Annotated in this window: 50 protein-coding genes and 1 tRNA gene (1 of these 51 running past the window's edge); 35 read left to right on the top strand and 16 right to left on the bottom strand. The window is 71.3% G+C overall.

Features of this window, described 5'->3' with window-relative positions:
- Nucleotides 1-91: 91 nt before the first annotated feature.
- Complete coding sequence (locus tag ACH4S9_RS31375) at nucleotides 92-970, bottom strand: helix-turn-helix transcriptional regulator (protein ID WP_398374869.1); 879 nt, start codon at nucleotides 968-970, stop codon at nucleotides 92-94.
- A gap of 117 nt (nucleotides 971-1,087) precedes the next feature.
- Between ACH4S9_RS31375 and ACH4S9_RS31370 the strand changes: the two genes are divergently transcribed.
- From ACH4S9_RS31370 to ACH4S9_RS31355, 4 genes are all read left to right on the top strand, one after another.
- Complete coding sequence (locus ACH4S9_RS31370; protein WP_398374867.1) at nucleotides 1,088-1,738, top strand: short chain dehydrogenase; 651 nt, start codon at nucleotides 1,088-1,090, stop codon at nucleotides 1,736-1,738.
- On the top strand, nucleotides 1,695-2,384 hold the full coding sequence (locus tag ACH4S9_RS31365) for an isochorismatase family protein (RefSeq protein WP_398374865.1): 690 nt from the start codon (nucleotides 1,695-1,697) through the stop codon (nucleotides 2,382-2,384). Before ACH4S9_RS31370 ends, ACH4S9_RS31365 begins: the two co-directional genes overlap by 44 nt.
- Before the next feature lie 100 nt (nucleotides 2,385-2,484).
- On the top strand, nucleotides 2,485-3,162 hold the full coding sequence (locus ACH4S9_RS31360) for a DUF4232 domain-containing protein (RefSeq protein ID WP_398374863.1): 678 nt from the start codon (nucleotides 2,485-2,487) through the stop codon (nucleotides 3,160-3,162).
- Nucleotides 3,163-3,274: 112 nt separating this feature from the next.
- A complete protein-coding gene (locus tag ACH4S9_RS31355) occupies nucleotides 3,275-3,844 on the top strand; it encodes a hypothetical protein (RefSeq protein WP_398374861.1) in 570 nt (189 codons plus the stop codon).
- 5 nt (nucleotides 3,845-3,849) lie between these two features.
- Here ACH4S9_RS31355 and ACH4S9_RS31350 read toward each other — a convergent pair whose 3' ends face one another.
- Nucleotides 3,850-4,941, bottom strand: coding sequence for an epoxide hydrolase (locus ACH4S9_RS31350; protein WP_311724541.1), 1,092 nt, complete (start codon nucleotides 4,939-4,941; stop codon nucleotides 3,850-3,852).
- Between the two features lie 99 nt (nucleotides 4,942-5,040).
- Between ACH4S9_RS31350 and ACH4S9_RS31345 the strand changes: the two genes are divergently transcribed.
- Nucleotides 5,041-5,538, top strand: coding sequence for a MarR family winged helix-turn-helix transcriptional regulator (locus ACH4S9_RS31345; RefSeq protein ID WP_398374859.1), 498 nt, complete (start codon nucleotides 5,041-5,043; stop codon nucleotides 5,536-5,538).
- Here the strand turns inward: ACH4S9_RS31345 and ACH4S9_RS31340 are convergent.
- Nucleotides 5,502-6,164, bottom strand: a complete 663-nt coding sequence (locus tag ACH4S9_RS31340) for a response regulator (protein WP_398374857.1) — start codon at nucleotides 6,162-6,164, stop codon at nucleotides 5,502-5,504. The genes ACH4S9_RS31345 and ACH4S9_RS31340 overlap by 37 nt on opposite strands.
- A complete protein-coding gene (locus ACH4S9_RS31335; protein WP_398374855.1) occupies nucleotides 6,161-7,273 on the bottom strand; it encodes a sensor histidine kinase in 1,113 nt (370 codons plus the stop codon). Before ACH4S9_RS31335 ends, ACH4S9_RS31340 begins: the two co-directional genes overlap by 4 nt.
- Before the next feature lie 218 nt (nucleotides 7,274-7,491).
- Here ACH4S9_RS31335 and ACH4S9_RS31330 point away from each other — a divergent pair, with 218 nt between their 5' ends.
- A complete protein-coding gene (locus ACH4S9_RS31330) occupies nucleotides 7,492-7,914 on the top strand; it encodes a DUF6223 family protein (RefSeq protein WP_385346921.1) in 423 nt (140 codons plus the stop codon).
- 1 nt (nucleotide 7,915) lies between these two features.
- On the opposite strand, the gene ACH4S9_RS31325 is transcribed toward ACH4S9_RS31330, so the two are convergent.
- The gene (locus ACH4S9_RS31325; protein ID WP_398374852.1) at nucleotides 7,916-8,437 is read right to left on the bottom strand and encodes an ATP-binding protein; all 522 of its coding nucleotides are present in this window, start codon (nucleotides 8,435-8,437) and stop codon (nucleotides 7,916-7,918) included.
- 130 nt (nucleotides 8,438-8,567) lie between these two features.
- Between ACH4S9_RS31325 and ACH4S9_RS31320 the strand changes: the two genes are divergently transcribed.
- Both ACH4S9_RS31320 and ACH4S9_RS31315 read left to right on the top strand, forming a co-directional pair.
- On the top strand, nucleotides 8,568-9,422 hold the full coding sequence (locus ACH4S9_RS31320; RefSeq protein WP_398374907.1) for a helix-turn-helix domain-containing protein: 855 nt from the start codon (nucleotides 8,568-8,570) through the stop codon (nucleotides 9,420-9,422).
- Nucleotides 9,423-9,434: 12 nt separating this feature from the next.
- Nucleotides 9,435-9,626: a DUF397 domain-containing protein gene (locus tag ACH4S9_RS31315; protein WP_311724535.1), complete on the top strand. Its 192-nt coding sequence runs from the start codon at nucleotides 9,435-9,437 to the stop codon at nucleotides 9,624-9,626.
- Nucleotides 9,627-9,708: 82 nt separating this feature from the next.
- On the opposite strand, the gene ACH4S9_RS31310 is transcribed toward ACH4S9_RS31315, so the two are convergent.
- A complete protein-coding gene (locus tag ACH4S9_RS31310) occupies nucleotides 9,709-11,436 on the bottom strand; it encodes a bifunctional metallophosphatase/5'-nucleotidase (RefSeq protein ID WP_398374906.1) in 1,728 nt (575 codons plus the stop codon).
- Between the two features lie 277 nt (nucleotides 11,437-11,713).
- Between ACH4S9_RS31310 and ACH4S9_RS31305 the strand changes: the two genes are divergently transcribed.
- The 5 genes from ACH4S9_RS31305 (at nucleotide 11,714) to ACH4S9_RS31285 (ending at nucleotide 18,262) form a co-directional block, all read left to right on the top strand.
- The gene (locus ACH4S9_RS31305; protein ID WP_398374850.1) at nucleotides 11,714-12,787 is read left to right on the top strand and encodes a YhcG family protein; all 1,074 of its coding nucleotides are present in this window, start codon (nucleotides 11,714-11,716) and stop codon (nucleotides 12,785-12,787) included.
- A 62-nt stretch (nucleotides 12,788-12,849) separates the two neighbouring features.
- Nucleotides 12,850-13,785, top strand: a complete 936-nt coding sequence (gene mshD / locus ACH4S9_RS31300) for a mycothiol synthase (protein ID WP_385346927.1) — start codon at nucleotides 12,850-12,852, stop codon at nucleotides 13,783-13,785.
- Nucleotides 13,786-14,023: 238 nt separating this feature from the next.
- Entirely contained in the window at nucleotides 14,024-16,288 is a 2,265-nt protein-coding gene (locus ACH4S9_RS31295; RefSeq protein ID WP_398374848.1) for an RNA degradosome polyphosphate kinase, read from the top strand.
- A gap of 85 nt (nucleotides 16,289-16,373) precedes the next feature.
- Complete coding sequence (locus ACH4S9_RS31290; RefSeq protein ID WP_398374846.1) at nucleotides 16,374-17,750, top strand: CHAD domain-containing protein; 1,377 nt, start codon at nucleotides 16,374-16,376, stop codon at nucleotides 17,748-17,750.
- Nucleotides 17,751-17,788: 38 nt separating this feature from the next.
- A complete protein-coding gene (locus tag ACH4S9_RS31285) occupies nucleotides 17,789-18,262 on the top strand; it encodes an NUDIX hydrolase (RefSeq protein ID WP_311724529.1) in 474 nt (157 codons plus the stop codon).
- A 22-nt stretch (nucleotides 18,263-18,284) separates the two neighbouring features.
- Here the strand turns inward: ACH4S9_RS31285 and ACH4S9_RS31280 are convergent, their stop codons facing one another.
- Complete coding sequence (locus ACH4S9_RS31280; protein ID WP_398374844.1) at nucleotides 18,285-19,331, bottom strand: aldo/keto reductase; 1,047 nt, start codon at nucleotides 19,329-19,331, stop codon at nucleotides 18,285-18,287.
- A gap of 167 nt (nucleotides 19,332-19,498) precedes the next feature.
- On the opposite strand from ACH4S9_RS31280, the gene ACH4S9_RS31275 reads away from it, so the two are divergent.
- Nucleotides 19,499-20,347, top strand: coding sequence for a helix-turn-helix transcriptional regulator (locus ACH4S9_RS31275; RefSeq protein ID WP_311724527.1), 849 nt, complete (start codon nucleotides 19,499-19,501; stop codon nucleotides 20,345-20,347).
- Nucleotides 20,348-20,390: 43 nt separating this feature from the next.
- Here ACH4S9_RS31275 and ACH4S9_RS31270 read toward each other — a convergent pair whose 3' ends face one another.
- Entirely contained in the window at nucleotides 20,391-21,599 is a 1,209-nt protein-coding gene (locus tag ACH4S9_RS31270) for an ROK family protein (RefSeq protein WP_398374842.1), read from the bottom strand.
- A 54-nt stretch (nucleotides 21,600-21,653) separates the two neighbouring features.
- On the opposite strand from ACH4S9_RS31270, the gene ACH4S9_RS31265 reads away from it, so the two are divergent.
- A complete protein-coding gene (locus tag ACH4S9_RS31265) occupies nucleotides 21,654-23,231 on the top strand; it encodes an APC family permease (RefSeq protein ID WP_398374840.1) in 1,578 nt (525 codons plus the stop codon).
- Here ACH4S9_RS31265 and ACH4S9_RS31260 read toward each other — a convergent pair.
- The gene (locus ACH4S9_RS31260) at nucleotides 23,200-24,024 is read right to left on the bottom strand and encodes a class I SAM-dependent methyltransferase (protein ID WP_385346941.1); all 825 of its coding nucleotides are present in this window, start codon (nucleotides 24,022-24,024) and stop codon (nucleotides 23,200-23,202) included. The genes ACH4S9_RS31265 and ACH4S9_RS31260 overlap by 32 nt on opposite strands.
- 180 nt (nucleotides 24,025-24,204) lie before the next feature.
- Between ACH4S9_RS31260 and mshA the strand changes: the two genes are divergently transcribed.
- The 5 genes from mshA (at nucleotide 24,205) to ACH4S9_RS31235 (ending at nucleotide 29,172) form a co-directional block, all read left to right on the top strand.
- Nucleotides 24,205-25,566: a D-inositol-3-phosphate glycosyltransferase gene (gene mshA, locus ACH4S9_RS31255; protein WP_385346943.1), complete on the top strand. Its 1,362-nt coding sequence runs from the start codon at nucleotides 24,205-24,207 to the stop codon at nucleotides 25,564-25,566.
- Nucleotides 25,559-26,113 (top strand): YbjN domain-containing protein, encoded by a 555-nt coding sequence (locus tag ACH4S9_RS31250; protein WP_398374837.1) that lies wholly within the window; start codon nucleotides 25,559-25,561, stop codon nucleotides 26,111-26,113. Before mshA ends, ACH4S9_RS31250 begins: the two co-directional genes overlap by 8 nt.
- A 170-nt stretch (nucleotides 26,114-26,283) precedes the next feature.
- Nucleotides 26,284-26,568: a hypothetical protein gene (locus ACH4S9_RS31245; protein ID WP_398374835.1), complete on the top strand. Its 285-nt coding sequence runs from the start codon at nucleotides 26,284-26,286 to the stop codon at nucleotides 26,566-26,568.
- Nucleotides 26,561-27,187: an RNA polymerase sigma factor gene (locus tag ACH4S9_RS31240; protein ID WP_398374834.1), complete on the top strand. Its 627-nt coding sequence runs from the start codon at nucleotides 26,561-26,563 to the stop codon at nucleotides 27,185-27,187. Before ACH4S9_RS31245 ends, ACH4S9_RS31240 begins: the two co-directional genes overlap by 8 nt.
- Complete coding sequence (locus tag ACH4S9_RS31235) at nucleotides 27,184-29,172, top strand: M48 family metalloprotease (protein ID WP_398374832.1); 1,989 nt, start codon at nucleotides 27,184-27,186, stop codon at nucleotides 29,170-29,172. The genes ACH4S9_RS31240 and ACH4S9_RS31235 overlap by 4 nt, the downstream gene beginning before the upstream one ends.
- 13 nt (nucleotides 29,173-29,185) lie before the next feature.
- On the opposite strand, the gene ACH4S9_RS31230 is transcribed toward ACH4S9_RS31235, so the two are convergent.
- Nucleotides 29,186-30,424 (bottom strand): MDR family MFS transporter, encoded by a 1,239-nt coding sequence (locus tag ACH4S9_RS31230; protein WP_398374830.1) that lies wholly within the window; start codon nucleotides 30,422-30,424, stop codon nucleotides 29,186-29,188.
- 145 nt (nucleotides 30,425-30,569) lie between these two features.
- Here ACH4S9_RS31230 and ACH4S9_RS31225 point away from each other — a divergent pair, with 145 nt between their 5' ends.
- A complete protein-coding gene (locus ACH4S9_RS31225) occupies nucleotides 30,570-31,331 on the top strand; it encodes a phosphoglyceromutase (RefSeq protein WP_352133527.1) in 762 nt (253 codons plus the stop codon).
- 88 nt (nucleotides 31,332-31,419) lie between these two features.
- Here the strand turns inward: ACH4S9_RS31225 and ACH4S9_RS31220 are convergent, their stop codons facing one another.
- Together ACH4S9_RS31220 and phoU are read right to left on the bottom strand one after the other, a co-directional pair.
- Entirely contained in the window at nucleotides 31,420-34,866 is a 3,447-nt protein-coding gene (locus ACH4S9_RS31220) for a putative Ig domain-containing protein (RefSeq protein ID WP_398374828.1), read from the bottom strand.
- A gap of 1,023 nt (nucleotides 34,867-35,889) precedes the next feature.
- Nucleotides 35,890-36,567 carry a phosphate signaling complex protein PhoU gene (gene phoU / locus ACH4S9_RS31215; protein ID WP_311724512.1) on the bottom strand — a complete coding sequence of 226 codons (678 nt, stop codon included), beginning with the start codon at nucleotides 36,565-36,567 and terminating at the stop codon, nucleotides 35,890-35,892.
- A 214-nt stretch (nucleotides 36,568-36,781) separates the two neighbouring features.
- Here phoU and ACH4S9_RS31210 point away from each other — a divergent pair, with 214 nt between their 5' ends.
- Together ACH4S9_RS31210 and ACH4S9_RS31205 are read left to right on the top strand one after the other, a co-directional pair.
- Nucleotides 36,782-38,071: an ATP-binding protein gene (locus ACH4S9_RS31210; protein WP_311724511.1), complete on the top strand. Its 1,290-nt coding sequence runs from the start codon at nucleotides 36,782-36,784 to the stop codon at nucleotides 38,069-38,071.
- Complete coding sequence (locus ACH4S9_RS31205) at nucleotides 38,068-38,748, top strand: response regulator transcription factor (protein WP_009716928.1); 681 nt, start codon at nucleotides 38,068-38,070, stop codon at nucleotides 38,746-38,748. The genes ACH4S9_RS31210 and ACH4S9_RS31205 overlap by 4 nt, the downstream gene beginning before the upstream one ends.
- Nucleotides 38,749-39,001: 253 nt before the next feature.
- On the opposite strand, the gene ACH4S9_RS31200 is transcribed toward ACH4S9_RS31205, so the two are convergent.
- Entirely contained in the window at nucleotides 39,002-39,715 is a 714-nt protein-coding gene (locus ACH4S9_RS31200) for a DUF461 domain-containing protein (RefSeq protein WP_398374825.1), read from the bottom strand.
- Nucleotides 39,716-40,403: 688 nt separating this feature from the next.
- Between ACH4S9_RS31200 and ACH4S9_RS31195 the strand changes: the two genes are divergently transcribed.
- The 7 genes from ACH4S9_RS31195 (at nucleotide 40,404) to ACH4S9_RS31165 (ending at nucleotide 47,357) form a co-directional block, all read left to right on the top strand.
- Nucleotides 40,404-40,886, top strand: a complete 483-nt coding sequence (locus ACH4S9_RS31195; RefSeq protein ID WP_003953493.1) for a CarD family transcriptional regulator — start codon at nucleotides 40,404-40,406, stop codon at nucleotides 40,884-40,886.
- Between the two features lie 276 nt (nucleotides 40,887-41,162).
- Nucleotides 41,163-41,954 carry a 2-C-methyl-D-erythritol 4-phosphate cytidylyltransferase gene (gene ispD, locus ACH4S9_RS31190; RefSeq protein WP_311724509.1) on the top strand — a complete coding sequence of 264 codons (792 nt, stop codon included), beginning with the start codon at nucleotides 41,163-41,165 and terminating at the stop codon, nucleotides 41,952-41,954.
- Nucleotides 41,944-42,447 carry a 2-C-methyl-D-erythritol 2,4-cyclodiphosphate synthase gene (ispF, locus tag ACH4S9_RS31185; RefSeq protein ID WP_311724508.1) on the top strand — a complete coding sequence of 168 codons (504 nt, stop codon included), beginning with the start codon at nucleotides 41,944-41,946 and terminating at the stop codon, nucleotides 42,445-42,447. The genes ispD and ispF overlap by 11 nt, the downstream gene beginning before the upstream one ends.
- Before the next feature lie 137 nt (nucleotides 42,448-42,584).
- The gene (locus tag ACH4S9_RS31180; RefSeq protein WP_311724507.1) at nucleotides 42,585-42,989 is read left to right on the top strand and encodes a PPOX class F420-dependent oxidoreductase; all 405 of its coding nucleotides are present in this window, start codon (nucleotides 42,585-42,587) and stop codon (nucleotides 42,987-42,989) included.
- An 89-nt stretch (nucleotides 42,990-43,078) separates the two neighbouring features.
- On the top strand, nucleotides 43,079-44,479 hold the full coding sequence (gene cysS / locus ACH4S9_RS31175; protein ID WP_311724506.1) for a cysteine--tRNA ligase: 1,401 nt from the start codon (nucleotides 43,079-43,081) through the stop codon (nucleotides 44,477-44,479).
- 172 nt (nucleotides 44,480-44,651) lie between these two features.
- On the top strand, nucleotides 44,652-45,605 hold the full coding sequence (gene rlmB, locus ACH4S9_RS31170; RefSeq protein WP_398374822.1) for a 23S rRNA (guanosine(2251)-2'-O)-methyltransferase RlmB: 954 nt from the start codon (nucleotides 44,652-44,654) through the stop codon (nucleotides 45,603-45,605).
- A 102-nt stretch (nucleotides 45,606-45,707) separates the two neighbouring features.
- A complete protein-coding gene (locus ACH4S9_RS31165; protein WP_398374820.1) occupies nucleotides 45,708-47,357 on the top strand; it encodes a DoxX family membrane protein in 1,650 nt (549 codons plus the stop codon).
- Between the two features lie 144 nt (nucleotides 47,358-47,501).
- Here the strand turns inward: ACH4S9_RS31165 and ACH4S9_RS31160 are convergent, their stop codons facing one another.
- From ACH4S9_RS31160 to ACH4S9_RS31150, 3 genes are all read right to left on the bottom strand, one after another.
- A complete protein-coding gene (locus tag ACH4S9_RS31160; RefSeq protein ID WP_311724503.1) occupies nucleotides 47,502-48,296 on the bottom strand; it encodes a nucleotidyltransferase family protein in 795 nt (264 codons plus the stop codon).
- 56 nt (nucleotides 48,297-48,352) lie between these two features.
- Nucleotides 48,353-48,772, bottom strand: a complete 420-nt coding sequence (locus ACH4S9_RS31155) for a hypothetical protein (protein WP_311724502.1) — start codon at nucleotides 48,770-48,772, stop codon at nucleotides 48,353-48,355.
- 330 nt (nucleotides 48,773-49,102) lie between these two features.
- The gene (locus tag ACH4S9_RS31150; protein WP_311724501.1) at nucleotides 49,103-50,239 is read right to left on the bottom strand and encodes a sn-glycerol-3-phosphate ABC transporter ATP-binding protein UgpC; all 1,137 of its coding nucleotides are present in this window, start codon (nucleotides 50,237-50,239) and stop codon (nucleotides 49,103-49,105) included.
- Nucleotides 50,240-50,436: 197 nt separating this feature from the next.
- Here ACH4S9_RS31150 and ACH4S9_RS31145 point away from each other — a divergent pair.
- The 5 genes from ACH4S9_RS31145 to ACH4S9_RS31125 all read left to right on the top strand — a co-directional run.
- Nucleotides 50,437-50,512, top strand: a tRNA-Thr gene (locus ACH4S9_RS31145).
- Between the two features lie 676 nt (nucleotides 50,513-51,188).
- Nucleotides 51,189-51,890, top strand: a complete 702-nt coding sequence (locus ACH4S9_RS31140) for a hypothetical protein (protein ID WP_311724500.1) — start codon at nucleotides 51,189-51,191, stop codon at nucleotides 51,888-51,890.
- Between the two features lies 1 nt (nucleotide 51,891).
- A complete protein-coding gene (locus ACH4S9_RS31135; protein WP_398374817.1) occupies nucleotides 51,892-52,917 on the top strand; it encodes a LuxR family transcriptional regulator in 1,026 nt (341 codons plus the stop codon).
- 269 nt (nucleotides 52,918-53,186) lie between these two features.
- Nucleotides 53,187-53,936 (top strand): IclR family transcriptional regulator, encoded by a 750-nt coding sequence (locus ACH4S9_RS31130; protein ID WP_398374815.1) that lies wholly within the window; start codon nucleotides 53,187-53,189, stop codon nucleotides 53,934-53,936.
- A 221-nt stretch (nucleotides 53,937-54,157) separates the two neighbouring features.
- Nucleotides 54,158-55,137: the 5' portion of an aminopeptidase P family protein gene (locus tag ACH4S9_RS31125; RefSeq protein ID WP_311724642.1), read on the top strand. Its footprint extends 124 nt past the window's final position; the window shows 980 of its 1,104 coding nt (coding positions 1-980); the start codon lies at nucleotides 54,158-54,160; the stop codon falls past the right edge of the window.

Here is a 55,137-nt window from a genome sequence, read left to right as displayed (position 1 = left end):
TGCACAACCTGAAACTGGAGATCAACAGCTGACCACGAACCGGCAACTGTCCACAGGAAAACACGCCTGACCTGGCATTACGGGATATCTCTTAGGACATGTCCGGGCCCGCCGGGGACGCGGTGGCGGTCAGGTCGGCGAGCAGCCGGAGGGCCGCCTCGGACGGCGAGCCGGGCTCGGCGTTCATCACGGCCACCCGCTGCCCGTCGTCCTCCGGGAGCGCCAGCAACTCGCACATCAGCGTCATGGTGCCCACCACCGGGTGGCGGTAGGTACGGGTGGCGGTGCCGCAGTCGCCCACCGTGTGAGCGGCCCACAGCGTGGCGAACTCCGCGCTGCCCACGGTCAGTTCGCCGATCAGCCCGGTCAGCGCGGGGTCGCCCGGGTACCGCCCGGCGATCAACCGCAGGTCGGCGACGGTGGCGCGGGCCTTGCGGATCCAGTCGGCGTACAGCTCGCGCGTGTGCGGGTCGAGGAACAGCATCCGGGCGATGTTGGGGCGCTCGGCGGGGCGGTTCGGCGAGTCGTAGTCCAGGTGCCCGGCCATCAGGGCGTGGGCCATCGGGTTCCACGCGAGGACGTCACAGAAGCGCCCCATGACCAGCGCGGGCACATCCCCGAACGACTCGATCATCACGCGCACCCCCGGCCGCACCCGCTCCGGCCTCGCCGCCCGGCGGCGGGCCCCCGGCTTGGGCCGGGCCAGCGAGTACAGATGGGTGCGCTCCGCCTCGTCCAGCCGCAGCACACGGGCGACCGCGTCCAGCACGGCGTCCGAGGCGTTGGGGCTCTGCCCCTGTTCGAGCCGCGTGTAGTAGCCGGCGCTCACCCCGGCGAGCTGCGCCAGCTCCTCACGCCGCAGGCCGGGCACCCGGCGCCGTCCCCCGTACGAGGGCAGCCCCGCGTCCTCGGGCCGCAGCCGCGCCCGCCGCGACCGCAGGAACTCCCCCAGCTCCTCACGCGTCTCCATGCGCCCCAGTCTCGTGGACGCGCGCCCGCGGTGCCTGCACCTGCCAGGTGTAGTCACCACGGGTGTATCCCCGGCAGGGGGCTGGGTACGGCCCGCCGCCCATCGCAGCCTGAGCCGGTGAAGATTCTTGTGATCGGCGCGACGGGAACCATCGGCGGCGCGGTCGCCGACGCGTTGGCGGAGCGCCACGAGGTGGTACGCGCCTCGCGCCGCGGCCCGGTACGTGTGGACATGGCGGACACCGCGTCGATCGACGCCCTGTTCGCGGGCGTCGGGGACGACCACCTGGACGCGGTGGTGTGCTGCGCCGCGAGCGGGGGCCTCACCCCGCTGGACGCCGCGTCGGACGACCGGTTCTGGAGCGGGCTCGACGGCAAGCTGATCGGGCAGGTCACTCTCGTACGGCGAGCGCTCGCCCACGTACGGGACGGGGGCTCCGTGACCCTCACCAGCGGACGGTTCACCGAGCCCGTCCCCGGCAGCTCGCTCGGCTACCTGGTCAACGCGGGCCTGGAGGCGTTCGTGCACGCGGCCGCCACGGAGATGCCGCGCGGCATCCGCCTCAACGCGGTCAGCCCCGGCTGGGTCCGCGAAACCCTCGTCACCCTGGGCATGGACCCGTCCACCGGCACCCCGGCGGCGGACGTCGCCCGCGTCTACGTGGACGCGGTGGAGGGCGACGCCCATGGTGTGAAACTTTCTGTGCCGAGGGTCGGAGGGACAGTTGCTGGAGGAGTCCGAAGCACCGCGGCACGCGTGGCGGATTGAGAGCCGGGAGTACGCCCGGCAGGAGCGGCGTCGTGGCCGCCGGTTCGCCTTCACACACCTGGTCCCGGCGCGCACCGCGCTTGTCGTCGTCGACATGGTGCCGTTCTTCGTGTCGGAGAACCCGTACTGCCGCGGCATCGTCCCCAACATCGCCCGTCTCGCCGACGCTCTTCGTGCGGCCGGCGGCACCGTCGCCTGGGTCCTGCCGGAAGTGGGTGAACGGACGGCGGTGGCCGACGAGTTCTTCGGCCCCGAGGTGGCCGAGTCGTACCGCACCTCCGGGGGCACCGGGCCGCCGGCCGAGCGGCTGTGGCGGGACTTCACCGTGCAGCCCGGCGATCTCCTGGTGGAGAAGTCCGCTGCCAGCGCGTTCTTCCCGGGGCGCTGCCCCCTGCCGGAGCTGTTGAAAGACCGCCGGATCGACACCGTCCTGATCACCGGCACCGTCACCAACGTGTGCTGCGAGTCATCCGCGCGCGATGCCAGCACTCTCGGCTTCCGGGTCATCATGGTCGCCGACGCGAACGCGGCACGCCGGGATCAGGACCACAACGCCACCCTGTACACGTTCTATCGGTCGTTCGGCGACGTCAGGCCCACGTCCGAGGTGCTGGACCTGATCCATTCCCACCCGCGGTCGTGTTAGCGGGATGTTAGTGGGGCGGCAGTGGTGCGGTAGCGGGCCCGGTCAGAGTTGTTGTCGTACCGAGCAGACGACGACATCGACAGCCCCTGGGGGACCCGAAATGCGCTCCAACACCACTGCCCGCATCGCCCGCCGCCGTTCCTTCCGCGTTGCCGCCGCGGTCCTGACCGCGGCCGCCGCGCTGACCCTGACGGCCTGCAACAACGACACGGGCGCGGCCGGGACCGGCAGTTCCTCGGGTTCCTCGGGTTCCTCGGGTTCTTCCGGTGGTGCGCAGGGTTCCGACGCCAAGGGCAAGGGCGGCGAGCAGGCCGCCGCCGAGGGTGGCGGCAGGGCGCACGCGGGTGTCGAGCGCTGCCGCACCGAGAACCTGGAGGCCGCGTTCGCCACGGGCGAGGACGCGCTCCCGGACCGGGACGGGGACGGGGGCGCGACGACCGCCTCCATCGTCCTGATCAACAAGAGCACCAGCTCCTGCCGGATCGGCGGCTTCCCGGGGGTGGACCTGACCTCGATCAACGGTGGCGAGCGCTGGTCCCTGGCCCGGTCCTCGCAGAAGTGGAGCTCGCTGGAGCTGGAGGGTGGCCAGAGCACCTCGTTCACCCTCAACCTGGCCTTCACCAAGGAGGAAGAGGGCTTCTACCAGCCGGCCTGGGTCGAGATCACCCCGCCCAACGAGACCAAGTCCCTCAAGATCGAGTGGCCCTGGGAGAACGACTCCCTCGTCGACCAGCGCGGCGCCACCCGTCCCGCCACCTTCGTCAACCCCATCGGCTGACCAACCCAAAGCCGTGCCATAAACGTCCGTTGCCCCGGTGCGTCACACCAGGGCAGCGGACTTAGCGGTGCGGGCGAGTCGGGTCCGAAGCTCAGTTTCTTATGGTTCCGGGATGAGTAACTCTGCTGGGGCTGCGGTCCTCACAACCACTGACCTGTCTGAAGCGATACGTGCGGTGCGTACCTTGCTGGACATCGCAGACATCGGTCAGGGAGAGGTCGACTTCGAAGCCGTGATCAGGTCGCCGGATGTCCTGGCGCAAGTACGTCTCGTACTGCCCGACCTCGAGTGGTGGGCGTTGGCCGGCAAGGAGCACGGTTCGTCGGAGGCCGGCGACGACCCTGCGGACTGCCTGCCGATCCGAGTGTTCGACTGGGGTCGTCCGCTCGACCGCGCCGAGCCCTTCATCGCCGCTCTGGGGCCAGATCCCGCGGCTGTCCGGTGGGATCTGGACGCATGGCCCGCGGTTCCCGAAGCGGGACTGGAGGCGATCTCGCAGAAGTACGCGTACCTGACGCTGACAGTCAATTCCCGGGACCTCTACCAGGACGAGCCGTCGCAGGACCACACCATTTATGTGCACGTCCGGGATCGGAACAGCGACCAGATCGCCCGCGTCCATTGGCTCGCCGATCAAGTGGGTGGCCGGTTCACCGGCAGGGTGGAGTTGGCGCCGCTGTAACCCCCCTAGTCGTGCTTGGTGTGGGTGAGGAAGAACTCCCGGACGTCCTCAGCGAGCAGCTCGGGCACTTCCATCGCGGCGAAGTGGCCGCCGCGCTCGAACTCCGACCAGTGCCTGATGTCGTACAGCCGCTCGGCCAGCGGGCGCACCGACAGCGTGATGTCGTGCGCGAACACCGCCACGCCCACCGGCACCGGGCACGGCAGGGGCCCACCCCGCGGAGCGTCGTGGTGCAGCCGCGCCGAGGACGCCGCGGTGGCGGTCAGCCAGTACAGCGAGATGTCGGTGAGCATGCGGTCGTCGCTGATCTGCGAGCGCGGGTCGGTCCAGTGGGCGAAGCGCTCGGCTATCCAGACCAGCTGGCCGACCGGCGAGTCGGTCAGCGCGTAGCCGATGGTCTGGGGCGTGAGGGCCTGGAGGGCCTGGTACGGCGGGCGGTTGGCCATCAGCTGTCTGACCTTGTCCAGCCGGGCCTCATCCGTTGCGGACAGTTCGACGCCGGCGTCCGGGTCCGGCCGGGTCGGCAGATAGTTGATGTGGGCCCCGACGACCTGCTCGGGTGCCACCGCGCCGAGCGCCAGGGAGATGCCCGCGCCGAAGTCGCCGCCCTGCGCGCCGTAGCGCTCGTATCCGAGGCGGCGCATCAGCTCGGCCCAGGCCCGCGCGATCCGGACGGCGTCCCAGCCGCGCTCGTGGGTCGGCCCGGAGAAGCCGTACCCCGGGATGGACGGGATCACCAGGTGGAAGTCGCGTGACAGCGGCTCGATCACGTCCAGGAACTCCAGGAACGAACCCGGCCAGCCGTGGGTGAGGATCAGCGCGAGCGCGTCCGGCTTCGCGGACCGGACGTGGACGAAGTGGATGTTCTGGCCGTCGATCTCGGTGGTGAAGTGCGGAAGCTCGTTGAGCTCGGCTTCCTGCGCACGCCAGTCGTAGCCGGTGCGCCAGTACTCGGCGAGCTCCTTCAGCCGCGCCAGCGGAAAGCCGTAGTCCCACCCGGCGTCGGCGACCTCGTTGGGCCAGCGGGTGCGGGAGAGGCGGTCGTTCAGGTCGTCGAGGTCGGCCTGGGGGATGTCGATGCGGAACGGCTTGATCATGGTCTGCACTCCAGGGAGATTCGTTCGCCACATAAACGTTCGCGGCGCTAACGACGTTAGACTGTTAGTGAAACTAACGCAAGAGGTGGAGGATCTCCCATGAGCCCGACCCCCGAACCCGTCCCGGCCCGGCTGCGCGCCATCCCCAGCCGCCTGCTCGCCGGGGCCGCGCTCGTCGCCGACCGGCTCGTCAGCGAGCGCCTGGCCGCCGAAGGCGCTCACAAGTGGCACTTCGCCGCACTGGTCGCGCTCGCCGAAGCCGGTGCCGCCAGCCAGGCCGAACTCGGCCGCCGCACCTGCATCTACCGCAGCGACATGGTCGCCGTCCTCAACGAGCTCGCCGACGCCGGATGCATCCGCCGCGAACCCGACCCCGTCGACCGCCGCCGCAACGTCATCACCCTCACCCCCGCCGGCCGCCGCCGCCTGGAGCGCCTCGATACGGTCATCGCCGACGCCCAGCGCGAACTCCTCGCCCCCCTGACCCCCGCCCAGCGCGATGAACTACCCCGTCTGCTCGCCGTCCTGACCGAGCACCACCGCCCCTCGCACCCCCGGGGTCAGGAGCCGCGCGGGGCTGCCAGGCCGGATTCGTAAGCGAGGACGACGAGTTGGGCCCGGTCCCGGGCGCGGAGCTTGGTCATGGCCCGGTTGATGTGGGTCTTCGCCGTCATCGGGCTGATCACCATGCGGCCCGCGATCTCGTCGTTGGACAGGCCCTGCGCGACCAGAGCGACGGCCTCGCGCTCGCGGCTGGTCAGCTCCTCAAGCCCGGTGCCGACGCCGGTGGTGAGCGGCGTGGTGACGTACCTGTTGATCAGCTTGCGGGTGATCGACGGTGCCAGCAGGGCGTCGCCGCGCGCCGCGACGCGGACGGCGTGCAGGAAGTCGTCCGGCACGATGTCCTTGACGAGGAATCCGGCGGCACCGGCGCGCAGCGCGTCGAAGACGTACTCGTCCAGGCCGTAGTTGGTCAGGATGACGACGTGCACCCCGGCCAGGGCCGGGTCGGCGGCGATACGCCGGGTCGCCTCGATGCCGTCGACGCCGGGCATCTGGATGTCGATGAGAGCGACGTCGGGCAGATGCTCCCTGGCCAGCTCCAGGGCCTGTTGCCCGTCGGCGGCCTCCGCCACCACCTCGATGTCCTCCTCGAGGTCGAGGAGCGCGCGGAATCCGCTGCGAATGAGCGGCTGGTCGTCGACCAGCAGGACACGGATCACGAGGTCCGGTCCACGGGGAGGTGGGCCTGGACGGTGAAGCCGCCCTCGCCACGCGGTTCGGCGCGCAGCCGGCCGCCGAGGGCGGTGACCCGTTCGCGCATGCCGAGCAGCCCGACGCCGGGCGTCGGGGCGGCGTCCGGTGTCGCCTTGCCGTCGTCGTCGATGTGGACCACGAGGGCGTCGGGACGGCAGTCGATCCGGACCGACGCGGTGGCGGCGTCCGCGTGACGGGCGATGTTGGTGAGCGACTCCTGAACGATCCGGTAGACGGTCCGGCCCACCGCGGACGGCATGTCGTGCCGTTGTCCCTCGATCGTGAGCGTCGCGTCCAGCCCGAACGTACGGGCCCGCTCCACCAGTTCCGGGACGTCGTCGAGCTCGCGCGGCGGGGCCGTGTCGTCGTCGCGCAGCGCCTCCAGCGTCGCGCGCAGCTCCCGGGTCGCCTCACGTCCGGCTTCCTGGATCGCCAACAGGGCCTCCGGCACCTGTTCGCCACGCTTGCGGGCCACATGGACGGCGACTTCGGCCTGCACCTTGATGACCGAGATCTGATGGGTGAGCGAGTCGTGCAACTCCCGCGCGATCCGCAGCCGCTCCTCGTCGGCGCGGCGCCGCGCGGTCTCCTCCCGGGTGCGCTCGGCTTCTTCCGCTCGCCGCTCGGCTTGCCGCAGTGCCTCCCCCGCCGCGGCGGCCGCGATCAGCCAGGCCAGTTCGAGCGCGCCCCGGGCCCGCGCGAACGCCTCGCCGGTGTCGTGCAGGCCCGAGGCCAGGGCCGCGAGGGGGAGAGCGGCCAGCACGGTCACGCTCGCCGCCACCGTGATGGTGCGTCGTCCGGCCCGCACGGCCGCGTACACCGCGAACAGGTACGCGACGGCAGGCACGTCGAACCCGGCCGCCTGGTAACCCACCGCGCACAGCCCGGTGACGGCCAGGACGAGAACCGGAGCCCGGCGGCGCGCGACCAGCGCGAGACCGCCGGCCGCCAGCAGCGCGTACCCGAACAGGTCGAGGCTTGTGAGTGAGTGCTGTCCCGACTGCCCGGTGACCAGCAGCGTCGCCGCCACCCCGGCGGCGAGCGCCCAGTCCATGACACCGACCCCGACCCTCATGCGCGAACCCTAACCGGGTGGCCGCGCGGGCGATTCCTGCGTACGGACGATCAGCCGACTACCGCGAACGCGGTACCTCCGCGGCTTCTCCGGCGCGGGCGGTAGCCGCTACGGCGTCGATGGCAGCGCGGATTGCCTTCGCCTGCCGGACGACCGGGGACGGGTCCGACGGACATGCTCAGGAAACGTCCACGTGAAGCAGGAAGAGGGAGTACCCCATGTCCGTCCGACGTACGTTTGCCGTGGTCGTCGCGGTCCTCGGCGGAGCTGTCGCGCTCGCCGCACCGGCGGCCGCCGACGCCTCGGCCCAGCCGATCGCCGCCAGTGTGTACACCCTGAGCGCCGGGCGGATCGGTGCCATCGTGGCGGCGCTGCTGGCGCTGGCCGGCGCGGTCACCGGTGGACTGGCGCTGGCCCGCTCCACCGGCCGTATCAGCACCGGTCCCGGGCGACGCGGAGCCACCATGGCCCTGGGCGGGGCACTCATCGGCATGGCCCTCGGCGCCGTGGTGGCGGCGACCGCCTCCGGCGGCCTCGGCACCGGCAACGGACTGGGCGGGGCCATCGTCGCCCTGATCGTGGGGGTGGTCGGAACTGCCCTCAGCGGGCTGGCTCTGACCCGTTCCCGCCACACTGGCTGATCTACGCGGCGATGTCGAACGCGCTGCGGTGTGGGGTGAGCTCGAACCACAGGAGCTTTCCGCTGATGCCGAAGACGTCGTCGGCGAGGGGGTAGCCGCCCCAGTTGTCCGCGCAGAGCCGGACGATGAGCAGGCCGCGGCCGTGGGTGTCGTCGATCTTGGCGGCGGCTTCGGTGAGGGCCGTGAAGCGGTCGAGGCGGCCGGGCGGGGTGTCGAAGGGCGCGGGGATGAGTGGGTTGGTGTCCCAGATGCTGACCCGGAGGCGGCTCTCGCAGAGGTGGCGCAGACGGAGTTGGGCGGGGCCGTCGGAGTGGCGGATGGCGTTCGTGACCATTTCGCTCGTGAGCAGCTCGGCGGTCTCGGTCAGTTCGGCCATGCCGTGGCCGGATAGGACCGCCTGGAGGGTGACCCGCGCGATCCGGGCGGCGCGGGGGTCGTTGGGGAGGCGGAGAGTGTACGTCCAGGGCTGGTCGGCGTCGTCCGATGGCCCGGGGCCGGAGTCCTGCGGCGATACGGTTGCCATGCGTGTCTCTCCCTCAGTCGGGTGGAGTTGAGTGGCTTGGCTCACACGGTAGAGCAGTGAGTGGTAGACCTGCTACGAAATCGGCAGCAGCGCTGCCAAATGACTTCGTGTGGGTGACAAGGGAGAGCCAATGCCGCCGAGTAGTACCCCGACGTTGACGCAGCGCCGCCTTGGCGCGGAGCTGCGGAAGCTGCGTGAACGAGCGGGCTTGTCCTCAACCGCTGCCGCCGCGAGGCACGGGATCATCCAGGCTCGTCTGAGCAGCATCGAGGCCGGTCGATATCCGGTGAGCGTGGATCGTGTGCGGCTCTTCGCGCGCAATTACACCTGCGCGGATGACGATCTGGTGGATGCTCTGGCGGAGATGACCGGCGGGCGGACGCGAGGCTGGTGGGACGAGTACCGGGAACATCTACCAGCCAGCTTCGCCGATTTGGCGGAGCTGGAGCATCAAGCTCAGGAGATCCGTGTTGCCCTGGTCATCCACATCCCCGCGCTGTTGCAGACCGTCGACCACGCCCGGGCAGTGTTGCGGGAAGCCGCTCCGCCGCTGAGGGCTTACGAGGTGGAGCACCGACTGTCCCACCGGATGAAGCGCCAGGCGATTCTCCATGAGGGCAGGCCGGTGTCGTACACGGCGATCATCCACGAGGCTGCCCTGCGAATGGAGTTTGGTGGGGTGCGTACGGTCCGCGCACAGCTCGAACACGTCATCGCGATGAGCGAGCTGGACAACATCAACGTTCGGGTGATTCCGTTCAGCGGCGGTGGGACCTTCCCTGGGACAGGGCAATCGTTCGATTATGTCTCTGGCTCCGTGTCGCAGCTCGACACGGTGCAGCTTGACTCAGCTCACGGGTGTCAGTTCATTGACGTTGACGCTGAGTTGGGCAAGTACCGCGCTCTTCTCGAACGGATGGAGACGACCGCCCTTAAGCCGGCTCAGTCGCGGGACTTCATCCACGACATCATGCGCAGCGTGTGAAAGGTGAGAAACGTGTCCACGTATCAGTGGCGTAAGTCCTCCTACAGTGCGGACGCATCCAACTGTGTGAACGTCGCCGCTGACAGCGGCGTCATCGCAATACGCGAGAGCGACGAGCCCGAGGCCGTCCTGACCACAACCCCCGCCGCCCTGCGCAGCTTCATACGCGGCACCAAGGCGGGGCGGCTCGACCACGTCAAATAGCGCGCAAACGCGCGCCCGCGCACGACGCGGCCCGCCCCCAGCGGGATACCGCCGGGAGCCGGGCCGTGTGGGACCTGAAGGGTTACTTCACGATCGTGATGCGGTCCGCCGCCGGCGGGGCCAGGGGCGAGCCGGCCGAGGAGTGGGCGCCCAGGTAGGCCGTGAAGGCATCCAGGTCCGACGCGCCGACCAGCTTGTTCTTGCCGTCCTTGAAGGCGGGGAAGCCGTCGCCGCCGCCCGCGAGGAACTCGTTCATCGCGACGCGGTAGGTCTTGGCCGGGTCGATCGCCTCGCCGTTCAGCTTCACCGAGTCCGCGACGACGCGATCCGCGCCGGTCTTGGTGAGGTCGAGGGTGTAGGTGAGGCTCTTCGAGACCTGGAGGATCTTGGGAGAGGCCTCGTTCGAGCCGCTGACCTGCTGCTTCAGGGCGGTGATGAGCTGCTCACCGGTGAGGTCGATGACGTTCATCATGTTGGTGAACGGCTGCACGGTGAACGCCTCGCCGTACGTCACGACCCCGTCCCCCTCGCTGCCGGACGCCGCGTAGGCGAGGTCGGAGCGGATGCCGCCGGGGTTCATGAGGGCGAGCTGGGCGCCGCCCTTGTCGGCGGGGGAGAGCGCTTCGAGCTGGGCGTCGGCGATGACGTCGCCGAGCGGTGACTCGTACGCGGTGGATCCGCGGCCCGGGATCTCGGCGGAGATGTAGCCGACGGGCCGGTTGGCGATCGGCGCGGCCAGCTTGTTCCAGCGGCTGATGAGGGAGGTCATGTCGTCGGCCTTGGGCTGCTGCCGGTCGACGACGTGGTTGGCCGACTTCACCTTCGTGCGCACGATGTCGCCGGTGGCGCGGTCGTAGGTGAGGGTGGTGTCGGTGTACAGGCGGCCGAAAGAGGCGGCCGAGGTGACCGTGCGCGGCGCGCCGGAGGGGTCCGGGATGGTGCACGCGTAGGCCGCGTGCGTGTGGCCGGTGATCAGGGCGTCGACCTTGGGGGTGACGTTCTTGGCGATGTCGACGATCGGGCCGGAGATGCCGGAGCCCGGGCCGCCGCTGTCGCAGTTGTAGTTGTACGAGGAGGAGGCGGGCAGCCCGCCCTCGTGGATCAGCGTGACGATCGACTTGACGCCCTGGCGGTCGAGTTCCTTGGCGTACTTGTTGATCGTCTCGACCTCGTCATGGAACTTCAGGCCCTTGACGCCCTCGGCGGTGACGATGTTGGGGGTGCCTTCGAGCGTGACGCCGATGAAGCCGATCTTGACGCCGTTGTGCTTCCAGATCGTGTACGGCTTGAGGATCGGCTTGCCGGTCTTCTCGTCCGTGACGTTCGCGGCGAGGTACGGGAAGTCGGCGCCGGGGAAGGTCTTGCCCTCCTCGTAGCAGCCTTCCGTGGGGTGGCAGCCGCCGTTCTGGATGCGGTTCAGCTCGGCGCGGCCCTCGTCGAACTCGTGGTTGCCCACGGCCGTGACGTCCAGGTCGAGCTTGTTCAGCGCCTCGACGGTCGGCTCGTCGTGGAAGAGGCCGGACAGCAGCGGGCTGGCGCCGATCATGTCACCGCCGGCGGCGGTGATGGAGTACGGGTGGCCCTTGCGCGCGGTGCGCAGGGAGTTGGCGAGGTATTCCACGCCGCCCGCGGGGACGGCCTTGGTGGTGCCGTCCGGCTGGGTCTCGGTCACGGTGCCGGAGGAGCCCTGCGGGGGTTCCAGGTTTCCGTGGAGGTCGTTGAACGACAGCAGCTGCACATCGACGGTGCGGGCTGGGTTCGGCTTCGCGGGGGCGCTGGTGTTCGCGCCTGCCGTGTCCGCGAAGGACATGATTCCGGCTGCGGCGGCCAGCACCGCCGCCGCGGCGGTCAACCGGCGGGCCGCGCGGCGCCGTTGGGCTATCGCTGGCATGTGGTCCCCTCTTGTACGGGTCTGTGCAGTAGTCGAGCGTCGGCGGCAGCATACGGTCAACGCGCGTAGCGGGGCAGGGGGGCCGAGGTTACGAGCTGATTGCGCGTGGGCGACTCTTGGGGTGACATTCATCTGTTCGGATGACATGCCCGGCAAACCATGACTGCTGGGGAAATTGGGTGTGAGCGTGTGCAGCGTGCAGAACGAACTCGCGCATCACGCGTCCATCCCCGCGCAGGGGGCCGAGCTTCCTCATGGTTTCTTCGAGCTGATTGACGATCTCAAGGCGGTCGTCAAGCGCGCGAACGTGCGCGCTCAGTTGAAGGTCAACACCGAGATGATCGCGATGTACTGGGAGATCGGGCGAACGATCCTCGAACGCAGGGAGCGGGAGAGGTGGGGCGCCAAGATCATCGACCGGGTTGCGGTGGAGTTGCGGACAGCCTTCCCGGGGCAGAGCGGTTTTTCCCGCAGCAATCTCAAGTACATGCGGCAGATGGCGAGCCTGTGGCCGGAGCCAATTGGCCAACAGGCTGTTGGCCAATTGCCATGGGGGCATATCACGGTGCTCATGGCGCGTTGCAAGAACCGTGCTGAGCTGGACTTCTACGCCCGGCAGGCCGTGCAGCACGGCTGGTCCCGAGGTGTGCTCGGGTCCTGGATCGGTGCGCAGCTGCATCTCACCCAGGGCGCAGCGCTCAACAACTTCGACGCCACGGTTCCAGAGGACTCCGACGCCGTACGTGAGATCGTCAAGGACCCCTACCGCGTCGAGTTCACCCGACTGTCCGGCAAGGTGGCCGAGCGCGAGTTCGAGGACGCGTTGGTTGAGAACCTGGTCCGGTTCCTGACGGAGCTCGGCGTCGGCTTCGCCTTCCTCGGGCGGCAGTACCCCGTCAAGGTCGGCGACCGGGAGTTCCGTATCGACCTGCTCTTCTATCACTGCCGACTGCACCGCTATATCGTCGTGGAGCTGAAGACGAAAGAGGCCGAGGCCGCGCATGTGGGCCAGCTCGGTTTCTACGTGACAGTGGTCGACGACGTGATCCGCGACAAGGAGCGGGACGACCCGACGCTCGGCATCCTGATCGCGGAGAGCCGCGACCGGGGTGTCGTCGAGTACGCCCTGCGGAGCAACAACGCGCCGCTTGCCGTGAGCACGTACGCGGGCCTTCCACCGGAGGTCCGGGAGCTGATGCCCAGCGAGGAGGACCTGTCCCGCCTTGCGGACGGCGTGCGCCGTGGTGACGGGGATCCATCAGCCGGGTGACTCGCTGGTAATAAATTGGCCGGCAAGTTGCCGGTCAATTCGGCGGTCGTAGGCTCGGCCCCATGAATGACGTGCTGAACGAGGGGCCCGCCCCCCGCCGGATCGATGTCCTCGACGAGGTGACGCCCGCCGTGGCGCAGGACGTGCTGCGGCTCGTCGAGGAGTCCGCGCGCACCGACGGGCAGCAGGCCGTGTCCGAGCAGGGACGGCTCCAGCTGCGGGGGCGGCGGGAAGGGGTCCGGCATCTGCTGCTGTGGGAGGAGCCGGACGGGAAGATCGTGGGGTATGCGCAGCTGGAGGACACCGACCCGGTGGAGGCCCCGGCCGCCGAGCTGGTCGTGCACCCCGCGCACCGGGGGCAGGGGCACGGGCGGGCGCTGGGCGTGACGCTGCTGCGCGAGTCCGGCAAGCGGCTGCGGGTGTGGGCGCACGGCGGGCATTCCTCGGCGCGCCATCTCGCGCAGGTGCTGGGGCTGACGCTGTTCCGTGAGCTGCGGCAGATGCGTCGGCCGCTGGGTCCGCTGGAGGGGCTGGACATCCCCGAGCCGGTGCTGCCGGAGGGCGTGACCGTACGGGCCTTCCGGCCGGGCCAGGACGAGGCCGGCTGGCTGGCGGCGAACGCGGCGTCCTTCGCGCACCACCCCGAGCAGGGCTCGCTGACTCTCCGCGATCTCGAGGACCGGATGGGGGAGCCGTGGTTCGACCCTGAGGGCTTCTTCCTCGCCGAGCGGGGCGGGGAGATCGTCGGATTCCACTGGACCAAGGTGCATGCGCAGGAGCGGCTGGGTGAGGTGTACGTGGTCGGGGTGCGGCCCGACGCGCAGGGCGGTGGGCTCGGGCGGGCGATGACCGCGATCGGGCTGCGGCACCTGGCGGGGCAGGGGCTGCCGACCGCGATGCTGTACGTCGACGCCGATAATTTCCCCGCCGTCGCTGTATACGGGCGGCTGGGCTTTACGACGTACGAGACGGATCTCATGTACCGCACGGAGACCTGACCGGAGGTCTGACCGGGGCCCGACCGGGGTATCGGGGGCGCGTCGGGGGCGTGGGTCGCCTGCGGGATGGATCGCGATTTCCTACGCGCCATGTCTCCGTTACCGGCGATTCAAACTCGGTTGCGAGCATCGCTGAATGCAGCCCGCCGCGCCGACCCCCTCGAACCGGAGGCTCCGTGCCGCTTCAGCACCGTCTTCCGGGACGCCGTTCCCGCCTCCGGCGCGGAACAATGAGGACATGAACCACTCCAGCGGTCAGGCATCCGTCCACGAGCAGACTCACCCGCAGCACCAGCCTCAGCCCTCGGTCGGTTCGATCGCGGCGCACCGGCCGCATGCCGTCGCCGCGCCGCCGGTCCGGAATCTCGACCCGGACCTCGACGGCGACCTGGACTCGTACGAGGTCGACGACGCCGAGGGCGTGGAGGGCGAGGAGCAGCTGCCCCAGGGGCGGTTCCTCGACCGTGAGCGCAGCTGGCTGGCGTTCAACGAGCGGGTGCTCGAGCTCGCCGAGGACCCGAACACGCCGCTGCTGGAGCGGGCGAACTTCCTCGCGATCTTCGCGAGCAACCTGGACGAGTTCTTCATGGTGCGGGTCGCGGGCCTCAAGCGGCGCATCGCGACCGGCGTCGCCACCCGCTCCGCCTCCGGGCTACAGCCCCGCGAGGTCCTTGACCTGATCTGGAACCGGTCGCGCGAACTCATGGCCCGGCACGCGGCCTGCTTCCAGCAGGACGTCGCGCCCGCGCTCGGCGACGAGGGTGTCCATCTGATCCGCTGGCGTGATCTCACGGAGGACGAGCAGTCCCGCCTCTTCACGCTCTTCCGCCAGCAGATCTTCCCGGTCCTGACGCCGCTGGCCGTGGACCCGGCGCACCCCTTCCCGTATATCTCCGGGCTCTCCCTCAACCTCGCGGTCGTGGTGCGCAACCCGGTGAGCGGGCATGATCACTTCGCACGTGTGAAGGTCCCGCCGCTGCTCTCGCGGTTCCTGGAGGCGTCGCCGCAGCGGTACGTCCCGCTGGAGGACGTGATCGCGGCGCACCTGGAGGAGCTGTTCCCCGGCATGGAGGTGCTGGCGCACCACATGTTCCGGGTGACCCGCAACGAGGACCTGGAGGTCGAGGAGGACGACGCGGAGAACCTGCTCCAGGCCCTGGAGAAGGAGCTGCTGCGGCGTCGCTTCGGGCCCCCGGTGCGCCTGGAGGTCGAGGAGTCCATCGACCCGTACGTCCTCGACCTGCTGGTACGCGAGCTGAAGATCTCCGAGGCCGAGGTCTATCCGCTGCCGGGGCCGCTGGACCTGACCGGGCTGTTCGGGATAGCCGCGCTGGACCGGCCGGAGCTGAAGTACCCGAAGTTCGTGGCCGGGACGCACCGGGACCTCGCCGAGGTCGAGTCCGCCTCCGCGCCCGACATCTTCGCCGCGATGCGCGAGCGGGACGTGCTGCTGCACCACCCGTACGACTCCTTCTCCACCTCCGTCCAGGCCTTCCTGGAGCAGGCGGCCGCCGACCCCGACGTGCTCGCGATCAAGCAGACGCTCTACCGCACCTCCGGCAAGTCGCCGATCGTCGACGCGCTCATCGACGCCGCCGAGTCCGGCAAGCAGGTGCTGGTCCTCGTCGAGATCAAGGCCCGCTTCGACGAGCAGGCGAACATCAAGTGGGCGCGCAAGCTGGAGGAGGCCGGCTGCCATGTGGTCTACGGCCTGGTCGGGCTGAAGACCCACTGCAAGCTGTCGCTGGTGGTCCGCCAGGAAGGCGAGACGCTGCGCCGCTACTGCCACGTCGGCACCGGCAACTACCACCCGAAGACGGCCCGGCTGTACGAGGACCTGGGGCTGCTGACCGCCGACCCGAAGGTCGGCACCGACCTGTCCGACCTGTTCAACCGGTTGAGCGGCTACTCCCGGCGGGAGAACTACCAGCGGCTGCTGGTCGCCCCCAGGTCGCTGCGCGACGGGCTGATCAGCCGGATCAACCGGGAGATCACCCACCACCGGGCGGGGCGGCCCGCCTACGTGCGGATCAAGGTCAACTCGATGGTCGACGAGGCCATCGTCGACGCGCTCTACCGGGCTTCGCAGGCGGGTGTGCCGGTGGATGTGTGGGTGCGCGGCATCTGCGCGCTGCGGCCGGGGGTCCCCGGGCTCTCGGAGAACATCCGGGTCCGCTCGATCCTGGGCCGGTTCCTGGAGCATTCGCGCGTCTTCGCGTTCGGGAACGGCGGGGAGCCCGAGGTGTGGCTCGGCAGCGCCGACATGATGCACCGCAATCTGGACCGGCGGATCGAGGCGTTGGTGCGGGTCACCGACCCCGCCCACCGCGCCTCACTCAACCGTCTGCTGGAGACCGGCATGTCCGACTCCACCTCCTCCTGGCACCTGGGCCCGGACGGCGAGTGGACGCGGCACGCGACGGACGCGGACGGACAGCCGCTGCGGAACGTACAGGAAATGCTCATAGACGCCCGGAGGCGACGGCGTGGTACAGCGACATGATCTGTCGTCGCCGGTCGGGGTTACGAGGGCCGGCCGGCCGCAAGGCGCTCCACCCGCCGCTGCCTTCGGCCCTGGGGGGTACGACATGACGGACGGTGTGATGGGGGCCGAGGCAGCGGCCGGGCCGGCGGTCGGGCCTGCGGTCGGACCCGCGCTCGCGGCGGCGACGGCGGGCGATGTGCTGTCGTGGTACTTGAACGCCCAGGCCGGGGACTTTCTGCGCAGCCTGCGGCAGCAGCGGGAGAGCGGGGTGGACGCCGAGGAGGCGGCCGAGGCCGCCCGGCTGCTGCGCCGCTGCGCGCGGCGGATCAGCGGCACGCTGTGGGTCTACCGCCCGCTCGCCGACACGGCCTGGGCCGATCACCTCCGCTCCGAGCTGGTGTGGCTGTCCGCCACGCTGGCCCTGGAGCACGCCTACGCGGCGCGCCTGAACCGGCTGCGCGGCGCGCTGCACCGGCTCTCGGGCGCGGGCGCCCCGGCGGATGAGGCGATGGACGGGCTGGGGGACGCGGCGGGGGATGCGCGGGCAGATGCGGGGGCGGGGGACGCGGCGGCGCAGCGCTCGCCCCGCGCGGCCCGCCGCAGCGTCTCCCTGACGGCCGACGCCCCGCAGGACCCGCCGCCGGACGCGGGCGGTGACGCCGTACGGGACATGGCTCAGCCCCCGGCCGCCGCGGCACCGGCGCAGCGCGAGGCCGGGACGACGACTGTGGCCGGGCAGCGCGGCGGCGGGGGGAAGCAGCAGCCGGGCGGCGGCGCGGACGAGGCCAGGGGCGGGGCGCTGACGGTCGGGGCCGCGCGGGCCGGGGCCCTTCTGGAGCGCCAGCTCACCCTCGCGCGGACCCGCGCGCACACCGCGGCCCTCCAGGCGCTCGGCTCCTCCCGCTTCCACGCGGTGGCCGACGCCGTCGCGCTGCTGGCCTCCGAGGTCCCCCTCGACGCGGCCGCCGCGACCCGTCCCGCCGAGCTGTCGCTGCCCCCGCTCGCGGAGCTGGCGCACCGGCGGCTGGTGGAGGCGGCCGAGACGCTGCCGCTGGGCCGGGCCGGGCATCCGTACAACGCGGAGGCGCTGGTCCACGGCCTCGCCGCCACCCCGGCCGCCGATGCCCCGCCCGCCAGCGAGCGGCAGGACGCGCCCTGGCACCAGGTGCGGCAGCTGGTGCGGTTGCGGCGCTACGCGCTGGAGGTGCTCGACGCGGGGCAGCGGCCGGAGGGCACCGGGCCGGTGGACGCCGACCCCTCGCTGTCCGTACGGCTGCTGGCCGCCGGGCAGGCCCTCGAACGGCACCGGGACGCGTCCGAGGCGGCGGCCGCCGCAGCCGCCGCGGCGCGGACGCCCAGGATCGCCCCCGCCACCGCCTACGCCCTCGGCGTGCTGCACGCCGACCAACGACACGAGGTCGAGGCCGCCCGCTTCGCCTTCGGGCGGATCTGGCACCGGCTGGTGGTCTCGGCGTCCTGACGGACCGAGCTGGACAGGCTGGACAGGGAGGTCGGCGCATGGTTGAGAACTCGGTGATCCGCGCGGCGGGGTGCGTCCTGTGGCGGCGTTCCCCGCGCGACGGCCGGCCGGAGATCGCGCTCGTCCACAGACCGCGCTACGACGACTGGTCGCACCCGAAAGGCAAGCTCAAGCCGGGCGAGGAGCCGCTGGACGGCGCGCTGCGCGAGGTGCTGGAGGAGACCGGCGTGGTCTGCGTCCCGGGGGCCGCGCTGCCCACCGTGCGCTACCTGGCCAAGGGCCGCCCCAAGGAGGTCGATTACTGGGCGGCGGAGGCGGCTGGGGTGGCTGAGGCGGCGGATGGTGCGGCCGACGCGGCGTTCGTACCCAACGACGAGGTCGACCTGCTCGCATGGCTCCCCCCGGACGCGGCCCGTGAGCGGCTGACACATGACCACGACCGGGTGCTGGTCGATGCCTTCCTGGACACGCTGCGCTCACGGACGGCTCCCCGCCCCGGCGGGGCGGAGTGAAAGGTCCGGGTGGGCCGGTCCCTCAGGCCGCCCCCGCCCCCGGCCGCCGCCGACGCCGCGCCTTGTCGGCCAGCGCCGGCGGCACGTAGTAGCTGTCGGCCCGGTTCAGGTCCGTGCCGGGCGGCACGATCTCGTCGATGCGGTCGAGGACGTCCTCGCTCAGCTCCGCGTCCGCCCCCGCGAGCAGGTCCTCCAGCTGCTCCATCGTGCGCGGCCCGATGATCACCGAGGTGATGGCCGGGTGGGACCGTACGAACGCGATGGCCAGGTGCGGCAGCGAGAGCCCGGCGTCGGAGGCCAGCTCGGCGAGTTCGCTGACGGCCTCCAGCTTGCGCGCGTTCTCCGGCAGCGAGGGGTCGAACTTGTGCTTCTCGATGGCCGCCCGGCCGCCGGTCAGGTCGATGTCGGAGGCCTTGGTGTAGCGGCCGGACAGCCAGCCCGCGGAGAGCGGGCCCCAGGTCAGGACGCCCATCCCGTACTTCTGGGCGGTCGGCAGCACCGCCGCCTCCACCGAGCGGGCCAGGATCGAGTACGGCGGCTGCTCGCTGCGGAAGCGGACATGGCCGCGCCGCTCGGAGGCCCACTGGGCCTCCACGATCTGTTCCGCCGGGAAGGTGGAGGAGCCCACGGCCCGCACCTTGCCCGCCCGGACCAGGTCGGACAGGGCCGCGAGGGTCTCGTCGATGTCGGTCGTCGGGTCGGGCCGGTGGATCTGGTAGAGGTCGATGTAGTCGGTGCCGAGGCGGCGCAGGCTGTTCTCGATCTCGCGGACGATCCAGCGCCGTGAGTTGCCGCTGTGGTTCTCGTCCGGCCCCATCGAGCTGTGGACCTTGGTCGCCAGGACGACCTCCTCGCGGCGCCCCTTGAGCGCCTTGCCGACGACGACCTCCGACTCGCCGGAGGAGTAGACGTCGGCGGTGTCGACGAAGTTGATGCCGGCGTCCAGTGCGCGGTGGATGATCCGCACCGAGTCGTCGTGGTCCTGGTTGGCCCAGCTCCCGAACATCATCGCGCCGAGGGCGTATTCGCTGACCGAGATGCCGGTGCCGCCGAGAATTCTGCGCTTCATGGGATTCCGCCTCACGTGGATGGGTTCGCTGGATGCGTTCGCCTTATGCGTTGGCTTCGGTGACAGCCTTCAGCCCGTGCCGTGGAGGGACCAGGCCCGGTTCAACCTGGGTCCGGCAGAACCACCTGGATGGGTGCCTTCCGGGTACCCGCGCGGATAATGGAGCGATGGGCGATGCCGAACCGGAGATCAAGGCGTTCCTGAGAGTGCGGCGCGCGGCGCTCGACCCCGCGGAGCTGGGGCTGCCCGACGGGGTCGTACGGCGCCGGGTGCGGGGGCTGCGCCGTGAGGAGGTCGCGCAGCTCGCGGGGATCAGCGTCGACTACTACACGCGCATCGAGCAGGGCCGCGCCCCGACCGTGTCCGACTCGGTGGTGGACGGCCTGGCCCGGGCGCTGCGGCTGACGCCGCCCGAGCACACGTATCTGCGCAACATCACGCTGCCCGGGCGGCACGGCCGGACGCTGGACGCCGGTCCCCGGCCGCGCGTGCGGCCCGAGGTCCGGCTGCTGCTGGACGCCATGGACGAGGCCGTGCCCGCGTTCGTGTTCGGGCCTGGCGGGGACATCCTCGCCTGGAATCTGCTGGGCGGCCGGGTCTCCTTCGACTACGCCGCGCTCCCGGAGCGGGAGCGCAACTCCTCCCTGCTGGTCTTCCTCCACCCGGACGCCAAGGCCCTGCACCCGGAGTGGGACAAGGTCGCCGACGAGACGGTGGCGAGCCTGCGGGCGGAGGTCGGGCGCCACCCCGACAGCCTCCGGGTGTGCCAGGTCGTCCATGAGCTGCTGGACCGGAGTGAGGAGTTCCGGCAGCGGTGGGAGACCCAGACGGTGCAGGAGCGGACCAGCGGTACGAAGCGGATCCGGCACCCGGTGGTGGGGGACCTGGAGGTGACGTACGAGGCCTTCGTACTGCCCTCGGACCCCGGCCAGGTGCTCTGCACCTACGCGGTGCGGAAGGGGTCCCCGACGGCCGAGGCGCTGCGGGCGCTGGCCCGCGCGGTGCCGGTGGGGTAGGCGCGGCGAGTAGGGCAGTGGGGTAGCGGGACGGCTCCTCGCGCTACTCGCCGCCCTCCCGGGTACGGGTGAACACCCGTTCCCGGGCCGCCTCAAGACCCGTTGCCACCGCGCCCAGCAGCACCGCGTCCTCCCCGAGCGCGCTCGGCGCCACCTTCGGCCGCAGCGGCCCGATCCGCTGGAGGGTCGGCTCCACCGTCCGCAGCAGCAGGTCCGCGCTGTGGCCGACGCCGCCGCCGAGCACCACCAGGTCCGGGTCGAGCACGGCCGCGACGGCCGCGACCACGTGGGCCAGCCGCTCGGCCTCCTGCCGTACGGCCTCCAGCGCGGGCGCCACGCCGTCCCGTGCCGCGTCAAAGACGGCCTTGGCGGTCAGCGGCTCGGACCTGGTCCCTGACATGCCGAGCTCCCGGGCGGCCCGTACGACCGCCTCGGCCGCGACGGCGCCCTCAAGCCCCTGCCGTTCCGGAGCGCTGTCGGGGCCGCCCACCCGGGGCAGCAGCGGCAGGAAGCCGATCTCCCCGGCGGCCCCGTGCGCGCCGGTGAACAGCCGCCCGTCGGCGACCACGCCCATGCCCAGGCCGGTGCCGACCAGCACGTAGACGAAGAGTCTGCTGCCCTTCCCCGCGCCGAAGGTGTACTCGCCGAGCGCCGCCAGGTTCGCGTCGTTGTGCACCGACAGGGGCGTGCCCAACTCCTCGCGCATCCGGTCCAGCAGGCCCGCGCGCCCCCACCCCGGCAGGTTTCCGGCGTAGCGCACCCGCCGCCGCTCGGGGTCGTACACGCCGGGTACGCCGACGACGGCGTGCGCGACCAGGGCCGGGTCCACCCCGGCGTCCGCGACGACCCGGTGGGCCGCGGCGACGGTGAGGTCCGCCATGGCGGCGGCGCTGCGGCCGCGGTTGCGCACCTCGGCGCGCGCGACGACGGTGCCGTCCAGGTCGGCGGCGGCCACGCGCAGCCAGGCCCGTCCGATGTCCAGGCCGAGGACGTAGCCGGCGGTCGGGTCCGGCTCGTACAGCACGGCGACCCTGCCCCGCTCCGGCGGCGCCTGCCGGCCCGCCTCGCGTACAAGACCGGCCTCTTCGAGGGCGCCCAGCGCGCTGGAGACCGTCGGTTTGGACAGGCCCGTGTCGCGGGCGAGCTGGGCCCGGGAGGCGGGGCCCTCGGCGCGCAGCCGGGCCAGCAGCAGGCGCTCGTTGTTGCTGCGCAGCCGCTGTCGGTTCCAGGGCTGTTCCGACCCTTGACTCATCAAGTAAGGCTCCTTAACTTAATCACACTCGCACGGCGAGCCAGGGAGGTCCAGATGGCTGGAGGACCAGCGCTGAGCAAGACCCCGCCGGGCGGGGGGAGCGGCGGGGGCGGCGGAGACGGCGGGGGTGGCTTCGTCCGCCGTATCGGGCTGTTCCAGGCCACGGCCATCAACATGAGCCAGATGTGCGGCATCGGCCCGTTCGTGACCATCCCGCTCATGGTCGACGCCTTCGGCGGGCCGCAGGCCGTCATCGGGTTTCTCGCGGGCGCGGTGCTGGCGCTGGCGGACGGGCTGATCTGGGCCGAGCTGGGCGCCTCGCTGCCGGGGGCCGGGGGCAGCTATGTCTATCTGCGCCAGGCCTTCCAGTACCGCAGCGGCAAGCTGATGCCGTTTCTGTTCGTCTGGACGGCGATGCTGTTCATTCCGCTGATCATGTCCACCGGCGTGGTCGGTCTTGTGCAGTACCTCGGGTATCTGTGGAGCGGCATGACGCAGACGCAGGGCGACCTGGTCGGGCTCGGCGTCATCGTCCTCGTCGTGGCGCTGCTGTGGCGCGGCGTGGAGCACATCGCCAAGATCACCGCCGTGATGTGGGGCGTGATGATCTGCTCGGTGGTGCTGGTGATCGCCGCGGCGCTCAGCGACTTCGACGCGGACAAGGCCTTCACCTACCCCGCGCACGCCTTCGACCTGGGGTCCGGAGCGTTCTGGACCGGCTTCGCGGCGGGGCTGACCATCGGCATCTACGACTACCTCGGCTACAACACCGCCGCGTACATGGGCGCCGAGATCAAGGACCCCGGCCGCACCCTGCCGCGCGCGATCGTCGCCTCGATCCTCGGCATCATGGGCATCTATCTGCTGCTCCAGATCGGCACCCTCGGCGTCGTCGACTGGCATCAGATGCTCGATCCGAACTCGGTGGCGTCCAAGTCCGTCGCGTCCGCGGTCCTGGAGGAGACCTGGGGGAAGGGCGCGGCCGATGTCGTCACGGTCCTCATCCTGGTCACGGCCTTCGCGTCCGTCTTCGCTGGGCTGCTCGGCGGCTCCCGCGTCCCGTACGACGCCGCCCGCGAGCGCGTCTTCTTCCGCCCGTACGGCACGCTCCATCCGCGCCATCGGTTCCCCGTGCTGGGCCTGGCCACGATGGGCGTGGTCACCGCCGTCGGCTTCCTCATCGGCCGCCACACCGACCTGGCCACGCTCATCCAGCTGCTCACCACCGTGATGGTGATCGTGCAGGCGCTGGCGCAGATCCTCGCCCTGACGGTGCTGCGCCGTCGCCAGCCCGCGCTGCGGCGCCCGTACCGGATGTGGCTGTATCCGGTGCCGAGCCTGGTCGCGCTGGTCGGCTGGCTGGTGATCTACGGGTACGCGGACAAGAACTCGCCCGGGCGCCACCCCATCGAATGGTCGCTGGCCTGGGTCGCGGCGGGGTGCGTGGCGTTCGTGCTCTGGGCGCGGTTCGAGAAGGTGTGGCCGTTCGGGCCGAAGGAGATCAGCGAGGAGTATCTGGGCGGAGGCGCCCAGGGAGCGGGCGCGGGTACGGGGGCGGCGCCGGGCACGGGGCCGGGCACGGGGACGGGCACAGGCGGGGTCACGAGCGTGGCGCCAGAGCCTCCCAGCTGACGGTCACCTCGCCCTGGCGCCAACGCCGCGGGCCGTCCACGAGCGGCCAGCCCGCGGCGCGCAGCGCCTCGGCGCTGCGTATCCAGCGCTGGCGAGCGCTCAGCGCGGCGTACGGGGCGGCGGCCGCCCAGACGCGGTCGAAGTCGCGCAGGAAGGCATGCACCGGCTCGCCCGGCACATTGCGGTGGATGAGCGCCTTCGGCAGCCGTTCGGCCAGGTCGGACGGGCGGTCCAGGGAGCCGAGCCGCGCCGCGAAGGTCACGGTGCGCGGACCGTGCGGGGTGAGGGCGACCCACACATGCCGCCGCCCTATCTCGTCGCAGGTCCCCTCCACCAGCAGCCCGCCCGGCGCCAGCCGTGCGCACAGCCGCCGCCATACGTCCGCGACCTCGCCCTCGTCGTACTGCCGCAGCACATTGGCCGCCCGGATCAGCGCGGGCCGCGCGCCGTCCGGCAGCGGCACCTCGAACCCGCCGTGCGCGAAGTCCAGCCCCTCCCGGCGGTAGGGGCGGGCGGCGGCGACGCGGTCCGGGTCGATCTCGACCCCCACGACCCGGGCGTCCGGTCGCACCGTACGCAGCCTGACCAGCAGCTCGACGGCGGTCCACGGCGCGGCCCCGTACCCCAGGTCGACGGCGACGGGCGCCTCGGCGCGGCGCAGCGCGGGGCCGTGGGCGGCGGCGATCCACCGGTCCATGCGGCGCAGCCGGTTGGGGTTGGTGGTCCCCCGGGTCGCCGACCCGATGGGCCGGCCCGGCGGCGGGGAGGGCTGCGGGGGGACGCGGACAGACATGCGCCGAGCCTAAGCGCCGCAGTATCCAGCCCCAGAACCCCCGCCCCCGGAGCATCTGCCCCCCAGAACGTCACGCTTTGGCAAAGCGGAAATGGGAACGAGAGGTTCCGGTGTTGAGGGGTTGGCAGGGCACGTCCGGATTCCGCTACCCGAGTCCGCCCCGGCAAGGAGGATCGCGCGGTGAGCCAGCCTATTTCCCGGCTCGGCGGCTTGCGAGGCCGTTCGCACGGAGTTCTCGGCAAGCCGCACCATCAGCGCCTGAGACGCGTCGGGCGCCGGCCACGCCGGATCGCGATGCTCAGCGTGCACACCTCGCCGCTGCACCAGCCCGGCACCGGTGACGCGGGGGGCATGAACGTTTACATCGTGGAGCTCGCCAAGCGGCTGGCCGCCATCGACATCGAGGTGGAGATCTTCACCCGCGCCACCACCGGCACACTCCCGCCCACCGTCGAGCTCGCGCCAGGCGTGCTCGTACGGCATGTGGACGCGGGGCCGTACGAGGGGCTGGCCAAGGAGGACCTCCCGGCCCAGCTGTGCGCGTTCACCCACGGGGTCATGGGGGCCTGGGCGGGGCACCGCCCCGGGTACTACGACCTCGTCCACTCCCACTACTGGCTCTCCGGCCACGTCGGCTGGCTGGCCGCCGAGCGCTGGCGGGTGCCGCTCGTCCACGCCATGCACACCATGGCCAAGGTCAAGAACGCCGCCCTCGCGGAGGGGGACACCCCGGAGCCCGCCGCCCGGGTCATCGGCGAGGAGCAGATCGTCGGGGCCGCCGACCGGCTCATAGCCAACACCGCCGAGGAGGCGGCCGAGCTGGTGCGCCACTACGGAGCGGACCCCGAGCTGGTCGCCGTCGTCCACCCCGGGGTCAACCTCGAACGCTTCCGGCCCGCCGACGGCCGCGCCGCCGCCCGCGCCCGCCTGGGCCTGCCGCCCGAGGCGCTGATACCCCTGTTCGCCGGGCGCATCCAGCCGCTGAAGGCGCCCGACATCCTGCTGCACGCGGTGGCCCGCCTGCTGGACGAGGACCCGCGCCTGCGCGAGCGGCTCGTCGTCCCGGTGGTCGGCGGGCCGAGCGGCAGCGGGCTGGCGAAGCCGGAGGAGCTGCACAAGCTCGCGGCCCGGCTCGGCGTCAGCGACGTGGTCCGCTTCCGGCCGCCCTGCGCGCAGGACGAGCTGGCGGACTGGTACCGGGCGGCGTCCGTGCTGGTCATGCCCTCCTACAGCGAGTCGTTCGGGCTGGTGGCGGTCGAGGCGCAGGCCTGTGGCACACCGGTGGTCGCCGCCGAGGTGGGCGGCCTGCCCGTGGCCGTACGGGACGGGCGCAGCGGCATCCTGGTGTCCGGCCACGACCCCGCCGACTACGCCCGGGCGCTGCGCCGCCTCGCCGACGACCCCGGTCTGCTGAAACGTTTGGGCACCGGCGCCGCCCACCATGCCGAGCGCTTCGGCTGGGACAGGGCCGCCGCGGCGACGGCGGACGTCTACGCGGAGGCGATGCGCGGGTACCGTCGCCTACGATCGGTGCATGGGTGACGCCGAGGCCAGGAACGACACCAGGAACCAGGCCGGGAACCAGACCGGGAACCAGGCCGGGAACGAAGCCGCCAGGGCCGTGATCGAGCGGACGCTGCGCGATGCCGAGCTGGAGTGGGAGACCCCGGCCGACGGCACGTACGTCGTCACGCTGCCCGGCACCCGCAAGCTGTCCACGACCTGTTCGCTGCGCCTGGGCCGCCACTCGCTGTCGGTCAACGCCTTCGTCGTCCGCCGCCCGGACGAGAACCACGAGGCCGTGCACCGCTGGCTGCTGGAGCGCAACACCCGCCTGTACGGGGTGAGTTACGCGATCGACCAGCTCGGTGACATCTATCTGGTGGGGCGGCTGCCGCTGGCGGCGGTCACGCCGGATGAGCTGGACCGGGTACTCGGCACGGTGCTGGAGAACGCCGACGGCAGCTTCAACACGCTGCTGGAGATGGGATTCGCGAGCGCGATCCGCAAGGAGTACGCGTGGCGTACGGCGCGTGGCGAGTCCACGCGGAACCTGGCGGCGTTCGCCCATCTGACCCGCGAGGCCTGAGCGCGGCACCCGGCCGCCCCCCCCCGCACACCCTCACCCCCCCCGCGACCTGCGCTGACAAGTCGCCCAGAATTTCTGGCGATTCGCCGTAAAGAATTCCGGCCGTCGAGGTCTCTTCCTGGTGAACCGGTCGCCGACCGGGAAGCGTCAAGGGAGACAAGACGGTGTTCATGGACAATCCGTGGCTGATGATGACAACGGTCGTGACAATGGGGGTGCTGCGGCTGATAGGGGATGTCATCCGCTGGCTGGCGGCGCGCTCGGGCGAACGGGTCCGCGCGCGCATGCTGGTCGAGTTGATGACCAGGTCGGGGCCGGGCACCGTGCTCACCGATCACCGTGCGGACGGCGCGGCGCTGACCGTCCGCTCCGGCTCGTTCGGCTCGTCCGGCTCGTCCGGCTCCTCCCCTGAACCGGCCGTCGGCGCCCCGGGGAGAGGGGCCGGGCATGAGTGAGGCGGTCGAAGGGACCACGGCCGACGAGGGGTTCGAGGAGTTCGAGGAGTTCTACGCCCGCACCTACCCCTGGCTCGCCGCCCGCGCGGTGATGCTCAGCGGCAATCGGCAGAACGCCGAGGACGCCGTCCAGGAGGCGTTCATCGAGGCGATGCGCCGCTGGCCGACGGTGCGGGCGTGCGCCTCACCGGAGGGCTGGGTCGCGACCACCATGCGCCGCAAGCTCTCGCGCGACGGCCGGCGCTGGTGGTTCCGGTGGAAGCCGACCGAACTCACCGTGTCGGCCGCCACCGGCGCCACCGTGGAGGAGACCGCGGAGGCGCTGGCCGCGCTGCGCGCGCTCGGCATGCTGCCGCCGCGCCAGCGCCAGGTGGTCGTGATGCACTCCCTGGAGGGCATGAGCTACGCGGAGATCGGCGCCGCACTCGGCATCAGCGCGGGGAGCGTCGGCAGCAATCTGCACAAGGCCCGCGCCCGGCTCAGCTTGTTACTCGACGTCTCCCCGGAGCTCGGCCGGCCCGGCGACTCCCTGGTCCCCGGCGTACGGACGGACCCGCTGTCCACGGCGCTGCGCGGCGCCGCCGAGTGGCTGCTGGACGGCTTGCGGGGGCGCAGATGATCGCCGCCGCGCTCGCCGCCGCCATTGCCGCCGCCCGTGCCGTGCTGGCCCTGGCGCTGCTGGTCGTCTTCTACGCCCTGGTCGCGCTGCTGGTGCTGGTGTGGCTGGCGTTCCTGGTGCTGGGGTTATGGAGCGCCGGGGCGCCGGAGAGCCAGGCGCCGCCGACCTCGGTCATCCTGGCGTGCGCCGCCTTCGCGCCGATCGTGTGGGGCATGGTGTGGGCGGTGGTGCGCACCGCGCGGCCCGCCGCGCCGCCGGAGGACACGGTGTGGGTGAGCCGGCGCAGGGCCCCGGCGCTGTGGGCGGCCGTCGATGAGCTGGCCGGGAGCGTGGGCACCGCCCCGCCGGACGCCATCCGGCTGACCGCCGAGGTCAACGCCTCGGTCACCGAGCACGCCTCGTTCCTCGGGCTGCTGCCCGGCCGCCGCACCCTCTACCTCGGCCTGCCCCTGCTGGCGGGGCTGCCGCCCGCCGAGCTGCGCGCGGTGCTCGCGCACGAACTGGGCCACTTCTCCCGCCGCCACGGCCGCTTCGGCACCCTCGCCCACCGCGGCACGGCCGGGCTGGCCGCGGCCTGTGACGCGGTCCGGAGCGCGGCGGCCGCCAACGACCTGGTGCGGCTGTACGCGGGCGGCCCGCTGCTGCTGCTCCGCGGCTATACGCGCGTCTTCCGCCTGCTCACCCGGCCGGTCCGGCGGCGGCAGGAGATCGAGGCCGACCGCGAGGCCGCCCGGGTGGCCGGGGCGCGGACCGTCGCCGACGCCCTGCGCTCCGCTGCCGCGCTGGAACAGGCCTGGCTGGAGTTCGGCGCGGGCTTCCTCACCCCCGTACGCCGGGCCGAGGGGCGCGTACCGGACGATCCGTTCCGCGCCTTCGCCCACATGGTGGAGGCCCCCGAGCTGCGCGAGCCGTTCGCCGCGCTCCGGGCGCGGGCCGCCGAGCGGCCCGCCGACCGCGACGACCCGCACCCCGACCTGGCCACCCGCCTCTCCCGCCTGGCCCGCCTCCCCGACCGGCCCGCCGGGGGCGGCGTCGGCGTCGCCGAGCCGCTCGACGTTCCGTCGGGGTACGCGGTGGAACTGGGCCGCACGCTGTACCCCGGCCTGGGAACAGCTCGGACGATGCCGTGGCGGGAGTGGCTCGGGCTGCTGGCCGAGCACCGGGCGACGCGGCTGCTGACGCCGCTGGCGGAGGCGGTCCGTACGGTCGAGAAGGCCGCGGGGATCAGCGGATCGTCCCGGCTGACCATCCACCAGGTCCTGCGCCTGCTCGACAGCGGACGGCGGATGCCGCTCGCCCGCGCCCTGGGTGGCCGTGTGCCGGACGTCGAGAGCCCGGCCGGGCGGGATCCGCTGGGCTTGCTCTCTCAGGCGCTGTACGTGCTGATCGGGGCGCAGCTGGTCGCGCGGGGAAGCGCGCACTGGACGATGAACTGGACCGGCCCGGGCACCCTCGTGCCGCCCGAGGGCCTCGCGCCCGGGACGATCCGGGACTGGGCCGACACCGCCGTACGCGAGCCGGGCCAGACCCAGCGCCTCGCCCTGTACCTGGCCGCGCTGGGGGTGAACGAGCGGGCGCCGCTGCCGGGGGTGGCGGGAGACGCGGCGCGGGAGCCGGTGAAGAAGGCGGCCATCAGCATCGCCCCCGGCGTGGACGAGCCCGCCCGGCGGCGTATCTCCGGCATCCGGGTGCTGGCGCTCACCGTGCTGCTGGGGCTGACGGGCGTGTCCTGGCTGCTGTGGGCCGACCGCGAGGAGCGGCCGTCCCCGAGGCCGGCGTGGCAGCCGGTGACCCCGACCGCCACCTACGACCCGGTGCCAGGCGGCACCGGCCTGCCCGGGGAGATGCCGGGCGGAGCCTCGGGCGGAATCTCTGGTGGCATCCCGACCCGCTTGCTGCCCACGGGCCCGATCTGGACACCCGGGCTGTCGCTGCGGCCGAGCTTCGACCTCGAGTCGCTGGTGCCCAGGCGCCACACCCCGTGACCCGCCCGGCGCCTCAGCCGGCCGGGATTGCCCGCATCAGTACCGCGTACCCGGCCGCGGCCAGCGTTCCCGTCACCGCGCACGCCGCCCAGAGCACATCCGCCCCGTAGTGGTCGATCACCGTCCCGCCCGCGAGCGGGGCGACGAGCGCCGCGAGCGACCAGGAGAGCACATAGACGCCCTGGTAGCGGCCGCGCCCGTGGGTCGGGGAGAGCCGGGCCACGAGCCCCATCTGGATCGGGGTGTTGATGATCTCGCCGATGGTCCAGACGCACACGGTCAGGGCGTACATCCCGACGGACCCGGCGAAGGCGGTGAGCCCGAAGCCGTAGCCGATCAGCAGCGCGGCGCCGACCAACAGCCGGGTGGGCTCGCGGTGCTCGATGAACCGGGTGACCGGGATCTGCAGGGCCACGATCAGCACCCCGTTCGCGGCGACCGCCAGCCCGAAGTCCGAGCTGGACAGGCCGCTCGCGCCCATCGCCACGGGCAGCCCCACGAAACCCTGCTGGATGATCGTCGCGATCAGGAACGACAGCGCCACCACGGCCATGAACCCGCGGTCGCGTAGCACGGCCCCGAGCCCGGCCTCCGGCTCGTCCACCGCCGGCCCCATCGCCCCGTCCTCCCCGTCCTCCCGCACCGGGCGGGACTCCGGCAGCTTGACGAAGACGACGACGGCGCACAGCAGCGTCATGATCGCCTCGCCCAGGAACAGCGCCAGATAGCCGTGCTCGGCGATCAGCCCGGCCACGGTCGCGGAGAACGCGAAGCCGAGGTTGACGGCCCAGTAGTTGAGCGAGAAGGCGCGGATCCGGTCTTCGGGGGCGACGATGTCGGCCATCATGGCCTGCACCGCGGGCCGCGACCCGTTGTACGCCATGCCGACGAGGAAGGCGACGGCGGCGATCGCGGCCGGATCCTGGACGAAGCCGAGCACGGCGACGCTGACCGCCGTGGCGCTCTGCGAGATGAGCAGCGTGGGACGCCGCCCCAGCCGGTCCGTCATGACCCCGGCACCCACCGCCGACACCGCCCCGCCCAGCCCGTGCAGCGCGCCGACCAGACCGGCGTACGTGGCCGAGTAGCCGCGGTCCACGGTCAGGTACATGGCCAGAAACGGAGCGACGAAGCCGCCCAGCCGGTTCACCAGCGTGGAGGTCCACAGCCACCAGAACGCCCGCGGCAGCCCCGAGACGCTCTCCCTCGCTGCCTGCCTCATCCGGGCGACGGACGGTACGGCGACGGACATCGGGCGACCCCCAGTGCGCGGGATGTAAGTGGCGCAAGTGCTAGCCGCAAATTACCGACCGCGTCCCCCGTGCGCCACCGGATTGACCGGGTGTGTCAATCGGGGCGTTCATGCGGGTCAAGTAGGGTCAAGTAGGCTCGACGGCATGGCCGACGCACCGTACAAGCTGATCCTCCTCCGCCACGGCGAGAGCGAGTGGAACGCGAAGAACCTGTTCACCGGCTGGGTGGACGTCAATCTCAACGAGAAGGGTGAGAAGGAGGCAGTCCGCGGCGGTGAGCTGCTCAAGGACGCCGGCCTGCTCCCCGACGTGCTCCACACCTCCCTCCAGAAGCGCGCCATCCGCACCGCGCAGCTCGCCCTGGAGGCCGCCGACCGCCACTGGATCCCGGTCCACCGCTCCTGGCGGCTCAACGAGCGCCACTACGGAGCGCTCCAGGGCAAGGACAAGGCCCAGACGCTCGCCGAGTTCGGCGAGGAGCAGTTCATGCTCTGGCGCCGCTCGTACGACACCCCGCCGCCGCCGATCGAGGCCGACTCCGAGTGGTCGCAGGCCGACGACCCGCGCTACGCGACCATCCCGCCGGAGCTGCGGCCGCGCACCGAGTGCCTCAAGGACGTCGTCGAGCGCATGCTCCCGTACTGGTACGACGGCATCGTCCCGGACCTGCTGGCCGGCCGTACGGTCCTGATCGCCGCGCACGGCAACTCGCTGCGCGCGCTGGTCAAGCACCTCGACGGCGTCTCCGACGCCGACATCGCGGGCCTGAACATCCCCACCGGCATCCCGCTCTCCTACGAGCTCGACGCCGACTTCCGCCCCCTCAACCCGGGCGGCACCTACCTCGACCCGGAGGCCGCGAAGGCCGCCATCGAGGCGGTCAAGAACCAGGGCAAGAAGAAGTAAGCCGACGCTCGTAGGCCCCCTACCCGCGGTTTCTCCGCGAGTAGGGGGCTTACTGCTGGGCCGGGGCCGAGCGTCCGCGGCCCTGGGGTTACTGGGACGAGGAGTCGAACCGTAGTAGCTGGACCTCGGCGAGGTTGGTGTTGCCGCCGTGCCCGTCGTAGACGCGCAGCATCGGGATCACGGTCCGCTGAGGCAGCTTGAAGGTGTACCACTGCTGGTCACTGGTCATGCCCGTGATGGTCAGGAAGGTCGTCCAGGTTTTCCCGCCGTCGGTGGAGCCCTGTAGCACCGTGCCGTTGGCCCGGTCCGGGTACTTCGCGCGGGGGCGGATCATCACGGCGTCGGCTGCCAGGGAGGAGCCGTCGGTCGGTTTGACGGTCACCCAGCCGTTCGAGGTGGTGGTATCGGTGTAGGTGGCGATGTCGCTGTCGAACATCCGCCATCCGTTGGCTGCCGTGGTGCCGCTGCCCGGCCATTGCGGGGTGGACGCGTCGACCCAGGCCTGGTCGATCCGGTCGGACACGATGTGGGTGTTCCACAGTTGGAGCGACGACCCGTCGGTGGTATGGAAGACCGTCGAGCCGATTTCGTCGTCGGCCGTTGTGTAGTCGGCCGTGAAGCGCAGTGCGCGGCCGAAGTCCACGTCTTCCGGCAACACCACCGTGGCGCGCCAGTGCTCACTGTCGGTGCTGGTGACGTGCGCGTCGGTGTCCTCGATGCGCACGTTCACCTTGGCCAGTGGATCCGTGGTCACCAGGTCGAGGGTCACCTTGTCGCCGTTGACGGCCCGTGCCGGGTCGTCATTGCTGGAGGAGAGCGTCGCCGACTTGACGGCCTGCGCTGTTTCGATCCGGGAACCGTGGATCCGGAATTCGCCGAAGGAGGAGATCCCGGGGTAGCTCGGGTCGGTGGGCACGCCCGGGTCGTCGACCTGGACCTTGAGGAAGCGGAACGCCTTGTCTTGGACCTTGGAGAGAACCGGGATGGTCTCCATCTTGAAGTCCGGGGTCGTGTTCGTGGTCTCTCGTGAGGTCAGCAGGGTCCAGGTGGAGCCGTCGTTCGACCCGTAGACGTTGGCGCCCTGGGAGCGGTTGCCGAAGTTGTACCGGGCCTGTAGCCCGAACGCGTCGGCCCGCACCCGGAACCCGGTTCCGAAGTCCAGCGTGAACGGAGCCTTCAGATCGCCGGAGAAGGTGTTGATGTCACTGTCGGTCATGTTCCAGACATTGGGTGCGGACAGGGACGAGGTCACCAGCGGCGGGTAACTCAGGGTGCCGTCGGCGAGCTTCGGATTGAGCAGTTGCAGCGCTTTCACCGCGTCCTGCACGGTGACCAGCCCGGCCAGGAAGGTGCTGTCATCGGCCGTGTCGATCGTGGCCTTGACGGAGGACACCGCGTCCTCGAATCCCTGGAGGGGCTCGCGGACGTACGTCGCCTTGGGATCGAACCCGTCCTGTGCGGCGGTGAGCGCGCCCGCCCGGTCCGGTGCGACCACCAGGTCGAGCTTCAGGACGGTGTCGGTCTTGCCGTCGGAGGCGACGACGGACGCGTGGACGTCACCTGTCCGGGAGCTGGTGGGTGTCCAGCTGAACGCTCCGGTGGTGCTGTCGAGCGTGGCGCCCTCGGGAAGACCGGAAGCCTCGTAGGTGAGGGTCTCGTCGCCCGAGTCGGTCGCGGCGAGCGACCGCTTGAGCGGCGCCCCGGCCACACCGACCAGTGTGGTCCGCTGCCCCTGCGGGAAGGTCGGCGGGGTGAGCTGGGCCTTGGCCTGGAGGTTGACGCTGTCGATGTCGACGTTCACGTCCGAGGCGCCGACGACCGTGTAGTACGCCAGGTTGTCGCCCGCGGTGCTCCCGTGAAGGATGCCGAGGTCCATGTCGTACGTGACGTAACGCCACTTGCCGTGGGTGTCGGGCAGGCTCACCGTGTGGTACGGCTTCAGCGACATGTCCTTGCGGATCTCCAGGGTCGCCGGGCCGTTGGTGCGGATCAGCACCCCCACAGGGCTGTATCCGTTACGGCTGTCGTACATCAGGGTGCGGACCGCGATGGTGGCGCCCTTCTTCGACGCCCGCATCCGGACCATGTCGCGTCCGTCCTCCTCGCGGACCCCGGAGCGGCCGTCGAGGGGAATGCTGCGGTGCGCCATCCGCACCAGGGGTTTTTCCTGCTTCGGACGGGTCTGCCCGGCCACCTTCTCGGGCAGCGACAGCCAGTAGTCCGGGTTGTAGTCGGGGTTGCTGTTCCAGAAGTTGTACGCCCCTGTGCCCCAGAAGAACTCGGGGCCGTCGGCCTGCTCCTTCACCTTCGCGAGGTTGGGGGCCGCTTCCTTGACGTCGACCCCGAACTCGTACCGGTAGATGTTGTAGAGCTCGTCGATGGGTTGGAACACGCGTCCCCGGTAGGCCTCGGAGAGCTTGCCGGGACCGCCCGTGGTGTCGATCCAAGGGACGGTCTTGCCCGTCATGTACGCGTACCAGGCGTCCGCTCCCGCGAGAAGCCGGTCGTTGCCGAACCGGAACGGGGACACGGCGTTCGGCTTGGTGGACACGGTGCCGGCGACCGGGTCCAGCCGGGTTTTCTGCACCGTGAGCATGCGCGAGATCTCCGTCGCGATGTCGATGCCGTCCCATGCGTGCGCCTGGTCGCGGCCCATCTCCTGGTGCTGTACGAACGAGTAGCCGTAAGTGTTCAGCGGGTCGTCCGCGCTGATCACGCGGAGCAGGGAGTTCAGGGCCCCGTTGGTGTGGCGGTTCGGGTTGGACTTGTTGACCGAGAACCACTCGACAGCCTGCTCGTAGCCGGCCCGGTTGTCGGTGAACACGTAGCCGGCCAGCTCACCGACGATCGGGTACAACTGCTGGTTCATGAAGAAGGTGTTGCCGTAGAGCAAGGTCTTGATGACGGGCGTCACGAGGTTCTTGGTCAGGTTCGTGGTGTCCGCGTCGGTCCAGGTGGTGTCGTAGCCGTCGGAGCCGGGATTCACGCTGGAGTAGCGGAAGATCTCGGCCGCGGCGAGCATGCGCATCAACGGGACGCCGGCGTGGATGTGGTCGTCCGGATACGGCGCGACCTTGTCCGGGTCCATGTGGGACCACGTCCGGATGATGTGCATACCGTTCGCGCGGTAGACGGGGTCACCCGTGATGAAGTACTCGATCGCCTGGGTGTAGGCACCGAAGGCATCCTCGATGAACCTGGACTCGATGCCCTGCGAGTTGAACGCGTCCGACTTCGGGGTGTCGACCCCCGATCCACCGTTGACGGGGGTGAGGGTGCGTGACGCGTACTTGGTGCCGTGCATGGACGCGTAGTAGGAGGCCCACGGCTCCACGCCGTCCAGCACCTGCCGACGGGCCAGCCGCAGGCTCGACGCGCTCACCGCGATACCGGGGTGGACGAACCCGTCGCTGCTCGTGACCTCCTTCAGCGTGACGGCGGGGAATTCGCCGGCCGCCGGATCGGAGGTCGTCGCCGCTGCCGCGGAGGACGCCGGAACAAAGGTCGCGAGCAGAGCACATACCACGGTGGCCATCGCCCACCACCGCGTATGTCTGAGCCTCATCCCTGGTTCTTTCCACATACAACTCTCCATGGGGTGTGGTGCCTGCCGGCCCGGGCCCGGACGCCGGTGGTCGTGGGCCGCGGTCGGCCGATCGAGGAGGCATGAGTGGGGGGCGAGGGTTGGACTCCGGTCGGACGGCGCCCTGGGTGAGAACCGCGAGGTTGGAATACGTTTTCTTCATCCGCGGGTCGCGACGGTGCCCGATGCGGGTGAGTACGGCTGTAACGCGCTCCCCATGCCCAGGTGACGCCGGTTCCCCGCGTGATTCCGCATCACGCGGACCTCCTAGAAACCGATTTCTACGAACCATAGGTACCTGGGCCCCACCACACAAGAGGCGTGAGCAGAGAGTTCCGACAGGCATATGCGGCCGCGCCCCGGCCGCCCGCCGCCCGTCGCGCGGCGCCGAAGCCGGCGAACGCGTCGGGATCAACTACCGGACGGGCAAGCGGTGGCGTAACGGCCGGGCGGCCTCGGGCAAGGACAGGGCGGCACCGCCGGTCCCTGCCGTGACGGCGCCTGAGGGCCCGTCGAGGTATCTGGACCCCGGCGGCGCATGCCGAAGGGCCTTCGACCGGCATCCGGTCGAAGGCCCTTCGGCATGAGGTGAATGCGATGAAGCGAATGCGATGAGAAGAGGGCGTCAGCCGCAGTTGCCGCCGCATGAGCAGGATCCGCCGGACTGGCAGCCGCAGGAACAGCCGGAACCGCAGCCGCAGGCGCCGAGGATGGGCAGCGGGGGGCGGTGTTCGGCCGCCGGCCGGGTGGGGTCGGCGGGGGTGGGAGTGGGGAAGTCGGCCATGAGTCGCCTCCAGGGAGGTCTCGGGAGGGTGCACCTCCTGCCCATGGTGCCGGTCCCCCGGCCCCTGCCCGTAGCGGCGCATGGACGGCGCGCGGATGCACGGGGCTCGCCGCGCGGTGGGCGCGCGCCCGGCGCGTGAGGGCGCACAGCGCCGCCCTCACGCCCCGAACCGAACCGAACCGGGCCGGCGGTCACGCGCCCTCGGGCGCCTCCGCCTGCGCGATCTCGTCGGCGTGCTCGCCGGTGACCAGGTACACCACACGCTTGGCGACCGAGACCGCGTGGTCGGCGAACCGCTCGTAGTAGCGGCCCAGCAGCGTCACGTCGACGGCCGTCTCTATGCCGTGCTTCCAGCGGTCGTCCATCAGGTGCTGGAAGAGGGTGCGGTGCAGCAGGTCCATCGCGTCGTCGTCCTCCTCCAGCTGGAGCGCGAGGTCGACGTCCTTGGTGATGATCACCTCGGCGGCCTTGGCCATCAGCCGCTGCGCCAGCTGGCCCATCTCCAGGATGGTCGCGTTCAGGTCACGCGGAACGGCCGAGTCCGGGAAGCGGAGCCGGGCCAGCTTGGCGACGTGCTGCGCCAGGTCGCCGGACCGCTCCAGGTCGGCGCTCATCCTCAGGCTGGTCACCACGATCCGCAGATCCGTGGCGACCGGCTGCTGCCGGGCCAGCAGGGTGATGGCCCGCGCCTCCAGGTCGCGCTGAAGGTCGTCGACCTTCTCATCTGCGGCGATGACGCTCTCGGCGAGCTTGAGGTCCGCGTCGAGTATCGCCGTCGTCGCCCGTCCGATCGCAGAGCCCACCAGCCGGGCCATATCGACCAGGCCATCCCCGATCGAGTCGAGCTCCTCGTGGTACGCGTCCCGCATCACTGACCTTCTCTCGCTGTTGTCTCGCTAGTGGATCTCGGTGGACTCGCGGACTCGCCGCCCCCCCAGGCTTCCACGTTCCGGCCAAAACGCGTCGGGCTCCGGCATCCGGAGTGAACCGCCACTGACTCCCCGGTGAACTCTGGGAAACGTCTCCCTGAGGGTGCCCGTCTGGGACTGTGGAGCTGTCTCGCGCCGCGCATAACCTGGATGCATGAACGTGAACGCGGCGATCGCCGCACTGGCGGCGCTCGCCGGGCTGTGCACCGGCGTCATCGCCATGCTGGCGTTCCGCTGGAGCGAACGCGAACAGGCGAAGCCTACGCGCTCCTCGCTGCACACCGATGCCGTGCTGCCGCCCGGCGTGGACACCGTGCTCTCCGTACTCCGCTCCTCGGCAGTCGTCCTCGACGAGGCGGACTCCGTGGTCAAGGCCAGCTCCGCGGCGTACGCGCTCGGGCTGGTCCGCGGCGGGAAGCTGGCCGTGGAGCCGATGCTCCAGATGGCTCGCGACACCCGGCGGGACGGGGAGATACGGCAGATCGAGCTGGACCTGCCCCGGCGCGGCACGGGCCGCGGCGAGGCCCTCGCCGTGTCGGCCAGAGTCGCCCCGCTGGGCTCCCGGCTGGTGCTCCTGCTGGTCGAGGACCTCACCGAGGCCCGCCGGATCGAGGCCGTGCGGCGCGACTTCGTCGCCAACGTCAGCCATGAGCTCAAGACTCCGGTCGGCGCGCTGTCCCTGCTGTCCGAAGCGGTGATGGACGCGTCCGACGACCCCGAGGCGGTCACCCGCTTCGCCGGGCGGATGCAGATCGAGGCGACCCGGCTGACCAGCCTGGTCCAGGAGCTCATCGACCTCTCCCGGGTACAGAACGACGACCCGCTGGAGGACGCGGAGCCGGTCCGCGTGGACGAGCTGGTCACCGAGGCCATCGACCGGTGCCGCCACCAGGCGGGCACCAAGCAGATCACCATGGCCACCGGCGGCACCGCCGATCTGCATGTGTGGGGCAACCGCGGCCAGCTGGCCGCCGCGCTCGGCAATCTCGTCGAGAACGCGGTGAACTACAGCCCGGCCCGCACCCGTGTCGGCATCGCCGCCCGCCGGCTCCCCGCCACCGGTGGCGATCTGATCGAGGTCGCCGTCACCGACCAGGGCATCGGCATCTCGGAGAAGGACCGCGAGCGGATCTTCGAGCGCTTCTACCGGGTCGACCCGGCACGCTCGCGGCAGACTGGCGGGACCGGCCTCGGGCTCGCCATCGTCAAGCATGTGGCCGCCTCGCATGGCGGGGAGGTCACTGTGTGGAGCGCCGAGGGACAGGGCTCCACCTTCACCCTGCGGCTGCCGGAAGCCGGCTCGGTACGCGACCGCGACCGATCCCGCGACCGCTCGTCGCGAGAGCCGTACGAGACCAACGCTGACCTCGATGGAGAGGACCAGGACCGGCCGTACGAGACCAATTCCTGTGATCACCTTTCTGCCCCGGAGGTCCTTCCGTGACCCGAGTTCTGGTCGTCGAGGACGAGGAATCGTTCAGCGACGCGCTGTCGTACATGCTTCGCAAGGAGGGATTCGAGGTCGCCATCGCGGCAACGGGACCCGAGGGGCTTGACGAGTTCGAGCGCAACGGCGCCGATCTGGTGCTGCTCGACCTGATGCTGCCGGGCCTCCCCGGCACGGAGGTGTGCCGCCAGCTGCGCGGCCGCTCCAACGTCCCGGTGATCATGGTGACCGCCAAGGACAGCGAGATCGACAAGGTCGTCGGCCTGGAGATAGGGGCCGATGACTATGTGACCAAGCCCTTCTCCTCGCGCGAGCTGGTGGCCCGCATCAGGGCCGTGCTGCGCCGCCGCGGGGAGCCGGAGGAGGTCACCCCGGCCGCGCTGGAGGCGGGGCCGGTACGGATGGACGTGGACCGCCACGTGGTGACGGTCGGCGGCGGCAAGGTGGATCTCCCGCTGAAGGAGTTCGACCTGCTGGAGATGTTGCTGCGCAACGCGGGCCGGGTGCTGACCCGGATGCAGCTGATCGACCGCGTGTGGGGCGCGGACTACGTGGGCGACACGAAGACGCTGGACGTCCACGTGAAGCGGCTGCGCGCGAAGATCGAGCCGGACCCGGGCGCGCCCCGGTACCTGGTGACGGTCCGCGGTCTGGGCTACAAGTTCGAGCCGTAAACCCGGGCCCGCGATGGCCGGGCGGAGTCCGGCGCAGCGTCCCGAAGCCCGTGAGGCCCCCTGGGGCCGATCGGTGCGAGGGGCGCACGGGGGAGGGGGTTCGAGCCGGACCCGGGCGCGCCCCGGTACCTGGTGACGGTCCGCGGTCTGGGCTACACGTTCGAGCCGTAAACCGTAAGTAAGCCGTAAGCCACACGCTGCTGGGCCCTGGAAGTCGCTTCCAGGGCCCCAGCGGCGTCTGTACGTCGGTGGCCTACTGGTTGGGCGCCGGCTCGCCCGAGGCGATGCCGTTGGACGGCGCGTTGCTCTCGCCCGCCTCGCCGGACGGCTTGTTCGTGGCCTCACCGGACGGCTTGTCGGTTCCCGTCCCGGTGCCGGACGGCGTGCTGCCCGGCTTGCTGCTCTGCTTGCCGGCCGGGGTCGTCGGCGTCGTGTTCGTGGGGGGCGCGGTCGGCAGCTGCGAGGGGCCCCAGCCCTCGAAGTAGTGCTGTGCCGGAACCACGAACGCGGTGATCGGCACGTCGCCCGTCTTGCTGAGGTCGAAGACGACCCGCTGCGCGTCGCCGTCCCTGGCGGCCTCGCGCCCGTTCGCGATGACCGCGGAGGGGTTGCCCTTGCCGCCCAGGAGTACCGCGCCGCCGGCCGGGACGACGACCGGGCCCGTGCCCTTGGCCGGGGACACCTTCACCGTGGAGCTGGTCCCGGGGAGGGTGATGGCCTTGATGGTCTGGTCGGAGCCGCCGTTGTTGAAGATCTTGGCCGTGACGACGGCCGGGCCCTTCGCCTCGCGCTCCGGCTGGGTCACGATGCTGGCGTTCTGGATCTTGATATCGCCGACGGACGTCGCGGCGTTGTCCGGCTTGACCTCCAGCGTCTGCGCGTCGTTGCCGGCTGCGCAGGCGGAGATCGAGGCGACCGGGACCACGAGGGCGGCGGCGAGGACGCCGCGTCGAAGGCTGCTGCTCACGGCGGCGGCATCTCCTAGGGCTAGGTAGGGCTGTGTAAAAACTGGATCAGCGGGCTTAGGTTACCGATCCCCCTGCCCGGGGCCGCACCCGACCCACCCGGTGCCACGCCCCGCCGCTGTGGCGCCGTCCGGTGATCCGATCTTCGGCTCGTCCACGGCCCGTCTTCGGTCTGACTTCGGCCCGTCTTCGGTCTGTCTTCGACCCGCCGGGTTCACTTCTGAGCGCGCGTGTCCCGCTTCTGACTCCCGTCTCCGACGTGCGTGACGAATATCGGCCCGGTGTCGGTAGAGGCGATTATCGGTAAGGAATGTGTGGACGTCCGAGAATTGATCAACACTGTTGATCCACCCTTGATCCATCCTTGATCCACTCTGGCGTGATCAATTCGGGAAACGGGATGGGAACAGTCGCTCCGGGCCCGAACGGAGTAGCGGAAGTCCTTCGACCGGACTCCGGCATAACGGGACGTAAGGTCACTCTTGGGGGGCTGTCGGGGGGTGTAACGTACGGGTTTCGCCGTGCCCGCGCAGCCGCTCCCACCTGCGAATACCCGCTTCCACGGGCCCCGCCCAGCACGTTCCGCCTGCTGTTGTCAAGCCCCGAGATATGCCCTGACCTGCGAAAACGCCATTCAGAAGAAGGCGTTCCCGTGTTACCCTGGATAGCCACGGAAGGGGTACCTGTCACATGACGTTCAAGGTTGGCGACACCGTGGTCTATCCCCATCACGGGGCCGCGCTGATCGAGGCCATCGAAACTCGCCAGATCAAAGGCGTGGACAAGACCTACTTGGTGCTCAAGGTCGCTCAGGGTGACCTGACGGTTCGTGTGCCGGCGGACAATGCGGAGTTCGTCGGTGTGCGTGATGTGGTCGGCCAGGACGGGCTGGACCGGGTCTTCGAGGTGCTGCGCGCGCCGTACGCCGAAGAGCCGACGAACTGGTCCCGTCGCTACAAGGCAAATCTCGAGAAGCTCGCCTCCGGCGACGTTATCAAGGTTGCCGAAGTGGTGCGCGACCTGTGGCGTCGAGAGCGGGAGCGCGGACTTTCCGCCGGTGAGAAGCGCATGCTTGCCAAGGCACGCCAGATCCTGGTGAGTGAGCTCGCCCTCGCGGAGAACACCAACGAAGACAAGGCCGAGGCCCTGCTCGACGAGGTCCTCGCGTCCTGACACATAGATGCCGCGGTGCCCGAGTGACTCAGACCTAGCGTGACCTAGCGTCTGTCGTGTCGCCGGGCGCTGCGGCATGTGCGCATGCCGGTGCTTGCCGCCAGTGATCCGGCTGCTGGTCCCACTGCCGCCGGCTCCGCGCCGACGGTGCTGGTGTGCCGGGCCCGGGCAGCTGGCTCGACCAGTCGTCACGGAAGGGGCTGGTCGGGGCATCGCGCCCGGCACGCTGTGGCCATACCCACTTCGGTTGAGGAAGCAAACCTGAACGCCAACTCAATGTCCGCATCAGGGCAGTCCGCGAATCCCGGGGGCGCCGAGAGCCCCGCCCGCCCCACCCGTACCGCCGCCGTCATCCCGGCGGCGGGCCGCGGGGTGCGGCTCGGGCCCGGCGCGCCGAAGGCGCTGCGCCCGCTCAGCGGCACGCCGATGCTGGTCCATGCCGTACGGGCGATGGCCCGGTCCCGTTCCGTCACGCTCGTGGTCGTGGTCGCCCCGCCCGACGGGGCCGATGAGGTCCGCCGGCTGCTCGACGCCTACCCGCTCACCGGGAACACCGACGTGGTGGTGGTGCCCGGCGGCGAGACCCGTCAGGAGTCGGTCCGGCGCGGCCTGGCCGCCGTCCCCGAGGACGTCGCGATCGTCCTCGTCCATGACGCGGCGCGCCCGCTGGTCCCCGTGGACACCGTGGACGCGGTCGTCGCCGCCGTACGGGAGGGGGCGCCCGCCGTCGTGCCGGCGCTGCCGCTCGCCGACACCGTCAAGCAGGTCGAGCCGCGCACCGGTGACCGGGCGGGCGAGCCCGAGCCGGTGGTCGGCACCCCGGAGCGCGCCCGGCTGCGCGCCGTACAGACCCCCCAGGGCTTCGACCGGGCCACGCTGGTCGCCGCGCACGAGAAGATCGTCCTGGAGGGCGACGGTGCGACGGACGACGCCGGGATGGTGGAGCGGCTCGGGGCCGAGGTCGTGGTGGTGCCCGGCCACGAGGAGGCGTTCAAGGTGACCCGGCCGCTGGATCTGGTGCTGGCCGAGGCCGTGCTCGCCCGGAGGAGGGCCACCGATGGCTTCTGACCTGACCGGGCTGCCGCTCGTGGGCATCGGCACGGATGTGCACGCCTTCGAGAAGGGCCGCGAGCTGTGGTGCGCGGGTCTGCTGTGGGAAGGCGATGAGTACGGAGGATATGGCCTGGCCGGGCACTCCGACGGCGATGTCGCCGCGCACGCCGCCTGCGACGCGCTGTTCTCCGCCGCCGGGGTCGGCGACCTGGGGGCCCACTTCGGCACCGACCGCCCCGAGTGGGCCGGGGCCTCAGGGGTCACGCTGCTGGCGGAGGCCGCCCGGATCGTCCGGAGCGCGGGCTTCGAGATCGGGAACGTGGCGATCCAGGTGATCGGCGTGCGCCCGAAGATCGGCAAGCGGCGGGACGAGGCGACGAAGGCGCTCTCGGCGGCGGTCGGCGCCCCCGTGGCCATCTCGGGCACCACCACCGACGGACTGGGCCTCACCGGCCGCGCCGAGGGCCTCGCGGCGATCGCCACGGCCCTCGTGGTGCGAGCGGCCTAGCCGCCTGCGGTGAGCGGGGGAAAGTCGCTCCGCCGAACGGTCCTCTCGCGGGGATTTGACGGTGTGTCGGGCGCCCATCGGGTATCCGACACACCGTACGCATCTCGTGTACGTATCGCGCGAGGGAAGGAACCGCCGTGTCAGCCGCACTCTCCGACGAGCTCAAGCGTCTCCTCGACACCCCCGTCTTCGTGACCGTCGGGACCATCCAGCCCGACGGCAGCCCGCAGCTCTCACCGGTCTGGGTGATGCGGGACGGCGACGAGCTGCTGATCTCGACCACCATGGGGCGGCAGAAGCAGAAGAACATCGCCCGGGAGCCACGGGTGTCGGTCGTGGTGCAGCCCTCCGAGGAGCCGTACACGTACGCGGAGATCCGCGGCAGCGCCGCCTACAGCACCGAGGGCGCCGACGCCCTGATCGACGAGCTGTCGCTCAAGTACACCGGGAAGAGGTACGCCGAGTTCAATCCGGCGGCCGCGGAGGACGCCCAGCGCATCGCCGTACGGATCACCCCGCGCAAGATCGTCGGAAGGGTCTGAGCCGGCCGGAGCGTCCCAAGTGTCACGCTTCTGTGTCCCTGCGGCCATAAGGTCGCGGGGCACTGCCCCCTTCCGTCTACCCTTGATGCGTGACTATTCGCCTGTACGACACCAGCGCCCGGCAGATTCGTGACTTCACCCCGCTCACGCCGGGCTGTGTCTCGATCTACCTGTGTGGCGCGACCGTGCAGGCCGCCCCGCATATCGGGCACATCAGGTCGGGCCTCAACTTCGACATCATGCGCCGCTGGTTCACCTACCGCGGCTATGACGTGACGTTCATCCGCAATGTCACCGACATCGACGACAAGATCATCGCCAAGTCGGCCGAGCAGAACCGCCCGTGGTGGGCGATCGGCTACGAGAACGAGCGCGCCTTCAACTCCGCGTACGACGTCCTCGGCTGCCTGCCCGTGACCTACGAGCCCCGGGCCACCGGTCATGTGCCGGAGATGATCGAGATGATGCGGGGCCTGATCGAGCGGGGCCACGCCTATGCCGCCGAGGGCAGCGTCTACTTCGACGTGCGCTCGTACCCCGGCTATCTCCAGCTGTCCAACCAGGAGCTGGACGGGCTGCGCCAGCCCTCCGGCGAGGGTGAGTACGGCAAGCGCGACCCGCGCGACTTCGCCATGTGGAAGGCGGCCAAGCCCGGCGAGCCGAGCTGGGAGACCCCGTGGGGGCGCGGCCGGCCCGGCTGGCACCTGGAGTGCTCGGCGATGGCCCACAAGTACCTGGGCTCGGCCTTCGACATCCACGGCGGCGGCGTCGACCTGATCTTCCCGCACCACGAGAACGAGATCGCGCAGGCCAAGGCGTTCGGCGACGACTTCGCCGCGTACTGGGTGCACAACGCCTGGGTGACCATGAGCGGCGAGAAGATGAGCAAGTCGCTCGGCAATTCGGTGCTGGTCTCCGAGATGGTCAAGCACTGGCGCCCCATCGTGCTGCGCTACTACCTCGGCACCCCGCACTACCGCTCCATGATCGAGTACAGCGAGGAGTCGCTGCGCGAGGCCGAGTCCGCGTTCGCGCGCATCGAGGGCTTTGTGCAGCGGGTCACCGAGAAGGCGGGGAAGGTCGTCCCGCCCGCGCCCGAGGTGCCGCCCGCGTTCGCGGAGGCGCTGGACGACGACTTCGGCGTCCCGCAGGCGCTCGCGGTCGTCCACACCACCGTCCGCCAGGGGAACTCCGCCCTGACCGCCGACGACAAGGAGTCGGCGGTCGCGCGGCTGGCCGAGGTGCGTGCCATGCTCGGCGTGCTGGGCCTCGACCCACTCGACGAGCACTGGGCGGGCGGCCCGGACCGGGGTGAGGATCTGCACGGCGTGGTCGACTCGCTCGTACGGCTGGTCCTGGAGCAGCGGCAGGCCGCGCGGACCCGTAAGGACTACGGGACGGCGGACGCCATCCGCGATCAGCTCCAGCAGTCGGGGCTGGTCATCGAGGACACCCCGAGCGGGCCGCGCTGGGAGCTCGGCTCGCGCTGACCCGGGCCCGCCCCGCCCTGACCGACGCGGTGTGCCGACCGGCACACCCACCACGACATGACACAAGCAGGCAGCCGCCGGACCAGGCCCGGCGGCACAGCCGCGCGAAGCCGTGAGGCCCCCAGGGCCGGGCGGCCGGCGGGCGGCCACGGATGAGAAACAGGTGAACCCCATGGCCGGCAACAGCCAGCGCAGGAACCGCCGCACCGCCAACAAGAAGGGCGCGACGGTCGGCAGCGGCGGCAAGCGGCGCCGGGCCCTGGAGGGCAAGGGCCCCACCCCGCCCGCCGAGATGCGCAAGGGCCACGCCAAGCAGCGCGTCGCCCATGCGCGCGCCAAGCAGGCGGCCCGCCGTCCGGCCCCCCGGCGCGGCGGCGGCAAGGGCACGAATGAGCTGGTGGTGGGCCGTAACCCGGTTGTCGAGGCGCTGCGCGAGGGCGTGCCGGCCATCATGCTGTACGTCCAGCAGTTCATCGACAGCGACGACCGTGTGCGCGAGGCGCTGAAGCTGGCGGCCGACCGCGGCGGCATACACCTCATGGAGGCCCCGCGCCCCGAGCTGGACCGGATGACGAACGGCCTCAACCACCAGGGGCTGGTGCTCCAGGTGCCGCCGTACGAGTACGCGCACCCCGAGGACCTGGTCGCGGCCGCGGCCGACGAGGGCCAGGACCCGCTGATCGTCGCCCTCGACGGGGTGACCGACCCGCGCAATCTGGGCGCGGTGGTGCGGTCGGTGTCGGCGTTCGGCGGCCACGGTGTGGTGGTGCCGGAGCGGCGCGCGGCCGGGATGACGGCGGGGGCGTGGAAGACCTCGGCGGGCACCGCGGCGCGTACGCCGGTGGCGCGGGCGACCAACCTCACGCGGGCGCTGGAGGCGTACAAGAAGGCGGGCCTGATGGTGGTCGGCCTGGACGCGGACGGCGACACCGAGGTGCAGGACGCCGAGGTGCTGGAGGGCCCGGTGGTGATCGTGGCCGGCAGCGAGGGCAAGGGGCTGTCCCGGCTGGTCGCCGAGACCTGCGACGTACTGGTGCGCATTCCGATGCCCGGCGGCGCCGAGTCGCTCAACGCGGGCGTCGCGACGGGCGTCGTGCTGTACGAGGCGGTCCGGCACCGGATGTGAGCCGACCGGGTGTCCGGCAGGGCTTGTGTGATCATGACTTGACGGGCCTCGGACACCCCGGGGCGGTCACGGCAGTGTCTTATCCGCGCGTCACTCGGTTAGATGAGCGTGGAGACCAGAACACCCCGCACGCCCACGGGGGGACGCGCACCGGGTTTTGACGACGAGCCACAGCTGGCCATGGCCAAGGTGCCGAGCGATCCGGCGCAGGTCACCGTCAATCCCGCGAGCTTCCGGGTACAGCTCGCCACCCCGGTGGTGAGCAGCGCGCTGTCGGACACCACGCGGCTCGCCCGCGTCCCGGCCGCCGCCAGGCGCCGCCCGCCCGTGGTCTGGAGCGGCCGCACCCGGCCCGGCGGCGACGTGGCGGCCACCCGGCTGCTCCAGGCCGTGCGGTACGCGGGGGAGGGACCCGCGGAGACGGGCGCCGTCGGCGGGGACGGCGTCGAGGAAGCGGCCGCCACTCAGGTGCTGCCGCGCCTCACCTTCGACGACGGCCCGCCCACGGTCGTCGGCCCGCGCCGCAGCCCGCGTGACGAGGCCCTGCCGCCGGCCGACCGGGCCGGGGCCGGGGCCGGGGCGCGGCACGGGGCACCGCGGGAGCCGCGCGCGCCGCAGGGGCGGGCCGCCCGCAGCGCGGATGTGCCGCGCCCGCGCCGCCACTCCGACTCCGCGCGGCACCAGGCCTACTACCCCGGCCGCCGGATGAACCTGGGCGTCGTGCTGCTCCCGCTGCGCATCTTCCTCGGCCTCATCTCCGTCTACGCCGGCATGGGCAAGCTCTCCGACCCGGTCTACTTCGACGGCGGCGAGCGCGGCTCCATGGTCACCTGGCTGCGGTCGCTGCACCCCTGGCCGATCGCGGAGCCGCTGCGCGACCTCGCGCTCGGGCACCCGGTGGGCGCGGGCCTGACGGTGGCCTTTCTCCAGGTCGTGGTGGGGGTGCTCACGGTCCTCGGGCTGTGGCAGCGGCTGGCGGCCTTCTTCGGCGCGACGCTGTCGGCCGCGCTGATCCTCACCGTGAGCTGGCGGACCGTGCCGGTGTACGACGCGCCGGACATCATCTACCTCGCCGCCTGGAGCCCGCTGATCATCGCGGGCGCCCCGGTGTACTCGGCTGACGCCCGGCTCGCGGGCGAGGCGTGGCGGCGGCTCGGGCCGCGGGTGGGGGTGTGGGAGCTGCGGCGGCGGGTGCTGCGCCGGGGCACCTTCATGGCGCTGATCGTGGCCGGGCTGACGCTGCTCCTCGGTTCGATGCTCGGCGGCGCCGTACGGGCGTCGGAGACGGTGCGCGGCCCGGAGCCGAGCGACATCCCGACCAACAACCTGCCCGGCTCGCCGCTGCCGCGGCGGGCCGACCAGAGCCCCACCGGCGCCACCCGCGGGCCCCTCGGCGGGGGCGGGGCGCCGTCCCCGCGCGCGCCCGTGACCAGCCCGACGCCCCCGTCGGCCGCCGCGTCGACGGGGGCGCCCAGCGCGTCGGCCCCGGCCGTCGGCTCCGCCCGCCCCAGCCACTCCCCGGGCGGCGCGCGGACCGCCCCGCGGCGGCCGGGGCGGCCCGTCGCGCCGGAGACCCCGGAAGGGCCGTCTTCGGCGGGCGGCCGGGCGGGCCGGGGCGGCCTGGGGATCGGCGAGGGCGAGACCTGGCCCGAGACGGTCACGGGCAGCGGCGGCACGTCCGGCGACGCCTACGGCTACACCGAGGGCGCCACGGAGGGCAGCAGCGGCGCACTCGGCGGCCTCCTCGGCTGACGCGCACAGCGACGCCGACACCGACACCGACACCGATACCTACACAGACGCCGACCCGGCTCAGGCAATGCCTGGGCCGGGTCGGCTGCTGTCGGGGCTTGGTGGCTCAGCACGCCCCTGGGGCGGCCGCCCCAGGGGCTGCGCTCACGCCTGCTGCGCGGCGGAGGCCTGGCCCAGCGAGCCGTGCGGCGGGGACCCGGCGGCCAGCTCCTTCGCCGCCTCGGTCAGGTCCTTGGCGGTGTCGATGGCGCGCCAGTACGCGCCGTGGGGCAGCGGGAACCCGGCCAGGCGGCGCTCGCGGGCGAGCCGGGGGAAGGTGGTGCGCTCGTGGTCCCCCCGGTCGGGGAGCAGCTCCGTGAAGGCGGCGGAGAAGACGTAGACGCCGGCGTTGATGAGGTATGGCGACGGCGGCGCCTCGATGAAGTCGAGGACGTGGCCGAACTCGTCGGTCTCCACCGCGCCCCAGGGGATGCGCGGGCGGGCCAGGGCGAGCGTGGCGACCGCGTCCCGCTCGCGGTGGAAGTCGGCCATCTCGCGGAGCGAGAAGCGGGTCCAGATGTCGCCGTTGGTGGCGTACCAGGACCGGTCGGGGTGCGGGAGCGACGCCGCGGCGAACTTCAGACCGCCGCCGCGGCCGAGCGGCTCCTTCTCGACGACCGTGGTCACCCGCAGCGGCAGGTCCGCCGACTCCAGCCAGTCCTGGAGCACCGCCGCGAGGTGACCGCAGGAGACCACGGCGTCGGTGACGCCCTCGGCGGCCAGCCAGGCGAGCTGGTGGCCGATGATCGGGGTGCCGGTGCCGGGGATCTCGACCATCGGCTTGGGGCGGTCGTCGGTGTAGGGGCGCAGCCGTGAGCCCTGGCCTCCGGCCAGGACGACGGCTTGCGTGGGGCGGGCCGGCAGCGGGTGCCGCGCGGCGGTGCGGGCGTCATCTGTCATGGGCCGCACGATATGCGGGACCGCCGAGGACATAAGGGTGGGGGCCGCGAGCCGCGTCAGGGGCGGGACCGGGCCACGCCGGTCGCGTACGAGGTGTCGCAGACCGGGCGGGAGTAGGCCTGGGCGCGGTCCGTGCCGCCGTACTTGGCGACCGCGGCGCGGCCGAGGGCGCGGGCGATGGAGGCGCAGTGCCTGGCCAGCGAGGGGCGCTCGGAGGTGGCGACCTGGAGGTGGGTGAGCGCCACGCCCGGGTCCTTCTCCTGGAGCTCGGCGAGCAGCCGGTCGCGCAGCACTTCGTGCGGGGCGCGGTGGACGGCGCGGGTGGACGCCTTGTCGGAGGAGGCGGTGAGGATCTGCGACTCGGACGCCGGGGATGCCCACGGGACGCGGGTGACGGCGAGCGTCCCGGAGAGGACGAGGACGACGGGGAGGACGAGGGCGAGAGTTCTGCCGATGCGGCGTGCTGCGGTGTTCAAGGACGTTCCTCGCGGTTCGTGGCCGTGCTCGACGGTCGGTGCGTACGGGACTGAGGTACGCGGCGATCGTAGCGAGGAGCGATGATTTGGCGACATTTAGTCACCGTTTCGGGGGATGCGATACCCCTGGGAGTGGGATGCGCCTTGACGGGTTGGGGTGAAATGCCTGATATGGAAGGGTATTTATCTGTCGGGGTATTTGTCGATACGGCAACAGATGCCCGCTCATGTCGACGCAACAGACGGCGGCGCCGCCCGCCCGCACGAGGCGGAGGGGCGGCGCCGCGGAGTCGAGTCGTTCGCCGGTCGGCGACCGTCGGCTGACCTCGCTCAGTCGGTCAGGCGCTCGCCGGTGGACGTCGAGAAGACGTGGGTCTCGCCCGGCCGCGGAACGACGTGCAGCGTGGAGCCCTTGTCGGGCACCGAACGGCTGTTGACGCGCACGACGAGGTCCTTGGTCGCGCCGTCGACCTCGACGGTGCCGTAGACGTAGCCGTCGGCGCCCGTCTCCTCGACGACGTTCACGGAGACGGCGAGGCCGGCCGGGGCGTCCTTGCTCTCCTTGGTGAGGGCCTTGGCGGCGGCGCCGTTCTCCTCGACCACGTCGAAGTGCTCGGGGCGGACGCCGACGGTGACCGTGCGGTCGCCCTTGTCCGCCGCCGCGCTGAGCGCCTCGCGGCTGACCGGGACGACGCTGTTGCCGAACTTCACGCCGCCGTCGGTGATCGGCACCTCGATGAGGTTCATCGCCGGGGAGCCGATGAAGCCGGCGACGAAGAGGTTGGCGGGCTTGTCGTACATGTTGCGCGGCGAGTCGACCTGCTGGAGCAGCCCGTCCTTGAGCACGGCCACCCGGTCGCCCATGGTCATGGCCTCGACCTGGTCGTGGGTGACGTACACGGTGGTGATGCCCAGCCGGCGCTGGAGGCTCGCGATCTGGGTACGGGTCTGCACACGGAGCTTGGCGTCCAGGTTGGACAGCGGCTCGTCCATGAGGAAGACCTGCGGCTCACGCACGATGGCGCGGCCCATCGCGACACGCTGCCGCTGACCACCGGACAGCGCCTTGGGCTTGCGGTCCAGGTACTCGGTCAGGTCCAGGATCTTGGCCGCTTCCTCGACCTTCTGCCGGATCTCCGTCTTGTTGACGCCGGCGATCTTCAGCGCGAAGCCCATGTTCTGGGCCACGGTCATGTGCGGGTACAGCGCGTAGTTCTGGAACACCATCGCGATGTCCCGGTCCTTGGGCGGGAGGTGGGTGACATCGCGGTCGCCGATCCGGATCGCGCCGCCGTTGACGTCCTCGAGGCCGGCGAGCATCCGCAGGGAGGTGGACTTGCCGCAGCCGGAGGGGCCGACGAGAACGAGGAACTCGCCGTCCTCGATGTCGATCTCGAGCTGATCGACGGCGGGCTTCTCAGTGCCCGGGTAGATCCGGGTCGCCTTGTCGTACGTAACCGTGGCCATGCTGATCTGGTCCCTTCACCGGCAGGAACGTGCCGGACGATCCGAGTAAAGGCAGGGGTCTAGTCCACTCTCATGGACTGGCCGCGACCTTACTTCGGGGTGGGGCTCCCTGTCTCTACCTGTGCGGATCAAAGTTTGGACCGGCGGGGAATTTCGAACGGATCACCCCTGCGGCGTGGGTACACTGCTGTGGACGCGCCGACTTAGCTCAGCTGGTAGAGCACCGCTCTTGTAAAGCGAAGGTCGTCGGTTCGAGCCCGACAGTCGGCTCCATGCGCGCGCGGCCCTTCGTGGCGGATCACGGGGGGCCGTTCGTCTCGCTCCGTGAGCATCCCCGCTTCCACCCCCCGCCGCGGCTGTCAACAAATTGCCAGCCTCGCCCCTCCTTGATCGCCCACCGTGGCCTTCCGGATGCGCTGCGCGTTCGTGGTGGGGGCGTCGGGGGCGTCGGGGGCGGAGTTTCCCGGTCGGTGTGCAACTTGCTGACAATCCCGTGGGTGCCGCGTCATTGCGTTAAGCAGAAGTGGCGCAAAGGTGAGTGATTTTACCTGATCTTTACGAACTGAAGTGCGTTGACTGGCTTGCTGAGGGCGAACTAACCTCGCGCCGCAGGGGCTTGTGCGGCCTTTCCGGTCACAATCCACCCACTGGACAAGGGCTTCTTGGCTGCGGAAGAGAAGAGTTACTCGCGAGTTGAGAACCGGTGGGCCACGGTGGCGTGGAAGTTCGGTATGCGGAAGTTTCGTGATTCTGGTTGGCGGCGGTGTCATTGCAGATTCAATTACGGGGCGGCCGCCGACCGCCATCGCGGCCGTTCTTGGTCACCTTGGACGGTCGGCAGCAACCGACGGGTATGCGACGGACGTGTCGTGTGCCGCATGGGGGAGTCATGGCTGAACTGTCCAGTCTGAAACTGTCCAGTACGTCCAGTACGACCAGTGCGACCTGCATGAAGGAAGAGCCGGCGGTGTCCGTACTCGGCGCCCCGGCACAGTCCCCGCCGATGGTGCTGGCCACCGACGGCCCCGCCGTCAGACAGGCCATCGGGCAGCTGCTGACGCGCGCCAGGCACAGCATCAGCCTGATCGTGCCCGGCACCTTCGAGCGGGCCAAACCCATCCTCCCGCAGATGGGCCGGTTCACCGCCGTCGCCAACTCCGGGGTCACCGTGCGCGTGCTCTGCACCCCGCAGGTCCTGGCCCCGCTCGGCATCCTCGCCGCCGCGCGGCGCGGCCCCCTGGGCTATGAGGTCCGGGTCGCGGACGTCGATCTCCAGGGGACCGTGATCGCCGACGGCAGGGCCGCCTTCGGCCGGTCCGGCGGCGAACACGGCGGCCGCTACGCGACCTTCAACACCGACCCCGCCTCGGTCCGCGCGCTGGACCTGATGTTCGCCGGGGCCTGGGGCAGCGCGATGCCGTTGGAGGAGCACCAGCGCCTGGCCGAGCGGCTGCGCTCGGACTCCGTACGGATGATCCTGGAGCGTCTGCGAGAGGGCCACACGGACGATGTGGCGGCGCGCCAGATCAGGGTCTCGCTGCGCACCTATCGCCGCCATGTCGCGGCGATCATGCGTGACGTCGGGGCCAACTCCCGCTTCCAGGCCGGGGTGCGCGCCGTCGAGCTGGGGCTGTTGTCGGACGTCGACTGACGTGACCGGGCACGAGGAGGGCCGCACCGACAGCGAGCGGGCCGATGAGGCCATCGCCCAGGAACTCCTGGCGGTTCGCGCGCTCATAGCATCCACGGTCGTCGAAGCCGCCGCCGCCGAAGCCGCCGCCGCTGAATCCGCCGCCGCTGAATCCAGGGCCGCCGATTTCGCTGCCGCCGGATCCGTGACCGGTGAATCCGCGACGGCCGAATCCGTGACGGGTGAATCCGCGACGGCCGAATCCGTGACGGGTGAATCCGCGGCCGGCGAATCGGTGATCGGTGATTCCGCTGCCGCCGAGGGCTCCGGGCGACCGCTCGGGAAGTCCTGGGTCGCGGCGGTGGAAACGGACGAGGGAGAAATTCGAACGGCTGCCGAAGAGCTGATCCGGGAGGCCGAGGGGAATGTCGACGTCGTGCTCGCGGCGGAGGCCGCGCATGTCGGGGCGCTGCATTCCGTACTGAGCGAATGGCTCCGTTCCGGCGGCGAGGACGTGAGAACACGCGTGCTGTGCGCTCAGAACTCGCTCGACTGGAATTTTGTGCGGCGGCACGCCCGGGACGGACGGCCACTGGAGGTCCGGGTCGCCCGGATTCCGCTGCTCGCCGCGTTCATCGTCGACGGCCGCGCCGCGCTGGTGTGCGCCGACTCGGCGGTCGGACGCCGGGCCTCGGCGATCCGGGACCCGGGGGTCATCGAGACCCTCCAGACCCTCTTCGACGGGATCTGGCGCAACGCGGTGGTGGTGAACGAACAGGTCGATCTCGGCGGCCACGCCCGGATGGAGATGGTGCGGCCGATCCTGGAGTGGCTCAGGCTCGGCGTCACCGACGAGGTCGCCGCGCGCGAGCTGTCGGTCTCGGTGCGCACCTATCGCCGCTACGTCGCCGAGATCATGGCACTGCTGGGCGCGAGCTCCCGGTTCCAGGCCGGGGTGCGCGCCGCTGAGCTGGGGTTATTGCCGGCCAACCCGCCCGGTGACGCCCCGCGGGAGCCGCCGCGGGACGCCCCGCGTCACCGGCGCTGAGCCGGTGGCGGGGCGGGGCGGGCCGTGGCCGGTTGAGGTGCTGGCAGCTTCCTGTAGCCGCATTGCGGGTGCTCTGGGCGGACGGCTAGACATGATGAACTGACCTGACGAAAGCCGTGGTTGCGGACGGTCCTGGCGCATGGGAGTGACCGGCCCGACAAGGAGGCACTCTTATGGCGATCTCAACTCCTGAAAAGGTCCTGACGAGTCACCGGAAGGCGACGCGCGGAAAGCCGGCCCCGGCGGCTCCGGCGGCCCAGCCGGCGCCGATGGCGCCGACCGTCGCGGAGCGGACCTCTCCGGAGCAGCTGCTGAGCGGGGTCGGCGTGCTCGACAAGGCCTCGCTCCTGCTCGGCGTCCTGGAAGCGGGCCCGGCGTCCCTGGCCAGGCTGGTCTCCGCCACCGGCCTCAAACGCCCCACCGTGCACCGGCTGGTGCTCGCCCTTGAGCGGCTTCGGCTGCTGGCCCGGGACGCGCAGGGCCGGTTCATCCTGGGGCCGAGGCTCGGGCTGATGGCCCTGGAGGCGTGTCGGGACCACCTGGCGACATCGGCGGAGCCGGTGCTCTGCGAGCTGCGCGATCTGACCGGCGCCAGCGCCCGGCTCTACCGCCGCCGCGGATACATGCGGATCTGTGTCGCCGAGGCCCCGGTGGACGGCAACCCGGTCGCGCAGGACCGGGTGCCGGTCGGCGCCTCCCTGCCGATGAACGCCGGTCCCGTAGCCCAGGTGCTGCTGGCCTGGGAGCGGCCCGAAGACCTGTACGAGGGGCTGCGCGGCGCGCAGTTCACGGCCGCCACCCTCTCCGGCGTACGGCGCCAGGGCTGGGCGCAGAGCGTCGGCGGGCGGGAGCACGGGATAGCCGCCGTGGCGGCCCCGGTGCGCGGCCCCGGCGGCCGGGTGGTCGCCGCGCTGTCGATCTCCGGGCCCGTCGGGCGGATGTCCGGCACCCCGGGCCGGGTCTACGGCAGCGCGGTGATCGACGCGGCCGTCCGGCTGGGCAGCGGATTCCAGCGCTGACGCGCGGGGGGCGCTGACGCGCCGCCGGTACGGAGGGCTGAGCCGGGGGTGCCGCGGTCCGGGCGCTTCGTGTCGTGGGGCCCGTCGGCTCCGGCCCCTCACCAAGGCCCCGCCGCGGGGCCCGCGCCCCTGTCGCGGGTCTTCCGCCCCCTGTCGCGGGGTGGGTGCCGCTGCGGGATGCTGTCCGCATGCCGACGCCCGCCGAGCAGCAGCTCGCCCCCATGACCCTTGAGGACTACACCGCCCGGATGGCCCGGGCGGCCCGTACCGCCGCCGACGCCGGGCTGGCCGGGCTGGTGGTCACCCCCGGTCCGGACCTGACGCATCTGTGCGGCTACCGCCCCCCGGCGGTGACCGAGCGCCTCACCGCACTCCTGCTCGTCCCCGGGCAGACGCCGCGGCTGCTGGTACCCCTGCTGGAGCGGCCCGACGCGCTGGCCGCGACCGGCGCCGGGGCGATCGAGGTGACCGGCTGGACCGACGGCAGCGACCCGTACCGGACGGCGGCGGACACGCTGCCGGCGCGCGGCCGTTACGGCGTCTCCGACGAGACCTGGGCCGCCCACCTGCTCGGCCTCCAGCGCGCCCTCCCCGACACCTCCTACTCCGCGATCGGCGAGGCGCTGCCCATGCTGCGCGCGGTCAAGGACACCCACGAGGTGCAGCGGATCGCGGCGGCGGGGGCGGCGGCCGACGCGGCGTACGAGGAGATCGTGCGGGTGCGCTTCGCCGGGCGGCGGGAGCGCGACATCGCCGCCGACCTCAGCGAGCTGCTGCTGCGACACGGGCACAGCCAGGTCGACTTCACGCTCGTGTGCTCCGGCCCGAACGGCGCCGATCCGCACCACGAGGCCGGGGAACGGGTCATCGAGGAGGGCGACATGGTGGTGCTGGACTTCGGCGGCCTCAAGGACGGCTACGGCTCCGACACCACGCGCACCGTGCACGTCGGCGAGCCCACGAAGGAGGAGCGCAAGGTCCACGAGGTCGTACGGGAGGCGCAGCAGGCGGCGTTCGAGGCGGTCCGCCCGGGGGCGGCCTGCCAGGACATCGACCGGGCGGCGCGCCAGGTGATCACCGAGGCGGGCTACGGCGAGTACTTCATCCACCGCACCGGCCACGGCATCGGCGTCACGACGCATGAGCCGCCGTATATGACGGAGGGCGAGCAGCTCCCGCTGGTGCCGGGGATGTGCTTCTC

The sequence above is a fragment of the Streptomyces sp. NPDC021225 genome (genome assembly GCF_044332865.1).
Taxonomy (GTDB): Bacteria; Actinomycetota; Actinomycetes; order Streptomycetales; family Streptomycetaceae; genus Streptomyces.
The sequence above is the reverse complement of the archived record's forward strand: the minus strand, read 5'-3'. Positions and strand labels throughout refer to the sequence as shown.

Bases quoted from the DNA above. Each gene is read 5' to 3' on its own strand.
- ACH4S9_RS31375 (WP_398374869.1), bottom strand. From the start codon at position 970: ATGGAGACGCGTGAGGAGCTGGGGGAGTTCCTGCGGTCGCGGCGGGCG.
- ACH4S9_RS31360 (WP_398374863.1), top strand. From the start codon at position 2,485: ATGCGCTCCAACACCACTGCCCGCATCGCCCGCCGCCGTTCCTTCCGC.
- ACH4S9_RS31355 (WP_398374861.1), top strand. From the start codon at position 3,275: ATGAGTAACTCTGCTGGGGCTGCGGTCCTCACAACCACTGACCTGTCT.
- ACH4S9_RS31350 (WP_311724541.1), bottom strand. From the start codon at position 4,941: ATGATCAAGCCGTTCCGCATCGACATCCCCCAGGCCGACCTCGACGAC.
- ACH4S9_RS31345 (WP_398374859.1), top strand. From the start codon at position 5,041: ATGAGCCCGACCCCCGAACCCGTCCCGGCCCGGCTGCGCGCCATCCCC.
- ACH4S9_RS31335 (WP_398374855.1), bottom strand. From the start codon at position 7,273: ATGAGGGTCGGGGTCGGTGTCATGGACTGGGCGCTCGCCGCCGGGGTG.
- ACH4S9_RS31330 (WP_385346921.1), top strand. From the start codon at position 7,492: ATGTCCGTCCGACGTACGTTTGCCGTGGTCGTCGCGGTCCTCGGCGGA.
- ACH4S9_RS31325 (WP_398374852.1), bottom strand. From the start codon at position 8,437: ATGGCAACCGTATCGCCGCAGGACTCCGGCCCCGGGCCATCGGACGAC.
- ACH4S9_RS31320 (WP_398374907.1), top strand. From the start codon at position 8,568: ATGCCGCCGAGTAGTACCCCGACGTTGACGCAGCGCCGCCTTGGCGCG.
- ACH4S9_RS31310 (WP_398374906.1), bottom strand. From the start codon at position 11,436: ATGTCCTTCGCGGACACGGCAGGCGCGAACACCAGCGCCCCCGCGAAG.
- mshD (WP_385346927.1), top strand. From the start codon at position 12,850: ATGAATGACGTGCTGAACGAGGGGCCCGCCCCCCGCCGGATCGATGTC.
- ACH4S9_RS31295 (WP_398374848.1), top strand. From the start codon at position 14,024: ATGAACCACTCCAGCGGTCAGGCATCCGTCCACGAGCAGACTCACCCG.
- ACH4S9_RS31290 (WP_398374846.1), top strand. From the start codon at position 16,374: ATGACGGACGGTGTGATGGGGGCCGAGGCAGCGGCCGGGCCGGCGGTC.
- ACH4S9_RS31285 (WP_311724529.1), top strand. From the start codon at position 17,789: ATGGTTGAGAACTCGGTGATCCGCGCGGCGGGGTGCGTCCTGTGGCGG.
- ACH4S9_RS31280 (WP_398374844.1), bottom strand. From the start codon at position 19,331: ATGAAGCGCAGAATTCTCGGCGGCACCGGCATCTCGGTCAGCGAATAC.
- ACH4S9_RS31275 (WP_311724527.1), top strand. From the start codon at position 19,499: ATGGGCGATGCCGAACCGGAGATCAAGGCGTTCCTGAGAGTGCGGCGC.
- ACH4S9_RS31270 (WP_398374842.1), bottom strand. From the start codon at position 21,599: ATGAGTCAAGGGTCGGAACAGCCCTGGAACCGACAGCGGCTGCGCAGC.
- ACH4S9_RS31265 (WP_398374840.1), top strand. From the start codon at position 21,654: ATGGCTGGAGGACCAGCGCTGAGCAAGACCCCGCCGGGCGGGGGGAGC.
- ACH4S9_RS31260 (WP_385346941.1), bottom strand. From the start codon at position 24,024: ATGTCTGTCCGCGTCCCCCCGCAGCCCTCCCCGCCGCCGGGCCGGCCC.
- ACH4S9_RS31250 (WP_398374837.1), top strand. From the start codon at position 25,559: ATGGGTGACGCCGAGGCCAGGAACGACACCAGGAACCAGGCCGGGAAC.
- ACH4S9_RS31245 (WP_398374835.1), top strand. From the start codon at position 26,284: ATGGACAATCCGTGGCTGATGATGACAACGGTCGTGACAATGGGGGTG.
- ACH4S9_RS31240 (WP_398374834.1), top strand. From the start codon at position 26,561: ATGAGTGAGGCGGTCGAAGGGACCACGGCCGACGAGGGGTTCGAGGAG.
- ACH4S9_RS31235 (WP_398374832.1), top strand. From the start codon at position 27,184: ATGATCGCCGCCGCGCTCGCCGCCGCCATTGCCGCCGCCCGTGCCGTG.
- ACH4S9_RS31230 (WP_398374830.1), bottom strand. From the start codon at position 30,424: ATGTCCGTCGCCGTACCGTCCGTCGCCCGGATGAGGCAGGCAGCGAGG.
- ACH4S9_RS31225 (WP_352133527.1), top strand. From the start codon at position 30,570: ATGGCCGACGCACCGTACAAGCTGATCCTCCTCCGCCACGGCGAGAGC.
- ACH4S9_RS31220 (WP_398374828.1), bottom strand. From the start codon at position 34,866: ATGGCCACCGTGGTATGTGCTCTGCTCGCGACCTTTGTTCCGGCGTCC.
- phoU (WP_311724512.1), bottom strand. From the start codon at position 36,567: ATGCGGGACGCGTACCACGAGGAGCTCGACTCGATCGGGGATGGCCTG.
- ACH4S9_RS31210 (WP_311724511.1), top strand. From the start codon at position 36,782: ATGAACGTGAACGCGGCGATCGCCGCACTGGCGGCGCTCGCCGGGCTG.
- ACH4S9_RS31195 (WP_003953493.1), top strand. From the start codon at position 40,404: ATGACGTTCAAGGTTGGCGACACCGTGGTCTATCCCCATCACGGGGCC.
- ispD (WP_311724509.1), top strand. From the start codon at position 41,163: ATGTCCGCATCAGGGCAGTCCGCGAATCCCGGGGGCGCCGAGAGCCCC.
- ispF (WP_311724508.1), top strand. From the start codon at position 41,944: ATGGCTTCTGACCTGACCGGGCTGCCGCTCGTGGGCATCGGCACGGAT.
- rlmB (WP_398374822.1), top strand. From the start codon at position 44,652: ATGGCCGGCAACAGCCAGCGCAGGAACCGCCGCACCGCCAACAAGAAG.
- ACH4S9_RS31165 (WP_398374820.1), top strand. From the start codon at position 45,708: ATGAGCGTGGAGACCAGAACACCCCGCACGCCCACGGGGGGACGCGCA.
- ACH4S9_RS31160 (WP_311724503.1), bottom strand. From the start codon at position 48,296: ATGACAGATGACGCCCGCACCGCCGCGCGGCACCCGCTGCCGGCCCGC.
- ACH4S9_RS31150 (WP_311724501.1), bottom strand. From the start codon at position 50,239: ATGGCCACGGTTACGTACGACAAGGCGACCCGGATCTACCCGGGCACT.
- ACH4S9_RS31140 (WP_311724500.1), top strand. From the start codon at position 51,189: ATGAAGGAAGAGCCGGCGGTGTCCGTACTCGGCGCCCCGGCACAGTCC.
- ACH4S9_RS31130 (WP_398374815.1), top strand. From the start codon at position 53,187: ATGGCGCCGACCGTCGCGGAGCGGACCTCTCCGGAGCAGCTGCTGAGC.